Source organism: Phycisphaerae bacterium (assembly GCA_017999985.1).
GTDB lineage: Bacteria > Planctomycetota > Phycisphaerae > UBA1845 > Fen-1342 > JAGNKU01.
In genome coordinates this window covers 115,343-159,018 of record JAGNKU010000012.1, presented here as the reverse complement: position 1 = coordinate 159,018, position 43,676 = coordinate 115,343, and the positions used below count along the sequence as shown (strand labels likewise).

At 67.2% G+C, this 43,676-nt stretch carries 32 protein-coding genes (1 of these 32 cut by a window edge); 15 read left to right on the top strand and 17 right to left on the bottom strand.

All coding sequences use genetic code 11. The features are described 5' to 3' along the window. Positions 1-433: hypothetical protein (locus tag KA383_15870; protein MBP7747594.1), on the top strand; the 433-nt coding region annotated here is incomplete at its 5' end. Between the two features lie 363 nt (positions 434-796). After that, positions 797-1,252 (top strand): YbaK/EbsC family protein, encoded by a 456-nt coding sequence (locus tag KA383_15865; protein ID MBP7747593.1) that lies wholly within the window; start codon positions 797-799, stop codon positions 1,250-1,252. 10 nt (positions 1,253-1,262) lie between these two features. Here the strand turns inward: KA383_15865 and uvrA are convergent, their stop codons facing one another. The 3 genes from uvrA to KA383_15850 form a co-directional block, all read right to left on the bottom strand. Next, a complete protein-coding gene (uvrA, locus tag KA383_15860) occupies positions 1,263-4,178 on the bottom strand; it encodes an excinuclease ABC subunit UvrA (GenBank protein ID MBP7747592.1) in 2,916 nt (971 codons plus the stop codon). Positions 4,179-4,484: 306 nt separating this feature from the next. Further along, positions 4,485-5,939, bottom strand: a complete 1,455-nt coding sequence (locus KA383_15855; protein MBP7747591.1) for a sigma-54-dependent Fis family transcriptional regulator — start codon at positions 5,937-5,939, stop codon at positions 4,485-4,487. A 224-nt stretch (positions 5,940-6,163) separates the two neighbouring features. Next, complete coding sequence (locus KA383_15850) at positions 6,164-6,721, bottom strand: hypothetical protein (protein ID MBP7747590.1); 558 nt, start codon at positions 6,719-6,721, stop codon at positions 6,164-6,166. 72 nt (positions 6,722-6,793) lie between these two features. Between KA383_15850 and ald the strand changes: the two genes are divergently transcribed. The 8 genes from ald (at position 6,794) to KA383_15810 (ending at position 16,219) form a co-directional block, all read left to right on the top strand. Then, positions 6,794-7,903, top strand: coding sequence for an alanine dehydrogenase (gene ald, locus KA383_15845; protein ID MBP7747589.1), 1,110 nt, complete (start codon positions 6,794-6,796; stop codon positions 7,901-7,903). A gap of 87 nt (positions 7,904-7,990) precedes the next feature. Next, positions 7,991-9,370 carry a biotin/lipoyl-binding protein gene (locus KA383_15840; GenBank protein ID MBP7747588.1) on the top strand — a complete coding sequence of 460 codons (1,380 nt, stop codon included), beginning with the start codon at positions 7,991-7,993 and terminating at the stop codon, positions 9,368-9,370. Positions 9,371-9,431: 61 nt separating this feature from the next. Further along, on the top strand, positions 9,432-10,601 hold the full coding sequence (locus KA383_15835; protein MBP7747587.1) for an ATP-binding cassette domain-containing protein: 1,170 nt from the start codon (positions 9,432-9,434) through the stop codon (positions 10,599-10,601). Positions 10,602-10,771: 170 nt separating this feature from the next. Further along, on the top strand, positions 10,772-11,041 hold the full coding sequence (gene rpsO / locus KA383_15830) for a 30S ribosomal protein S15 (GenBank protein MBP7747586.1): 270 nt from the start codon (positions 10,772-10,774) through the stop codon (positions 11,039-11,041). Between the two features lie 161 nt (positions 11,042-11,202). Continuing rightward, on the top strand, positions 11,203-13,332 hold the full coding sequence (gene pnp / locus KA383_15825; GenBank protein ID MBP7747585.1) for a polyribonucleotide nucleotidyltransferase: 2,130 nt from the start codon (positions 11,203-11,205) through the stop codon (positions 13,330-13,332). Between the two features lie 224 nt (positions 13,333-13,556). Next, complete coding sequence (locus tag KA383_15820; GenBank protein ID MBP7747584.1) at positions 13,557-13,772, top strand: cold shock domain-containing protein; 216 nt, start codon at positions 13,557-13,559, stop codon at positions 13,770-13,772. A 167-nt stretch (positions 13,773-13,939) separates the two neighbouring features. Further along, on the top strand, positions 13,940-15,610 hold the full coding sequence (locus KA383_15815; GenBank protein MBP7747583.1) for an FHA domain-containing protein: 1,671 nt from the start codon (positions 13,940-13,942) through the stop codon (positions 15,608-15,610). Between the two features lie 60 nt (positions 15,611-15,670). Then, the gene (locus KA383_15810) at positions 15,671-16,219 is read left to right on the top strand and encodes a D-lyxose/D-mannose family sugar isomerase (protein ID MBP7747582.1); all 549 of its coding nucleotides are present in this window, start codon (positions 15,671-15,673) and stop codon (positions 16,217-16,219) included. 25 nt (positions 16,220-16,244) lie between these two features. Here the strand turns inward: KA383_15810 and typA are convergent, their stop codons facing one another. Continuing rightward, positions 16,245-18,056 carry a translational GTPase TypA gene (gene typA / locus KA383_15805; protein ID MBP7747581.1) on the bottom strand — a complete coding sequence of 604 codons (1,812 nt, stop codon included), beginning with the start codon at positions 18,054-18,056 and terminating at the stop codon, positions 16,245-16,247. A 38-nt stretch (positions 18,057-18,094) separates the two neighbouring features. Beyond that, positions 18,095-19,033: a deoxyhypusine synthase family protein gene (locus KA383_15800; GenBank protein ID MBP7747580.1), complete on the bottom strand. Its 939-nt coding sequence runs from the start codon at positions 19,031-19,033 to the stop codon at positions 18,095-18,097. 269 nt (positions 19,034-19,302) lie between these two features. Between KA383_15800 and KA383_15795 the strand changes: the two genes are divergently transcribed. Next, the gene (locus KA383_15795; GenBank protein ID MBP7747579.1) at positions 19,303-20,301 is read left to right on the top strand and encodes a methyltransferase domain-containing protein; all 999 of its coding nucleotides are present in this window, start codon (positions 19,303-19,305) and stop codon (positions 20,299-20,301) included. A gap of 2 nt (positions 20,302-20,303) precedes the next feature. Here KA383_15795 and KA383_15790 read toward each other — a convergent pair whose 3' ends face one another. Further along, positions 20,304-20,813 (bottom strand): hypothetical protein, encoded by a 510-nt coding sequence (locus KA383_15790; GenBank protein ID MBP7747578.1) that lies wholly within the window; start codon positions 20,811-20,813, stop codon positions 20,304-20,306. A gap of 326 nt (positions 20,814-21,139) precedes the next feature. Between KA383_15790 and KA383_15785 the strand changes: the two genes are divergently transcribed. Next, positions 21,140-21,901: an MBL fold metallo-hydrolase gene (locus KA383_15785; protein MBP7747577.1), complete on the top strand. Its 762-nt coding sequence runs from the start codon at positions 21,140-21,142 to the stop codon at positions 21,899-21,901. Here KA383_15785 and KA383_15780 read toward each other — a convergent pair. The 4 genes from KA383_15780 to KA383_15765 all read right to left on the bottom strand — a co-directional run bounded on the left by KA383_15780 (position 21,898) and on the right by KA383_15765 (position 28,867). Then, positions 21,898-23,022, bottom strand: a complete 1,125-nt coding sequence (locus tag KA383_15780; protein ID MBP7747576.1) for a hypothetical protein — start codon at positions 23,020-23,022, stop codon at positions 21,898-21,900. The two genes, KA383_15785 and KA383_15780, sit on opposite strands and share 4 nt — an antisense overlap. A 404-nt stretch (positions 23,023-23,426) precedes the next feature. Continuing rightward, complete coding sequence (sppA, locus tag KA383_15775) at positions 23,427-25,265, bottom strand: signal peptide peptidase SppA (protein MBP7747575.1); 1,839 nt, start codon at positions 25,263-25,265, stop codon at positions 23,427-23,429. A 185-nt stretch (positions 25,266-25,450) separates the two neighbouring features. Then, positions 25,451-27,331 (bottom strand): tetratricopeptide repeat protein, encoded by a 1,881-nt coding sequence (locus tag KA383_15770; GenBank protein ID MBP7747574.1) that lies wholly within the window; start codon positions 27,329-27,331, stop codon positions 25,451-25,453. Between the two features lie 78 nt (positions 27,332-27,409). Then, positions 27,410-28,867 (bottom strand): hypothetical protein, encoded by a 1,458-nt coding sequence (locus KA383_15765; protein ID MBP7747573.1) that lies wholly within the window; start codon positions 28,865-28,867, stop codon positions 27,410-27,412. Positions 28,868-29,104: 237 nt separating this feature from the next. Here KA383_15765 and KA383_15760 point away from each other — a divergent pair, with 237 nt between their 5' ends. Next, positions 29,105-29,386 (top strand): hypothetical protein, encoded by a 282-nt coding sequence (locus KA383_15760; protein MBP7747572.1) that lies wholly within the window; start codon positions 29,105-29,107, stop codon positions 29,384-29,386. Between the two features lie 9 nt (positions 29,387-29,395). Here KA383_15760 and KA383_15755 read toward each other — a convergent pair whose 3' ends face one another. The 6 genes from KA383_15755 to KA383_15730 form a co-directional block, all read right to left on the bottom strand. After that, positions 29,396-30,157, bottom strand: a complete 762-nt coding sequence (locus KA383_15755; protein MBP7747571.1) for a hypothetical protein — start codon at positions 30,155-30,157, stop codon at positions 29,396-29,398. Between the two features lie 432 nt (positions 30,158-30,589). Then, entirely contained in the window at positions 30,590-31,417 is an 828-nt protein-coding gene (gene kdsA, locus KA383_15750; GenBank protein MBP7747570.1) for a 3-deoxy-8-phosphooctulonate synthase, read from the bottom strand. A 51-nt stretch (positions 31,418-31,468) separates the two neighbouring features. Next, complete coding sequence (locus KA383_15745; protein MBP7747569.1) at positions 31,469-31,990, bottom strand: GNAT family N-acetyltransferase; 522 nt, start codon at positions 31,988-31,990, stop codon at positions 31,469-31,471. Continuing rightward, positions 31,987-32,985: a D-alanine--D-alanine ligase gene (locus KA383_15740; protein ID MBP7747568.1), complete on the bottom strand. Its 999-nt coding sequence runs from the start codon at positions 32,983-32,985 to the stop codon at positions 31,987-31,989. Before KA383_15740 ends, KA383_15745 begins: the two co-directional genes overlap by 4 nt. Continuing rightward, positions 32,982-33,989 carry a D-alanine--D-alanine ligase gene (locus KA383_15735; GenBank protein ID MBP7747567.1) on the bottom strand — a complete coding sequence of 336 codons (1,008 nt, stop codon included), beginning with the start codon at positions 33,987-33,989 and terminating at the stop codon, positions 32,982-32,984. The genes KA383_15740 and KA383_15735 overlap by 4 nt, the downstream gene beginning before the upstream one ends. 125 nt (positions 33,990-34,114) lie before the next feature. Continuing rightward, on the bottom strand, positions 34,115-35,446 hold the full coding sequence (locus KA383_15730; GenBank protein ID MBP7747566.1) for a KamA family radical SAM protein: 1,332 nt from the start codon (positions 35,444-35,446) through the stop codon (positions 34,115-34,117). A gap of 418 nt (positions 35,447-35,864) precedes the next feature. Here KA383_15730 and KA383_15725 point away from each other — a divergent pair, with 418 nt between their 5' ends. Together KA383_15725 and KA383_15720 are read left to right on the top strand one after the other, a co-directional pair. After that, positions 35,865-39,113, top strand: coding sequence for a hypothetical protein (locus KA383_15725; protein ID MBP7747565.1), 3,249 nt, complete (start codon positions 35,865-35,867; stop codon positions 39,111-39,113). 50 nt (positions 39,114-39,163) lie between these two features. After that, positions 39,164-42,610, top strand: a complete 3,447-nt coding sequence (locus KA383_15720; protein ID MBP7747564.1) for a CotH kinase family protein — start codon at positions 39,164-39,166, stop codon at positions 42,608-42,610. Positions 42,611-42,773: 163 nt separating this feature from the next. Here KA383_15720 and KA383_15715 read toward each other — a convergent pair whose 3' ends face one another. Further along, positions 42,774-43,676, bottom strand: the 3' portion of a protein-coding gene (locus tag KA383_15715; GenBank protein MBP7747563.1) for a hypothetical protein. The gene runs 2,073 nt beyond the window's last position; only the last 903 of its 2,976 coding nucleotides appear in the window; its start codon lies beyond the right edge, outside the window; the stop codon is at positions 42,774-42,776.

Sequence of the window (43,676 nt, the reverse complement as noted above, 5' to 3'; positions counted from 1 at the left end):
TCCGAACGGGCCGCCTCCGCACTTCATGACGTTCGCGTGCGGCGGCACGTACTGCGGCCGCGTGTATGCCAAGGAGATCAACGGTCTGGGCTATTACGACCCCGACTGGTTCCAGATCACCCAGACCAACACGACCGCCCGCCGGTTCCGTCTGACCGTGACCGCCGAGTTCATCGCCCACGTCGAGGCCTACGCGACCTGCACGGACTACGATTCGGGCAACCCGATCCCGGGTCTGGATGCGGTCACGACGCTGTCGCTCACGACGCAGTGCCCGAACATGATTGCGTCGAGCACGAACACGTATCCGCAGGGCACGACGATCTACGGTCGGATCACGATCGTGGACCAGCTTGGCAACCTGGCGACGGAGTACTATCCGTGCGCGAACGGGTTCAACCGCTGGAGAATCGTGTCCACGTGCGTGAACTAGTCTCGCGGGATCGCGTCGGGCCGGCCGGTATCGCCGGCGGCCTGCCGACCGCGTAACGGAAGCAGTTGCACCTCCCGGCACGTCGCACCCCCGTGCGGCGTGCCGGGCTCTTTTTGCGCGCCGCGGGGGTAACCAGTGCCACTATCAGGGTTGACCATGCTGCGCACGCGCTCCCGGGGCGGATTTTCATTGACAGGACGGGCATGTCGACGTGTACTCACAACTGGACAAACTGGCGCCTGCCGGTCCGGGCGAGCACGGGTCGTAGCGCAGGAGCCGTGTTGTGGCGGGCCGCACATCTCCAGGCGTCGATCCGACGCTGCAGCGTGCAGCGCTGGTCCAGCGACGAAAGGAGCATGCGACATGAGATTGGAGTCGTTTCTGGACGAGCGGGGCGTGCGCTACGAGAAGCACACGCACCCGGTGACGTACACGTCGCAGGGCTTGGCGAATGTCGAGCATGTTTCAGGGTACATGGTGGCCAAGCCCGTGGTCGTGAAGGGGACGACGGGGTTCGCCATGTGCGCGATCGCCGCGCCCAAACACGTGGACCTGCGGCGCGTGGCCGAAGTGCTGCGCGAGCGTGAAGTGCGGCTGGCGAACGAGACGGAGATGGCGGGGCTGTTTCCGGACTGCGAGCTCGGGGCCGAGCCGCCGGTGGGCGCGCTCTTCGGCCTGCGGACGATCATGGACCCGCAGTTGAAGAGCGACGAGTACCTGGTCATGCAGTCCGGCACGCACCGCGAGGCGGTGAAGCTCCGTCGCGAGGACTGGGAACGGCTGTGCACGCCCACCGTGGCGCCGATCGCCACACCCTGAGCGCCGGCCCCTACGCGCGCAGCTTGGGCTGCAAGTACCGCCCCGTGTAGCTCCCCGCGCAACCGGCCACGGCTTCCGGCGGGCCGGCAGCCACGATCTGACCGCCGGCATCGCCGCCCTCGGGGCCGAGGTCGATAATCCAGTCAGCGGTCTTGATCACATCCAGATTGTGCTCAATCACGAGCACCGTGTTGCCCATGTCCACCAGACGGTTCAGCACCGCCAGCAGCGTCTGAATATCGGCGAAGTGCAGGCCCGTCGTCGGCTCATCGAGCACATAGAGGGTGTGGTTCTCGAGCTTGGCCCGCTGCGTCGCGGAGGCGCTGGGCGGGCCGTTCGGCGCGACCGGGTGCGTCACGCCCCGCGCCAGCTCTGCCGCCAGCTTGACGCGCTGCGCCTCGCCACCCGACAGCGTGTTGGACGGCTGGCCGAGCCGGACGTAGCCCAGGCCCACGTCGGAGAGGGCCTGCAGGCCCTGCTTAATGCGTTGAAAGCTGTCGAAAAAGCGCAGCGCTTCCTCGACGCGCATCTCCAGCACGTCGGCAATCGACTTGCCCCGGTAGCGAATCTCAATCGTCTCGCGGCTGTAACGCGAGCCCTTGCACTCCTGGCACTCGACGAACACGTCCGGCAGGAAGTGCATCTCGATCCGCCGGGTGCCTTGGCCCTGACACGCCTCGCACCGGCCGCCCTTGGCGTTGAAGCTGAACCGGCTGGCGTTGTAGCCGCGGATGCGGGCTTCCTTCGTCTTCGCATACAGCCGGCGAATCTCGTCGAAGACGCCCGTGTACGTTGCCGGGTTGCTGCGCGGCGTGCGGCCGATCGGCGTCTGGTCGATTTCGATCACCTTGTCGATCTTGTTCGCCCCGACGATGCGCTCATGCTGGCCGGGCCGCTCGCGCGACTTGTACAGCCGCCGCCGCAGGGCGGGCAGCAGGATCTGCGACACCAGCGTGCTCTTGCCGCTGCCGCTCACGCCGGTGATGGCGCAGAGCACGCCCAGCGGGATGTTCACGTCGATGGCCTTCAGGTTGTTCTCGGCGGCCTTCAACACCTGGACGAAGTCGGAGCGGCGTGCCGTGCGGCGTTCCTCGGGCAGCGGAATGCCGTACTCGCCGCGCAGGTACTTGCCCGTGATGGATGCGGGGTTGGCGAGCACTTCGGCGGCCGGGCCCTGCGCGATGATCTTGCCGCCGTGCAGGCCAGCGCCGGGGCCCATGTCGATCAGGTAGTCGGCCGCGCGAATCACGTCCTCGTCGTGCTCGACCACGATGGCGCTGTTGCCGATGTCCACCAGCCGGCGGATGGACTCCAGCAGGCGGGCGTTGTCGCGCTGGTGCAGGCCGATGGTCGGCTCGTCCAGCACGTAGCACACGCCGACCAGGCCGCTGCCGAGCTGCGTCGCCAGGCGGATGCGCTGCGCCTCGCCGCCGGAGAGTGTCGCGCTGGTGCGGTCCAGCGTGAGGTAGCCGAGGCCGACGTCGTACATGAAGCGCAGCCGCTGGCGCACCTCGCGCAGCAGCGGCTCGGCGATCTGGGCGGCTTCGCCCTCCAGCCGCAGCGCCTCGAACAACGCGGTCGCCTCGGCGATCGAAAGCTGCGTGATCTCGTGGATGTTGCGTTCGGCGACGCGCACCGCGAGCGACGTGGGGCGCAGCCGCGCCCCGTGACAGTGGCTGCAGACGTACTCCGACTGGTAGTTCCCCAGCCGGCTGCGTCCGCCATCGCTGCCGGCTGCCCGGTAGCGGCGCTCCAGGTTCGGGACGACGCCCTCGAAAGTCAGCCCCAGCCGCTCCGCGTCCTCGGGCGTCGTGCCGTGGAGGATGATGCGCCGCACATCGTCGGACAGGTTCTTGAACGGCGTCTCCGGCTGAACGCTCAGCGCCGTGCAGAGGCCACGCAGCAACTTGAGGTGCGTCGCGGAGACGCGCTTCTTGCCGGCCGCCCACGGGCTCAGCGCCCCACCGACCAGCGTCGCGTTCTCGTCGGGGACGATTAGCTGCGGATCGAAACGCAGCGTCGTGCCCAACCCGCCGCATTGCTCGCAAGCCCCGTATGGCGAGTTGAAGCTGAAGGCCCGCGGGCTGAGCTCGGGCAGGCTGATCCCGCACGCCGTGCAGGTGTGCCGCTCGCTGAAGACCTCGTCGAGCCAGACCTCGTCGCCGGTCACACGCCCGGGCTCGGGCGCCCTCCCCGCCGCGACACCGTCGGCGCGGCTGACGATGGCCGTGCCGTCGCCGAGCGCGAGCGACAGCTCGACGGCGTCGGCGAGGCGCGAGCGCACGTCGGGGCGCAGGACAAGGCGGTCCACGACGACGTCGATGTCGCAGGCGCGCGATTTCGGCAGGTCGGTCAGTTCCTTCACGTCGCGCAGCGCGCCGTCCACGCGGGCGCGCACGAAGCCCTCGCGCTGAATCCGCCGGAGGATCGGCTGCAACTCGCCGGTCTGCCCGCGCACGAGCGGCGCCATGATCATGACGCGCGTCTGGGCGGGGTAGGCGAGGACGACATCGACAATCTGGTCGACGGTGCGGCGATAGATGCGCTGGCCGCACTTCGGGCAGTGCGGCACGCCGACACGGGCAAAGAGGACGCGCAGGAAGTCGTAGATTTCGGTGGTGGTGGCGACGGTGGAGCGCGGGTTGGCGGCGGCAGCCCGCTGCTCGATCGCGAGCGTCGGAGGCAGGCCCTCGATTCGCTCGACGTCGGGCTTGCCGATCTGTTCCAGGAAGTGGCGGGCGTGGACGCTGAGCGACTCGACGTACTTGCGTTGGCCCTCGGCGTAGATGGTGTCAAAGGCGAGGCTGCTCTTGCCGGAGCCGCTCAGCCCGGTAATCACCACCAGGCGGTCGCGTGGAATGTCCACGTCGACGTTCTGGAGGTTGTGCTGGCGGGCACCCGTGATCCGGATGTACTTCGCTTCCAAGCTCCATCTCCCCGGACCGCCAGGCCCGGACGGCGGCCGGACACGGCACTACGACGCCGCCGGACACACCCGGATACCCGTCGGGCCCGGCCTGAGCCAAGAGGGTTAGTGTACCACGCGGTGGCGGGTTCGTGAACGGGCGAGGGGAAGTGGGTGGCCTGGCGGCGGGCGGACGGGGGAGGCCGTGTCACTTGCGTGGCATGTTGGGGCGCATGGTTATGGGACGGTGCGACAGTCAGCGATCAGGCGGACGATGGCCGGATGGCAGGTCGCACACGGACGCGACCTGCCCTGCGGGCGGGCGGGTCAGGGCTGCGGCTTGCGGCCTTTGCGCGGCTCTTCGAGACCGTATTGCTTCATCTTCTTGTAGAGCGTGGTGCGGTTGACGTCGAGGACCGCCGCGGTCTTCTGGCGGTTCCAGGCATTGGCCTCCAGCGCGGCCTGGATGATCCGCTTCTCCGGCTCCTCGAGGGCTTCCTTGAGTGTCAGCGGCCGGCCGCGATCGGCGGAGAACATCGTCGCGTCGCTCTCGGAGGCGCGGACGACCGCGGGCGGGAGGTCCGCCACGTCGATCTGCTCGCCGCGCGTCAGGACCACGGCACGCTCGACGCAATTCTCCAGCTCGCGGACATTGCCGGGCCAGCGATAGCGCTGCATGCACTGCAACGCCGGCTCGGTGAACGCGAGGCGACGCTTGCCGCACTGGTGCGCGCACTTCCGCAGGAAATGCTCGGCCAGCAGCGGAATGTCCGTCAGCCGGTCGCGTAGCGGCGGCAGGTCGATGTTCACCACGTTGATGCGGTAGAAGAGGTCCGGGCGGAAGCGCCCCGCCTCGACCTCCTGGGCGAGGTTCACGTTGGTCGCGAGGATCACCCGCACATCCACGGTCGCCGTGCGGTTGGAGCCCAGCGGCTCGAATTGCCGCTCCTGCAGAATGCGCAGTAGCTTGACCTGGAGACTGGGCGAAGCGCAGGCCACTTCGTCCAGGAAGATCGTGCCGCCGTCGGCGGCGCGGAACTTGCCGTCCTTGTCGGCGAGCGCGCCGGTGAAGGCGCCCTTGACGTGGCCGAACAGCTCGGACGCGAGCAGCGTTTCGGGGATTGCGCCGCAACTGATCTCCACGAACGGCCGGGCGCGGCGCTGGCTGCGCTGGTGAATGGCGCGGGCCACGACCGACTTGCCCGTCCCGGTCTCGCCGTGGATCAGCACGGTGGTTTTCGAGTCGGCCACGGCCTCGATCAGATCGAAGACCCGCTGCATCTGGTAGGTGCGGCCGATGACCACGTCGAGGTTGTACGGCGCGTCGAGCATGCGGCGCAGCGACCGGTTGGCGCGCAGCAGGTTCTGCTGCTCGATCGCCCGGCGGGCCACCTGGCGAATCTCGTCCATCCGGACCGGTTTAGACAAAAATTCGAACGCCCCGACCTTCATCGCCTCGACCGCGGACTCGATCGTGCCGTAGCCGCTCATGGCGACCACGAGCAGGTCCGGCCAGCGATCGCGGGCCGTGCGGAGCAGGTCGACGCCGTTACCGTCGTGAAGGATGACGTCGGTGATCATCACGTCGAAGCTGGCGCGCTCCAACTCGAGCACCGCCTCATGGGTGGACGTCACGGCGACCACCTCGTGCCCGTCGGTCGTCAGGAAGCGCGCGAGCGAATCGAGCACCGACCGCTCGTCATCCACCAGCAAGACCCGTGCGCTGCGGTTGGCGCCTGCGTCACCGGGCACGCCCGCCACGGCCCCATCGGTCACGTTCATAGACCCTCACGCTTGTTGACGTCGCTCGTCAGCAGTCACTCTGGCCTGATGGCCCCACGCCACGCAATGTGTTGCTAGGAAGCAACATCATCGCGTGTCCGCCCCGACTGTCAACGGGATTTTCGCCGCAAACCGGCAGTAATCCCGGTTCCGTCAGCAGCGCAGCCGCTCGACAGCGTCACACACCACGGTAGCGCCGTACGGGGGTCCAAGACTGCATAACACTATTCTGGATAGAATGTTGCGCCGTTGACATCGACGGCGAGCACGGCGTCGATCCCCCGCACGTGAGCCGTCTCGACGTACACGACGCCGTCCGGGAGGTAGGTCCCCGCCCGAAAGGTGGCCTCCATGAGCCCCGCTCCGTCCTGCGCACGAACCGAGGCGATGTGGACCGGCCAGCCGCCATCGACCGGCGTGCCTGCCCAGCAGGCCAAGCCGACTAGGATGCTGGTCCGCCAGTCCGGCGGCGGGCCGAGGCCCGGCACGGCCTGGGCGAGTCGCGCCCAATCGGCCGCGTTGCGAACCTGAATTAACCCGAGGCGCGGCCCGAGCGGCGTGCAGATACCCCGCAAGGCATCCGGCTGCGACACGATGACCTGTGCGACGCAGGTGCGCGGAGCGGCCGGTGCGTCCTCGAGGGCATGCAGGGTGACAAGCGGCGGCGCGGTCCGGGGTGCGCAACCCACCGCGGCCAGACCCAGCGCGGCGCTCAGCAGGGTCGTCAGCCGTGCTCGCCCGCGCCCCAGCTTGCCAACGGCGTATGCAGTCCTTACTCTCATGGTTCTGCGAGGTTTGTCCCTGGATTCATTGGTGTATATCGACCGTTTCACGCCCAGCGAGGAGTTGTCCGTATGATCATCGGCGTCCCAAAAGAGGTTAAGCCTGACGAATATCGTGTCGCGGTGGTTCCGGCCGGAGTCGAGCAGCTCAAGCGCGGCGGACACACGGTGGTTATCGAACGTGGGGCCGGCGTGGGCTCGGGGCTGGCCGACGCCGATTATGAGGCCTATGGCGCCGAGATGGTGTCTTCGGCGGCCGAGGTCTGGGCGCGCGCGGAGCTGATCTGCAAGGTCAAGGAGCCGCTCGCCCAGGAAATCCCGATGATCCGGAAGGGGCAGGTCGTCTTCACATACTTCCACTTCGCGGCCAGTCGCCAGTTGACCGAGGGGGTGCGTGACTCCGGGTGTGTGGCCATCGCCTACGAAACGATTCATGACCGCGAGGGCCGCCTGCCGCTGCTCGCTCCCATGAGCGAAGTCGCCGGCAAGATGAGCATTCAGGAAGGCGCGAAGTATCTCGAGAAGCCGATGGAGGGCCGGGGCATCCTGCTGGGCGGCATCCCGGGCGTGGAGCCGGCCAACGTGCTCGTGCTCGGCGGCGGCATCGTCGGCACGAATGCCGCGAAGCTGGCGGCGGGGCTCGGCGCCAACGTGACCATCATGGACATCGACCTGTATCGCCTGCGGTACCTGGATGACGTCATGCCGGCCAACGTCAGCACGGTCTACAGCACGCCGGAGGCGATTCGTCGCCATCTGGAAACGTCCGACCTGGTGATCGGCGCGGTGTTGATCCCCGGCGCGCGTTGTCCGATGCTGGTCCGCCGTGAGAACCTCAAGCTCATGCGGCCGGGCGCGGTGATCGTGGATGTGGGCGTGGACCAGGGCGGCTGCTGCGAGACGACGCACCCGACCACGCATGGCGATCCCACGTACGTGATTGACGGGGTCGTGCACTACGGCGTGGCGAACATGCCCGGCGCGGTCGGCCGCACGAGCACGTTCGGGCTGACAAACGCGACGATTCCATACCTGGTGAAGCTGGCGAACGGCGGGTATGAGAAGGCGTGCGCCGCGGATCCGGGTCTCGCGGCGGGCGTGAACATGGTGGGCGGCAAAATCACCAACCGGCCCGTGGCGGAAGCCTTTGGTTTCCGGTATGAGGAATTCAAGCCGAGGTAGCGCACGCCGGTCAGTCGCCGCCTGGCGGCTGGCAGGCGCGCTGGTCGCGGGCGGGCGGGCCCGCACCCCGGTGCCGAGGGTAGCGCCATGCGGAAGTGGATCATCGTCCTGGTCGTGCTGGCGCTGGTCGTCGTGGGCTGGTTCTTTGGGCGGCAGTACGTCATGCGGCCGCGGTGGGCACAGCCCAAGTTCGGCCGGGTGACACACGGCGACATTCGCGTGCCGATCACGGCAGCGGGGCTCATTCACGCGAACCAGGTGATCGAAGTGAAGTCGGAGGCCTCGGGCCGGATCATGAGCGTCCCCGTCGTGGAGGGAACGATGGTGCACGCCGGGACCGAGGTGGTGGTGCTCGATCCGGATGACGAGCAGCGCGCGGTCGAGCGGGCCAAGGCCGACTTTGACCGGGCCGACGCGCTGTTGACGCAGGCACGGGTGGCGGTGGAACGGGCCGAGGTGTCGATCGCCAGTGCGAACGCGCGGCTCGAGGAGATCACGGCGCAAGGGGAAGTCGTCGCCTTTGAGCTCGAGAAGATCGAGCGCACGCTGAGCGAAGGCAAGTTGAACATTTACAGTGACCAGCAAGTCCACGACATCCGCGCGCAGTACCGGATGAACCAGGCACAGCAGGAAGCCGCGCGTATCGCGGTCCGCTCGGCCGAGCTGTCCAAGCAGGACGCCGAGGCGGCGGTGCGTTCGCAGGAAGCCGTGGTCCAGTCGGCGCGCAAGACGCTGGAGGACGCGCAGAAGCGCCTGAGCGAAACGACGGTCATCGCGCCACAGGACGCGATCGTCACCGAGGTCTACGTCCGCCCGGGCATGCTCGTGCAGTCCGCCACCCAGGGCTTCACGGGAGGAACGATGCTCATGACCCTGGCCGACGTGTCTAAGAAGAAGGTCATCGCGCGGCTCGACGAGGCGGATTACGGCCGCGTGCTGAATGTCTCGCCGATCGATGCGCTGCCTGACATGCCCGAGTTGCGGGCCGCCGCGGAGCAGGATGCCAAGCAGATTGAGCAGCGCACCGGCAACGTGAAGATCACGGTCGACGCGTTCCCGGACGTGGAGTTCGCGGGCCGCATCGAGCGCGTCGAACCCCAGGGCAAGCTGAATGCGGGCTCGTCGATCATCCAGTTCGACGTGCACGTCGAGATCACCGACCCGCAGCGGCACATGCTGCCGCTGGGCGCGCAGGCGCAGGTCGAGTTCACCGTCGAGAGCGCCAGCAACGCGCTGCTGGTCCCCGCAGAGGCGGTGAAGAGCTTCGAGGACAAGCGCGGCGTCTACCTGAAGGTGCCGCCGGAGCGTGGCTCCGGCGAGGATTACGGCCAGCGTTTCGTGGCCTGCCGGTTTGGGATCAGCGACGGCGAGCGTACGCAGGTGCTCGCGGTCCTGGACGGCGAGCAGTTGCCGGACGGCGCCGAGGTCTACACGGTACTGCCGCAGCGGGCGGGCGAGGGCATGTAGCAGCCGGTCGCGCGGCGCGGGTCGCACCGTGCGCTGCGGGCACCCCAGGGAGTTGCGCAGCTTGGCACTCATCGAGATCCGTGGCCTGACCAAGCTCTACCGCATGGGCACCTCGATCGTCCATGCCCTGGACGGCGTGGACCTGACGATTGAGCGCGGCGAGTTCGTCGCGATCACGGGTGCGTCGGGCAGCGGCAAGAGCACGATGATGCACCTGCTGGGCTGCCTCGATCGGCCCACGGCCGGCACATATCGGCTCGACGGGCGTGACGTCAGCGATCTTTCCGACTATGAACTCGCCGCGGTGCGGAACAAGCAGATCGGTTTCGTGTTCCAGACGTTCAACCTGATCAACCGCACGTCGGCGGCGGAGAACGTCGCCGTGCCGCTGTTCTACGCGCGGCAGACCAACACGCGTGCCCCGGCGACGCGCGCCCTGGAGCGTGTGGGGCTGACGGACCGCGCCCAGCACAACCCCAACGAGCTTTCAGGCGGCGAGCGGCAGCGCGTTGCCATCGCCCGGGCCATCGTCAACGACCCCGCCCTGCTGCTGGCCGACGAGCCGACGGGAAACCTCGATTCCCGGACGGGCGAGCAGATCATGGAGATCTTTCGGAGCCTGAATGCGCAGGGCGTCACGATCGTGATGGTGACGCACGAGCCGGACATCGCGTTGCAGGCCCAACGCATCGTGCAGATGCGCGACGGCAAGGTCGTCTCGGACCGTCCGGCCGTCGAGATTGCCGCGGAGCGCGGCCCCGCGGCGCCGCGCAAGTGGACGTCGACCGAAATCCCGGCGAGCGAGATTCGAGTGGAGGACGAACCGGACAGCCCCCGCGTGCTGACCGCCCGGCTGATGCGCGGGGCGAATGCGGCGCTCACTTGCGGCCTGATCGCGATCGGGCTCTGGCTGGCGGCCGTCGGCGCGCAGGTGTACCTGGGCCTGCATTTCAAGCCGGATGAGCTGAAACCTCCGATGGGCAAGCTGCCACCGCCCGCGGTGATCATGGGCGGCTTGTCGGCGTGCGTGTCGATGGTGGCGGGACTAACCTTGGGCATCGTCGCGATCGTGCTCGGATGGCGGGCGCGGCAGCGCATCCGCACGGAGCCGGGACACTGGCTGGGTGGCCGGCGGGCGCTGGCGGGGATGATTCTCGGCTGGGTCTCGGTGGCGCTGCCCGTGATCGGCGGAATCGTAATTATCGTGATGACAATGACTAAGGCGAAATAGCCGCGCGGCGGCACACGGCGGCCAGGGTTTGGGGCGGGCAGGAATGGTCGCTCCGGTTGCGAGCCGGCGGTCGTGTCCATATACTGATCACCAGTTGGCAGGCTGCCTTGGCCACCGCTTGGCCCGCGGGTACGGACTGGGGCACGCCCAAGTTGATGAAAGGACGGGCCATGAGTTTGTCTGGCGAAAAGAAGGCCGAGCTCCTCTCGGCACACCGACGGCACGAACAGGACACCGGCTCCGCCGAAGTGCAAATCGCGTTGCTCACCCAGCGGATCACCCAGCTCACGGAGCATTTGAAGATTCACGCAAAAGACCACTCGTCGCGGCGCGGGCTGCTGAAGATGGTGGGCAAGCGCTCCTCTCTGCTGAAATTCCTTGCCCGCCAGAACCGGGACCGCTACCTCGCGACGATCGGGAAGCTCGGCTTGCGCAAGTAGACGGCGCGGTGGGGCCGTCCGGGATTTTGGGTCAAGGCACCGTGCGGCGGGCACGCTGTTCGGGCGCGCTATTCCTTTAGGGATGTCGGAACATGGGTAAGTCGGTCGGTCGGAAGAAAGACAGTCGGCGGCAGGAAGGCAGTGAGAGAGAGAGCGAATCCATGATGTTCAAGGTCGAGCGCGCGATTGGTGCGAGTGTTCTGTCCATCGAAACGGGGAAGCTGGCCAAGCAGGCCGCGGGGTCCGCAGTAGTGCGCTACGGCGACACGGTCGTGCTCGGTACGGTCGTCACGGCCGACCCGCGCCCCGGAATCGATTTCTTCCCACTGACCGTCGACTACCGCGAGAAGATGTCGGCGGCGGGCAAGTTCCCCGGCGGGTTCTTCAAACGTGAAGGTCGGCCGACACAGAAGGAAGTGCTCACCTGCCGGCTCATTGATCGCCCGATGCGGCCGCTGTTCCCGGACGGCTTCAAGAACGAAGTGCAGATCCAGGTCATGGTGCTGGCCACGGACATGCAGAACGACCCGGACGTGATCGGGCTGGTGTCCGCCGCCGCCGCGCTCGCCGTCTCGCCGGTCCCGTTCCACGGTCCGTTCGCGGGGGTGCGCGTCGGCCGGGTGGACGGCAAGTTCATCATCAACCCCACGGTTGCGCAGCTTGAATACTCCGACATGGACATGATCGTGGCGGGGCACCTCGACGCCGTAACGATGATCGAAGTCGGCTGCCGCGAGCTGCCCGAGGACGTGATCGCCGACGCGGTGCAGTTCGGGCACGAGAACGGCGTCAAGCCGATCTGCGAGATGCTCAAGGAGCTGGAGCGTCAGGCGGGCAAGCCGAAGACCTGGGAGGCCCCCGAGAAGAACGCCGCGTTCCTGGATGAAATCCGCCGGAAGGCACTGACCGACCTGCGCGCCGCGAAGCAGATCACGGGCAAGCAGGAGCGCAACGACGCGGTCAAGGCGGTCTACGAGCGGATTGTGGCGGAGTACTGCCCCGAGGGAGTCGCGGAGCCCGAGCACACGCCGGAGGAAGTCAAGGCCGCGATCGGCATCGTCGAGGAGCGGTTGGTCCGCGACCTGATCCTGGACGAGGAGCAGCGCGTGGACGGCCGCAAGCTGGACGAGGTGCGGAAGATCTTGTGCGAGGTGGGCTGGCTGCCGCGGGTGCACGGCTCGGCGCTGTTCTCGCGCGGCGAGACGCAGGCGATGGTCGTCTGCACGCTGGGCACGGCCCGTGACGAGCAGCTCATCGACGACCTGATCGAGGAATACAGCAAGAAGTTCATGCTGCACTACAACTTTCCGCCGTTCTCGGTCGGCGAAGTCCGGCGGATCGGCTCGCCGGGGCGGCGCGAGATCGGCCACGGCGCGCTGGCCGAGCGCAGCCTCGAGGCAGTGCTGCCCGGCCCCGAGGATTTCCCTTACACGATCCGCATCGTCAGCGACATTCTCGAGTCCAACGGGTCGAGCTCGATGGCGAGCGTCTGCGGTGGGTCGCTGGCGCTGATGGACGCGGGCGTGCCGATCAGCGGCGCGGTGTCCGGCATCTCCATCGGCCTGGTGCTCGAGCCCGACGGCCGCTACAAGCTCCTGGCCGACATCGTCGGTGAGGAGGACCACTACGGCGACATGGACTTCAAAGTCGCGGGCACGCGCAAGGGCGTCACCGGCGTGCAGCTCGACATCAAGGCCACGGGCCTGCCGCACAAGATCATGCGCGAGGCGCTGAAGCTCTCGCACAAGTGCCGGATGCATATCCTGGACCAGATGGACAAGGCGCTGGCTAAACCGCGCCCGGAAATCAGCCAGTACGCGCCCCGGCTGCTGACGATCAAGATCAACCCCGAGAAGATTGGCAAGCTGATCGGTCCGGGCGGCAAGTCCGTCAAGGCGATCCAGGCCGAGACCGGAGCCCAGATCGACATCGAAGACGACGGCACGGTGGTCATCTCCTGCCTCGACGCGGATGGTGCCGAGCGGGCCCTGGCGATGGTCCAGCGGATCACCGAGGACGTGCAGATCGGGCGGATCTATGAAGGTAAGGTCATTAGTATCAAAGACTTCGGCGCTTTCATCGAGATCACGGACGGTCAGGACGGCCTGTGCCATATCAGCGAGCTCGACGACAACTACGTGCGCACGGTGTCCGACGTCGTGAAGATTGGCGACGTGGTCAAGGTCAAAGTAATTGCAATCGACGACCAGGGCCGGGTAAAATTATCGCGCAAGGCCGCGCTGAAGGCGGCCAAGGAATCCGGGGCGGACGCCCGCGGCAAGGAGTCGTGAGCACCGCGGCCGGCCGCACCGGATATGAAGAGCATATTTGCCGGACGGGTCTCCGTTCCGACCGGTCACATCTCTGACCTGTCTGTACGCCGGTCGAACCAGACCTGAAATCACCGGAAGTGGGCATCCGGTAATCGTCCGGGAGAATTAGTCCGGCGACAGGCGGACATTTGTACGTGGACCGTCTTGGGGTCATATCTGGGCGGTTCCCGGAGGTCTGTGTCATGACGGACGGCAGCGTCAAGTGGTTTGACACGAAGAAGGGTTACGGTTTCATCGTCGGGCCGGAGGGCAAGGACGTATTCGTGCACTATTCGAGCATCGACGGCGAGGGTTTCCGCTCGCTCCGCGAGGGAGAACCCGTCGTATTTGAGCTGGTTCAGACCCCGAAGGGGCTGGCCGCCAATCACGTGCGCGCGGCGCAGGCCCCGACCCCCTAGACGGCCGTTCGCGGTAGAATCCTGACGTTGCACGACGGCCGACACGCCGGCGCGGAGTGTCGGGCGGAAAGCGTATTGCCCGGCCGTCCGCGGTGCCGGGTTCGGTCCGCCATGCTGACGGTCCCTTGCGGGCTGTTCGGTTTGCCGTCGATGAAGCGAGGTTCGGCGTGGCCACACTCATCGTTCTCCAGGGACCGGACAAGGGTCGCACGCTGCGCACGATCGACGACCAGGTGCTGATCGGCCGCGGCAGCACGCAGGTCCCGCTCACCGATCCGACCATCAGCCGTCGCCATGCCCAGCTGCAGGCCGCCGACGCGGGGTGGCTGCTCACGGATCTCGGCAGCGCGAACGGCACGTACGTCAACGGCGTCCGCATCCAGAAGCCGACGCGGCTCAAGCACGGTGATCAGATTCGTGTCGGCGGGACGCTGATGGTGTACACCGGCGAGGACTCCGTGCAGCAGTTTTCTGGCGTCGGGATCCCCCGCGACCTGGTCACGCTGGACGCGGGCAGCCCGGCGGTGGATTCGGCCGTGGTCGCGAGCGTGCCGTCGAACGAGGACAGCATCGTGCTCGCGGCGCCGGAAACCGCGTACGCGGTCAAGGCCTGGAAGGTGATGCGCGAGCTGGCCGACGTGATCGGCAGCCTGCTGCCGGCGGACCAGTTGCTGGTCCGGGTGATGGACATCATGTTCCAGGAGGCCGACGTTGACCGCGGCGTGATTTTCGTGCGGGACGAGGCGACTGACGAACTGCTGCCGGAGGTGGTCCGGTTTCGCGGCGCGGCGCAGGCCCGGGCGAGCGACGGCAAGGCGATCATGGCGTCGCGAACGATCATCAATCACGTGGTCGAGTCACGCACGGGCGTGCTGTGCTCGAACGTGGTCGCGGACAAGCGCTTCCAGAGCGGCAAGAGCGTGCAGAACCTCGGCATGCGCTCGGTGATCTGCGCCCCGATCGTGGCGCGCGAGCAGGTGCTGGGCGTGATCCACCTCGACTGCCCGGTGACCCGCCACACCTATAACGAGAATGAGCTGCGGCTGATCACGGCGATCGGCTACCAGACGGGGCTGGCCATCGAGAACGCCCGCCTCGTGCAGTCGCACCTGCAGCGCGAGCGCCTGGCGGCCGCCGGCGAGACCGTGGCGTACCTGTCGCACTACATCAAGAACATTCTGCAGGGGATGCGCAGCGGGGCGGAGGTGGTGGAGCGCGGCCTGGAGCGCCGCGATCTGGCCACCGCCACACAGGGCTGGCGGATCGTGGAGCGCAACCTGGACCGCTCGTACCACCTGATGCTGAACATGCTGGCGTTCAGCAAGGAGCGCGAGCCGCGGTTCGAAATGCTGCAGGTGAACCGGATCGTCGAGGAGGTGGTCGCGCTCGTGCAGAAACAGGCCGATGCCAAGCGCGTCGTCCTGCTGGCCGACCTGGACGAGCACGCGCCGCCGATCCCCGTGGACTACGACGGCGTGCACCAGGTGATTCTGAACATCGTCACCAACGCGATCGACGCGGTCGAGCGCGAGAAGGGTATCATCAACGTGCGCACGCGCTACCACGCGGAGCAGAACCTAGTGCTGCTATCGGTGGCCGACAACGGTCCCGGCGTGCCCGCCGAGATACGGACGCGCATTTTCGAGGCGTTCCAGTCGACCAAAGGCCACGGTGGCACCGGGCTGGGTCTGGCGGTGGCGCGTAAGATCGTACATGAGCTCGGCGGCACACTCGAGCTGATCGATCCCCCGGACGGTGGGGCCGAGTTCCGCATCGGCCTGCCGGCGGTCCGGGCGACGGAGTCGTCTTCGGGCGACACGCAGGGGCCGCCGACCTGACGCCCGCGGGCCCGTGCCGGAGCGGATCTCCGGTGTTTTGTACCAGGACAGGAACCTGCCATGCTGAAACGCAGTGCGGCACGTCAAGCACAGGCCCGCGCGCGCGAGATGCTCCAACGGGCCGGGATCGCGCTGACGCCCGATGAAGCGGCCAACATCGAGATCGCCGAGTTCGGCCTGGGGGAGCTGGAGCGCACCGGGCTGGAGCTGGTGGTCTACGCCAACACGGACCGGTACTGCGCGAAGGAGCTGGTGCTCTTCCCGCGGCAGACGTGTCCCGAGCATCGCCACCCGGCGGTGGCCGGCACCCCGGGCAAGATGGAGACGTTCCGCTGTCGGTGGGGCCGCGTGTGGCTGTACGTGCCCGGCACGCGCAGCCAGCCGTTGCAGGCGCGCATTCCGGCCGGCAGCGAGGCGCATTACACGGTGTTCCACGAGATCGAGCTCAAGCCAGGCGCTCAGTACACGGTGCCGCCGAACACGCTGCACTGGTTCCAGGCGGGCGATGAGGGGGCAATCGTGTCGGAGTTTTCCAGCACCAGCCGGGACGAGCTCGACATCTTCACGGATCCGCGGATCAAGCGGATACCGGAGATCGTGGACGATTAACCCCAAGGGTGGTCGTGCTCCGCCTTCACCGCACGCGGCTGGCGCGCTTGCGTCCGATCTCATCGAGGATGCGCTTGCGCAGGCGCAGCGCGTCCGGCGTGACCTCGACCAGCTCGTCGTCCTCGATGAACTCCAGCGCGATCTCCAGGGTGAGCTGCCGCGGCGGCTTGAGCACGACGGTCTTGTCGGCCGCGGCGGCCCGGATGTTCGTCAGCTTCTTCTGCCGGCAGACATTCACGACGATGTCGTTGTCGCGGCAGTGCTCGCCGACGATTTGCCCCTTGTACACGCGCTCCGTCGGGCTGACGAACATCACGCCGCGATCGGAGAGACCATCGAGGGCGTAGGGTGTCACCGGCCCGTCCTCGCTGGCGATCAGCACGCCCGCCGCCCGGCCGGGGATGGGGCCGCGGAAGTACTCGTACTCGTAGAAGTTGTGATGCATGATGATCGTGCCGTTCGTTGCGGTGAGCAGGCGATTGCGGGCGCCGATCAGTCCGCGGGCCGGCACGGTGAATTCCAGGTAGGTGCGCTGGTCGCGGGCCTCCATCGTCGTGCAGATGCCGCGGCGGCCGCCCATGATCTCCATGACCGGTCCGACGTACTCGGTCGGCACGTCGATCACGCACAGCTCGATCGGCTCGGTCTTGCGGCCGTTGAGCTCGTGAAAAATGACCTTCGGCTTGCCGACCGCCAGCTCGTAACCCTCGCGGCGCATGTTCTCGATCAGCACGCCCAGGTGCAGCACGCCGCGGCCGGACACGAGAAACTCGTCCGGCGTCGCGCCCGGCTCGACGCGGAGGGCGACGTTGCGCTGCAGCTCTTTTTCCAGGCGGTCGCGCAGGTGGCGGCTGGTCAGGTAGCGTCCCGAGCGGCCGGCAAACGGCGAGTCGTTGACGCGGAACACCATGTGCAGCGTCGGCTCGTCGATGCTGATGACCGGCAGCGGCTGCGGGTTCTCCGCGTCGGCGATGGTGTCGCCGATGTCGATCGGATCCAGCCCGACGACGGCGCAGATATCTCCAGCCTCAACGGCGTCGACACGGCAACGTCCCAGGCCATCGAAGGTGTGCAGCTCGCCGACCTGGGCGTTCAGTCGCGTGCCGTCGCGCCGGATCACGACCACGCGCTGGGCGGCGCGCAGCGTGCCCGCGAAGACGCGGCCGATCGCGATCCGGCCGACATAGTCGTTGTAGTCCAGCGTGGTGACGAGCATCTGCGTCGGCTGCGCGCGCTGCACGACCGGCGGTGGCACGTGGCGGAGGATTGTTTCGAACAGCGGAAAGATGTCCGTGCCGCGCTGCCGCGGGTCGAGCGACGCCCAGCCCTCGGTCGCCGAGGTGTACACGGTCGGGAAATCGAGCGCCGCCTCGTCCGCGCCCAGCTCGATGAACAGGTCGATGGACTCGTCGAGCACGTCCCTGGGACGGGCGTCCGGGCGGTCCATCTTGCTGATGACGACGATCGGCCGCAACTTGTACTCGAACGCTTTGCGGAGCACGAAGCGCGTCTGCGGCATCGGCCCCTCGAACGCGTCCACGAGCAACAGGCAGCCGTCCGCCATCTTCAGCACGCGCTCGACCTCGCCACCAAAGTCGGCGTGCCCCGGCGTGTCGATCAGGTTGATCTTGGTGTCGCGGTAACGGATAGCGATGTTTTTCGCCAGGATCGTGATCCCGCGCTCACGCTCCAGGTCATTCGAGTCGAGGATGCGCTCGCCGCGCAACTGCGAATCGCGGAACTGGCCGCACTGGCGCAGGAGCTGGTCAACCAGCGTGGTCTTGCCGTGGTCCACGTGGGCAATGATGGCAACGTTGCGTAGCGCGGTGTGGTTCACGGTGGTCTACTGCCCGGTGTCGGCGCGTCGGCGGCCCATCAGACGCGCCCCATCCGCTCGAGGACGCCGCGGAGCAGCAGCGGCCAGGCGATCGTCGCGTCGGCGAATACCTCCGCGTGGCGGCCGCCCTCCTTCTCCGAGACGAACTTCCCCCACGACACGCCCTCGGAATACGTGCAGCCCGAGAGCCCGCCCCAGTGCACCGGCTCCGGGCAGATGCGAATCGCGTAGTGAAAGCGAATGTAGTGCCCGTGCTTGCCGCCGGTCCGGCGATCCAGGATCTCGCCCAGCGGGCCGATCTGCTGGGCCCAGTTGCGCGGCACGCCGCCGCCGATCGTGAAGATGCCCAGGCGCTCGGCGCTGCAGACGCGGTCGTAGTAGTCACCGATGTCGCGCAGCAGGTCGATGCGCACGGGCGGGCGGCCGGCGTCGGCGGCCTCCAGGTTGTGGACGAACGTGTCCAGCCCCAGCTCGCTGTCGCTGAAGCTCGGCACATAGACCGGCACCTTTCTCTCATGCGCGGATTGCAGGATGCCGCGGCCGGCCACCGTCCGGCGGACGTACTCGCCGATGCGCCAGTTCAGCTCGTGGCTGCCCAGCGCCTGGTCGGTGGGCAGGTCGGCCAGAACGTGCTGCATGATGTCGGCGGCCTCTTCGAGATTGCGCTCCAGCTCGAGCGTGTCATAGACGCGGCAGTAGCCGGCGTCGTAGAGCTGCTCGTCGCTCCAGTGCGGGTCGTGGCGGAAGTGCGTGTGGCCGCTTTGCTCGATGAGCCCGTGGCACATGAGCGCGCCGGTGCTGACCACGGCGTTCAACATGCCCTGGTCGATCATCTCCGTAATCAGCAGGCCCTGCTTGGCGATGGTCATCGCGCCGGAGAACGTCCCGACGACGAAGCACTTCTCGTCGGTAGCCATCTCGTAGAGGATGTCGGCGGCCTCGCCCAGGCTCCGGCCGCTGAACGCCGTCTTGGACATGGCCGCGAGCAGCTCCGAGCAGGTCGCGGTCTTGCGCACGTCGATCGGCTCGAGCGGCTTGAGCTGGTGCGACCAGCCGTCGGCCAGCTTGTTCAGACCCCGGGAGGCCGGGTTGGATTCGGATGGCTTCACGCGACGCTCTCCTGGCGATGCCTGGCGAAAACAGCGTATTGTAGCCGGTCGCGGCAACCCTGTCGCGGCGCTTGCACGCGCATCCTGGTGCGGGTTAACTGCGCGACAATACGAGCCGGCCTTTCGGAGACTTGCCCATGAGTGCACTCAACGCGGACGCAATCCTCGCCCTGGCCCGGAACTTCATGGAGTGTCGTGTGCTGCTGTCGGCCGCGGAGCTGGATCTGTTCACGCTGCTGGCAGCCGGGCCGCTCACCGCCGGCGAGGTGGCCCGCCAGCGCCGCGGCGATGAACGGGCCATGACCGTGCTGCTCGACGCGCTGGCCGCAACGGGCCTGCTGGCCAAGCATGACGGCCGCTACCGCTGCGAGCCGCCGGTGGCCGCCCTGCTCTCCGCGGAGAGCCCGCAATCGGTCCTCCCGATGGTGCTGCATTCGGCGGCCTTGTGGCCGAGCTGGTCGGAGCTGACCGGGATCGCCCGCGGCGACCCGCCCGCACGGGCCCGCGCGCAGGCCCCGAGCAGTCAAGCCAGCCAGAAGGCGTTCATCGGAGCGATGCACGTGGTCGCCGGTCCGCGGGCGCCGGCGATCGTGGCGGCGATCGGTCCGGGTGCGGCCCGGGCACTGCTGGATATTGGCGGCGCGTCGGGGACGTACACGCTCGAGTTTCTGCGCGCCGCCCCGGAGATGCGCGCCACGCTGTTTGACCTCCCGGAGGTGGTCGAGCTGGCGCGGGCCCGGATCGGGGCCGCCGGTCTGCTGGACCGCGTCCGGCTTGTGGCCGGTGACTTCTATCGCGACGAGCTGCCCGCCGGACATGATCTCGCGCTGCTGTCCGCGATCATTCACCAGAACAGCCGGGCGCAGAATGTGGACCTGTACATGAAGATTCGGCGGGCGCTGGTGCCGGGCGGGCGGCTGGTCATTCGGGATCACGTCATGAGCCCCGACCGCACGCAGCCGCGCGACGGGGCCGTGTTCGCCATCAACATGCTCGTGCGTACCGCCGGGGGCAGCACCTACACCTTCGACGAGATTCGCGGCGACTTGACGCAGGCGGGGTTCGAGCGCGCCCGGCTGATCCAGGATGGGCCGGGGATGGTGGGCCTGGTGGAAGCGTTCCGCCCGGCGGGTTGATCTCAGCCGCTCCGCTTCTCGGGAGCGCAGCCGCGCCACAGCACTGGCGCCGTGGGGTAGAGCTTGTTGATGCGGGCAAACGCGTCCATGTATTCCGTCGGCGTCCAACGGCGGCCCGTGCGCAACTGATCGACCAAGCTGGCGGCCTCGATCACCGCGGGGTTCTTCACGCGCAGGCTGCGCGCGAGCTCGGTCGTCACCAGGTGCACGTCGATCTCGTTCTGCGCGGCGAGGCTCTGGAGAATGCGAACCCCCTCCGGGCTCTGCGTGTCGATCCAGTAATCGAACGTACACGCATCGCTCTGCGCCAAGCGCAACACCACGGCGACCAGAGTAACCGGGTCGAGCTCCCACGTGCCAAAACGCATCTCCACCGGGCAAATGCGCGGGTACTTCGCAAGCCCCCAGGCCGTTTCCGCGATGAAGAACGCCACTTCCCCACGCGCGACGGACACCACCAGCGCCGGCGCGGTCTGCGATAAGACCTGCTCAGGAATGGACACTGGTTTCATACCGAGCGTCGTCCCGACTCTCCCGCACCACGCACAACTCAAGGCGGGCAACTGCACCCAAAGACTTCGCTGGCAGCGTAATCGTTTCCGGCCAACGTCGCAAGCTGCGGCTGCGCCACCCGGCCCGTCGAATGCCCGGCCGCACGCTCTCGACGGTATACTGGGGTATCGCCGCATTGGAGGCGACTCGTAAGAGGTGTGGTACGGACATCCCGCCGGTCGTAAGAACGGGCAAGCTGCCCGCACCGCCCTTGATGGCACAAGCATGGGCGAGATGGCTGTACCACCCATGTTGGCGTGATTCTGAGGCGTTATAGTAGCAACAGATGCAGACGTTTTCGCTTCAGTCCGGGTCGAACGGCAACGCGATCTATGTCGAGGCCGGGGGTGTCCAACTACTCTTTGACGCCGGCATCTCCGGTCGCCAGGCAAGCCTGCGCATGGCCCACCACGGCCGGGATATCCGCCAGGTCGATGCCGTGATCCTCTCGCACCGCCACAGCGACCACACCCGCAACGCCGGCGTCTTTCACCGGCTGTTTCACCTGCCGCTGTACGCCACGCCCGCGACGCATCACGCGATTGCCGGCGGCGCCGGGCCCCTGCGCGAGGTGCGGCACTTCCTACCGGGCGACGCCCTGGATTTCGGGGCCGTCACGGTGCACACGCTGCCGACGCCGCACGACGCCGCCGAGAGTGTCGCGTTCATCGTGGAGCACGAAGGCCGGCGCCTGGGTGTACTGACCGACCTGGGTCACCCGTTCGCGCTGCTCGGGCGCGTGCTGGCGGAACTGGACGCCGCCTACCTCGAGAGCAACTACGATCCCGTCATGCTGGCGGAGGGCTCGTACCCACCCGAATTAAAGGCCCGCATTCGCGGCGACGGCGGGCACCTGTCCAACGACGAGGCCGCCGCGCTGCTCAAGGGTTGTCGGCGCCACCGCCCGCGCTGGATCGCCCTGGCCCACCTGAGCGAGCACAACAACGATCCGGACCTGGCGCTGGACACGCATCGCCGCACGCTCGGCGGGGACTATCCGCTGACCATTGCGAGCCGCTACCGCGTGTCCGACCAGATGACGGTCTAGTCCCCGGCCAGCCCGACGGTCTGCGCGAGTACGGTCGGTGCGTCCTCGACACCAAACGGGAACACGGTCTCCGCCAGCGGCGCCCGGCCAAGCTTGGAAACCGCCGCCAGGTCCCACGCTGAGCGCGCGTCGTCCATGAGTTGGTCCGCGCCGCGCGTGTGGAACAGGCCCAGAAGATGGCCTAATTCATGGGCGGCCGTGTTGCCAACCATCCGGCCCATGTCCTCGGGCGACAGGTCCATCACCGCGTAGGACGTAAACGAGCGCGTGTAGACGATCGCGTCATCACTTGGATCCGCGTTGTAGCGGTCGACCCCCGCGCCCATCCCGACCAAGTCTGGATTGTACCCGCCGAAGTAGATGGTCGAGTGCGGACCGGGCGGCACCGCCGCTTCATCCGAGCTGATGATCGTCACCGCGTAGCCGGCGTACAGCGCCCGCACGGTCCGCGTGATCTCCGCCTTGATCACCTCGGTGGCGTCCGCGTACTGCGGCCCCAGGTCCGCTGCGTGGAACGGGCCGAATGACACGGCCGGCTGGTCGGCAATCGCGATCGCGCGCGCGCCGGTGTAGTCCAGCCACACTACCTGCGCGCGCGGCTCCGGAGCGTCCCCTGCCGGCAGGTGCGTCGTTACCAACTCGAACTCGACCGCGCCGTCACATTCCGCCATCACGGCGGCGTAGACCCGCCCGGTGGCCCGCCGCATCGTGTGGCGCAGCTCAACGCCGGACGCACGCCGGACGCGCTGTAGCAAGTCGTACTCCGCATCGTAGACCGCGATGGTGAACAGGCGGGGCGACCCCGCGGGGGTGTGCACCGTGAAGGTCCAGGTTTCCCCGGCCGCCGCGACACCTACGTCGAACAGCGCGTAGTCGTCGTCGCCGGCGACTTGCCCCGTGTGGCGGCTCAGCTCCACGCCGTCGTCAACCGCGAGGATTTTCCCGGAGTCTTTGTAGTCGACGAAACCGGCCGCCTGATCCCACAGCGGCGCGTCGCCGCACCCGGCCAGCCCAAGCACCACCGCGGCCAATCCACCAACGGCCCGTGCCCACCGGCGAACGATCACCCCCCACCACTGGGCAACAGCGTGCCCCCGCACGCCGCGCGCGCCACAACACATCGCGAACTCCCGGTTCGTCGCAGCACCGCCGCTCGCCCGGCACCCACAGCCGGCAAATCACCACGGGGCTGCCTACCTCCCTGTCGGACGGTGAGTGGGGGCGGCTGTTGTGCGGCCGGTCCAGGACGACGGGGCGGACGCACACCGGACACGCCCCGGGTGCGATCCGGTCCCCCAGGCGCGGGCGGCAAACGCGGGGCGGTCGTGCGCGTGCGCGCCCTTATCGGACATCGCGTTTCAGGCGGGAATTCGAGGCCGGGAACACAAACTGCGCGTCGGGAGGGGCGGGTTCAGGCACGCCGGCAGGCGCGGACCAAGCCCAAGAATGCGGATGCCACGGGCCTGCCAGTAGCCCGTGGCATCCGACCAGGTGACATCACCTAAGGTATGAATCCGACCGGCGGCTAGCGGAACCGCGGCACCGCCGGCATGAAGCAGCCCACGCCTTCGTGGCGCAGAATCACCAGGTCACGCAACCCGCGCAGGATGTCGCGCACCTGCGTCGGGGCCAGTTCACCGATGAGCGGCAGCACCGCACCGAGCAGCGGATCGTTGGCCAGCGCAGCCTTGCCCATCTCATAATCGTCTTTGCCTTCCTCGCCCGTCAGGGCCTGCAGCAGCTTCAGGAACTCGGCGAAGCCCGACGGTCGCGGCACGTTCAGCACCTGGTAGTCGCGCCCCAGCCCGGCCTTGTTCGCGGCGAAATCCAGCGCGTCGGAGAGGCCACCGAGCTTGTCCACCAAGCCCAGTTCCAGTGCCTGCGCACCGGTGTAGACGCGCCCGCCGGCGATCTGTTCCAGGTCTTTCTTGACGCGGTCGCCGCGCGACTTGGTCACGCGTCCCTTGAACTGCTCGTAGACAGAGTTCATGTACGTTGTCATCCAGGCGCGCTCGTCGTCGGTCCACTTGCGGTTCATGCTCATCAGGCCGGCGTGTTTGCCGCGGGAGAACTCCGTGGTCGTGATGCCGAGCTTGTCCTGCATCAGGCCGTTCCAGACCAGTTTGCCGCCGACGACGCCGATCGAGCCGGTGATGGTCGTCGCCTCGGCGAAGATCGTGTCGCCGGGGATCGCGACGTAGTACCCGCCGCTGCCGGCGACCTGGCCCATGCTGACGATCAGCGGTTTCTCAGCCGCGCAGCGGGTCGCGGCTTCCCAGATGATGTCGCTGGCCAGGGCCGATCCGCCGGGCGAATCCACGCGCACGACGACCGCCTTGATGTTGTCGTCCTCGCGGGCTTCCTCGAACGCGGCCCGCACGGAGCTGCTGCCGGCGCTCGTACCGGCGAACGGGCTGTCGTCGCTCTTGCCCATCACGATGGCGCCTTCGATGTAGATCAGCCCCACGCCCGGCTCGTCGATCTTCACCGGCCCCTGCATGAGCTTGCCGATCAGCTCGAAGAACGCAAACGGGTTGTCCATGTCGATGGGCGGACCGGCGTTCTCCTCGTACTTCTTGAGGATCGTGACGTCCTTGCCGAATTCCTTGTACAGGCGCTGCTTGAACGCTGGGAACGAGGAGACCTCGTCCACCAGCTTGGCGTCCAGGGCCTGTTTCGCGCTGAGCGGCGCCTGGTCGACGAGCTTCTTCACCTCGTCGACGGGGAGCTTCCGTCCCTCGGCGATGAGCTGTATCCAGCGGTCGTAGATCCCGTCGAGCAGCCAGTTGACGTTCTCGGCGGCCTCGGGGCTGGGCTCGGTGCGTGTGAACGGCTCGAGCGCGCTCTTGTACGCGCCGCAGTGCATCATGTCGGCCTCAACGCCGATCTTGTCCAGCAGCCCCTTGTAATACGACAGTTCACCGTGCAGCCCCACGATCTCCAGCTCGCTGTACTCAGCCAGGGTGATGTGGCTGGCCGCGGTCGCCAGCGCGTAGGTCAGGTTGGTGCCGGCGTCCAGGTAGCAGTACACCGGCTTGTCCTTGGCCTGGAAATACTGGAGCGCGCGGCTCAGCTCCTCAACCTGCGCCAGCGACAACTGCGGCTGGTCCAGGATGAGCGCCAGGCCGCTGATCTGACGGTCGCCGGCCGCCCGCCGAATCGCGTCCAGGTAATCCCGCAGCGTCTGGGCCTCCTCCTGCTGAAACATGGCCAACAGGCCGGCGGTATCATTGGGGGCCTCGAGCACCGGCCCCGCCAGCCGCAGGCGCAGGACAGTCTTTTGTGCGTGGGCCGCGCTCGGCCAGAGCAGCAGCGCCGCCGCCAACGTCGTCCCAACTGCCAGTTTTCGCATCACTCGTGTCATCACCGCAATCTCCTGCCGGTCCGGAGTACGCGTGCGTCACGCCATCCCGCAGGCGCCACCCACGCATCCGGAGCCGCATCTCCGACGGCCGCTGAGTCTGCATTATACGGGCGTGGGCGTCGCGGCGTGTGTCCGCCTGTCAGAAGTTGTCAGTGCCGCCTGGAAATGGCGCGCAGCGGTTGCGCTTACGGTCCGGGTCGGGGCGGCGCCGCGCCGGCTCGCTTCGCGCGAAACTGCTGGAGACCCTTGAGCACCAGCGGGTTCTCCGGCGCGATCCGGCGGGCCGCTTCGTAGACCGCGATGGCTTCATCAAGCTTGCCCTGCATGTCGAGCGTGATCGCCAGGCCGATGTAGGCGTCCACGTACTTCGGGTGGATGCGAATCGCAGCCCGCAGGTGCTCCGCCGCTTCGTCCAACTTGTTTTGGCGCGCGAGCAGGATACCGAGCCCCTTGTGGGCATCGACGCAGTCCGGATCCGCCGCGAGCGCCGCCTCGTAGCTCGCGCGGGCCTCATCGGGCCGCTTGAGCAATTCCAGCGCCCGCCCGAGGTTGCTGTGCGCCATCGCGAATTTCGGCACGCGACGCACGCCTTCGCGAAAGGCCGCCACGGCCTCCTCGAGTCGGCCAGCCGTCGCGAGCACCGTGCCGAGGTTGTTGTAGGAATGGTAGTAGTTCGGATCCAGCCGGAGGGCGGTTTCCAGCGCCGCGATGGCTTCGGCGGTGCGCCCCTGCTGCTGGAGCGCGAAGCCAAGCTGGTCGTGCAGGTCCGGTACGTCCGGCGCCCGCGTCAGCATGTAGCGGTACAGGCGCTCGGTGTCCTGCCAGCGCGCCAGGTAACGATGCGTCGCGACGGCCTCACCGACGCCCAGCCCGAGCAGCACTACGACCACAACGACCCGCGCAAACGTCTGCCGCGGCAGCGCGTCCCACAGGCACCCCAGTCCGTACGCCAGAAGCATCAGCAGGCCGAGCACCGGGAAGTAGACGTACTTGTCGGACGCGATGACGTTGGTGAAACCGATGATCCCCAGCGTCGGGAGGATGGCCACCAGGAAGAACAGCCAACTCGTGAGCGGGGCGCGCGTCCAGCGCAGCGCGGCGCCGAGCACGATCAGCAACAGCGCGGTGCCGATCAGCCCGGCCAAGAGCGCCGGCTGCGACCACTCGAAGGGTGCGGGCAGCGGGTAGCGCGGCGTCAGATGAACCGGCCAGATCAGCTTCCAGGGATAGAAGACGATGTTGTGGCAGATCGTCAGCACGATCTCCTGCCAGCCCCGGCTCTCGGGCGTGATCACGACCGCGGTGCGCGCCTGCGAAACATAGGTGATGACGGCCGATCCGCCGGCAATGACGAAGTACGGCACCTTCTCCAACAGGCTCTTCCAGCTCAGCCGGCGTAGCGGCCAGAAGTCCAGGAGCAGCAGCAAGAGCGGCAGCGGCGTGACCGTCGGCTTCGACAGGAGGGCGAGCGCGAACAGTACGAGCGCGAGCCCATAGCGGACCCAGCCTGTTCGCCGCGCGTGCGAGACATATAGGATCAGCGCCCCCAGCGCGAAAAACGCCGCCAGGAGCGTCTTGCGGTCGCTCACCCACGCGATCGGCTCGACCGTTTGCGGGTGCAGGCCGAAGAGCAAGCCGACCAGCGCGGCGATGCCGAGCTTGCCGAACAGCAGGTAGAGCAACACGATGACCAGCAGCGTGTTGCCTACGTGCAGGATGAGGCTCGTGCGGTGATAGGCGCGCAAGTCGTTGGGCCGGCCGCCGAGTGCCGAATCCACCATCAGCGAGATCATCGTCAGCGGCTGGTAGTAGCCGCGCACCGTGGTCGGCTCGAGCACTTCGGTCAAAAACTGCCCTGCCGCGGTCCAGCTCGGATTCTGGACGCGCGTGTTGTACAGGATGTACTCGTTGTCGTCGGCGGCATAGGCCTGGGCGGTCAACACGGAGCGATGCGCGACCGTGACCAGCATACCGACGACCAGTAGCGCTCCCACCAGCCACGCAATTCGCAGCGACCGCGTGGTGACACGCTCGGCCGCGGGCGTGGGTTTGTGCGCAGACGACATGCTCCGGCCTCTCGCAGCGCCTGGCACGGCGCAGCCGCGACGGTAGACGAAACGCCGGGCTGAATCAAGGTGGCCGTGTCACCAGTCACCGCGCATGGCGGCCTGGGCAGTTGCGCCTTCGACGCGCGTCCCCGCGCAGACCGCACGGGCCAGCTCGATACCCATCGCGCAGACGTCTGGTGCGTCGTCGTGTGCGGTCTTCGGGAAGTGCAGGAACTGCCGCTCAGCCTCGGGATCCAGCGTCGGGGGCAGCCAAAAGGTGCCGTTCTCGTAGAAGAGCGAGCTGGCGGTGATGCGGACGCGCTTGTCGACCGTGCTCGTGAAGCCCATGAGCGGGAGGTACAGGCCGCGCCGGCGGCTTTCCTCCTCCAGGTAATCCTTCAGCGCTGACTGGTACGCCGTCGTCTCGATCGCGATCTTCAGCGGACGCCAGCGGTCGTACGCCGCCAGGACACACCTGGCCTGCTCGACGGCATTCAGGCGGGCGAGCAGCAGCTCGCGTGTGTAGATTCGCCGCGTGGCCGGATCAACGCTGCCGACCCAGAGGGCGAAGTAGTCGCCGCCCGACTTGCCGGTCGCCGGATCGACGGTGATGAGATTGACGAGCCCGGCGGTGGGCAGCGTGGCCGGGTCATAGCGCCGCAGCCATTCCGGCGGGAAGACGCGCAGGTCGTCGTCCTGCGGATTGGCCTGGTACTCCTGCTCGAACGCGTGCGTGCCGATGCGCTCGCGCTCCAGGTCCAGCCGCTCGACCGGCCAGCGCGCGGGCCACAGGGCGACGCGGCGGAACGCGCCATCCGGACCGCGCTCGGCTTCCAGCGCCCGGTAGAGCGCGTAATCCCAGCACGGGAAGCGGCGCGGATCGCGCAGGTTCGCCAGCAGCGAGTCGTGATGGAGCAGCGACCCGACAACCACGAGCTGGCCCTCGGGCGCCAGGGCCGGCATCACGACCCGCCGCAGCCAGTGCTCGAGTTTCTGCCGCCCTTCCGCGGTCGCGACGTGCTCGTCCTTCTCGATGTCGTCACAGATGATGAGGTCCGGGCGCCGCGGCCCGACGCGCAGCCCGCGGAAACCCGCGCCGGTGCTGCGAGCCTGGACGGTCACGCCGGTGTGCGTCGTGAACTGTGCGGCCGTCCAGCGTCGCCGCGCGGAGCGTGTACACTTCGATGACGGCTCCTCGCCGGCACAGAGATCGCCATAGGTCTCCGCGATGCGCTCGTTGGACTCCAGCTCGTTGCGGATGTCGCGGACGAACTGGGTCGCGAGTGAGGTCTCGTGCGTGACGATGACGATGTTGCGGCGGCGGCGCGTGCAGAGGCACCAGAGCGGATAGGCGAAGGTGGCGCAAGTGCTCTTGGCGTGTCCGCGCGGGGCGACGCGGGCGATCAGTCGGCGGTCCGGGTCTTCGAGCGCGCTAAACAGCTCGACGTGGAAGCGGCACGGGGTCTCCTGGAAATAGTCGGGCAGGTACTTCAAGGCCCAGCGCAGCGACAGCGGCCAGGCCGGCGGCGTGACGACATGGAGTGGCGCGGCCATGCGGCTCCCCAGTCGATGAACTCGGGGCCGCGACCGGCGGTCAACCCGCGCGCGACGGCCCCAGAGAGAAGTGTGCAGGCGCACTACTAGAATGTATAGCAGATGCCCGTCGCCGGCTGCCGCCAGGCGGCCAGGCGCCGAGTCTGGCAGCCCCTGCCCCGCTGGACAACGCGCCGCCCCGCCGGCTATCGTGAATCATCGCCGCCGCGCGAGGCCGCGGCGAATGGATGGAACGCCATGACCGATCAACCTCCGATTGCGCCCGGCGGGGCCCCGGCCCCCGGCGAGATACCGCCCACACAGCTCAAGAACGCTATGAAAGCGTTCAAGAAACGCCTGAAGCTCGCCCGCCTCGACGACGAGTCCCGGCTCGGCCACGGGGCCATGACGAGCGGCGGACGCTCCGGCATCGTCGCGATCATCCCGCCTAACCAGTTTCCGCAGGCCGTCTGGGACGAGCTCGCCCGGCAGGGCAAGCTGCGGCGCGCCGGACAGGGCATGTACGAGCTGGCGGAGTAGGGCTGAGGTTCAGCGTCGTCGCAGCCCCATGACCCCGAGCGCCAGCAGTGACAGCGCGCCGGGCTCCGGCATAAACAGGAAGTATCCGCCCCAGATCAGTGGATCCGGCGGCACGACGTCGAAGTTGAGTTCCTCGGGGAGAATCACGTAGGTCTTGTCGGGCGCCGCCAAAACCGCCCCGAGCAGCGCGACGCCCGTACGCGGATTGCCGCCGCTCTGGTGCTTGAACAACAACTGCGGATCGTCAGCCCCGTTGAGCAGCCCGTCGTGCGCCAACAGCGGCTGTGGGTTCATGTGCCAGAACGGATAGTCCGGCGGCGTCGCGACGCCATCCCAGCGTTTGCGCGGTGGGTCACCCGCTGCTGAGTTGAGCACGTAATAGCAGGTCGTGACGTCGCCGAGGGCCCCGTTGCTGTATTCGCGGATGGCGACTTTGATCTGATCCACGTGCGTGTTTTCGGCGACGTCCTGGAACCGAAACCAGATGTACGCGAAGTCGCCGGGCGGGATCAGGACCGGATTCGTGGCCGTCCCCGTGGCGAGATCAAGAGGCGGGTAGGCGTCTACCCCGTAAAGCGGATCAGGCGGGATGCAGTCGTAAGCGTTGAAGTCTTCGCCGCTGTCCGTCACCGTGCTGAGCGTGGGCGTAAATGCCAGATCCGGATTCGTCAGTCCGTACCCCGCGGACGCCGGCGTGACGAACACGCGGACGCTCGCACTGGCCACGGCCGCTTGAGTGAGGATCGCAATGAGGATGCAAGTGCGTTTCATGGCGGCCACCTCCGTATGCGTGCAGCACGCGGCCCAGGTGTCTTGTCAGCCACGTCCCCAGCCAGCGCCGAACATACCCCCGCGAGACGATATGGTCGCCAAATGCGTGACGGCAAGGCAGGGTACCGCCGTGCCGTGGCAGGCAACGCAAGCGGCGCAAAAAAGCGGGCGAGCCCGCTGGCTCGCCCACTCGGCCCGGTCGCGGCCTTTCCCCTTACTCCATCTGGCAACTTACGACAACAGCCTCGACCCTTCCCTGGCTTCCATGGTTGAAATAGTACCACATGCGTGCGATTTATGCAACAAGAAAATAGTACAATCTCTCTATCGGATTGATAAAGGTCTGTGAACTAATGGTTTAGCGCACGGAATTTCAGTTGCGGGCACGCGCGGGCACGCGTGCGCGAGAACGGATGCACGCCCACCGGCCAACTATCCCACCGCGACCGCCGATCGGACGCGCACCAGCGTGGTAAGCAGGGTCGCGAGTTCCGACAGCGGCCAAACGGTCGCCGCGTCGCTTTTCGCGCTTGGCGGGTCGTCGTGGACCTCCATGAAGAGGGCGTCCACGCCGGCGGCGACCGCGGCCCGTGCCAGGAGCGGGATGAACTCACGCCGGCCGCCGGTCACCTGGCCCCCGCCGCCCGGGTACTGCACGGAGTGGGTCGCGTCGAATACTACGGGGGCGAACTGCCGCATGACCTGCAAGCCGGTCATATCGTTCACGAGCCGCTCGTAGCCAAAGAACGTGCCGCGATCGGTCACGAGCACGTCGGCGTTGCCGGTCTCGCGGACCTTCTCGACGGCGAGCTGCATCTTCTCCGGCGCCAGGAACTGCCCCTTCTTGATGTTCACCGCCCGCCCGGCGCGGCCGCAGGCGAGCAGCAGATCGGTCTGCCGGCAGAGGAACGCCGGCACCTGGAGCACGTCGAGCACCTTACCCGCGGCCGCCGCCTGGTCGGGCTCGTGGATGTCGGAGAGGACGGGGACGCCGACCTTCTCGCGCACCTGCCGCAGGATCTCGAGGCCCTCCTCCAGGCCCGGCCCGCGGAAGGAGTGGACGCTCGAACGGTTGGCCTTGTCGAAGCTGGCCTTGAAGACGTATGGCAGCTTCAGCCGGCGGGCGATGGTGGCGATCTGCTCGGCCAGTTTGAGCGAATGGTCCAAAGACTCGATCACGCACGGGCCGGCGATGAGCAGGAGCGGATGACCGGGACCGACGACATGCGAGCCGATTCGGGCAGTCGGTATGGTTTCCATGCCGGGCATGATAGCGTCGCGGCGTGCAACTCGCAGCGGCGTTCAGGGACGTCAGGCCGGCGGCGTGGGCAGGGCCTTCGAGTAGACGATCTTGGGATCGCCGGGGGCGTAGAAGTCGGTCAGGACGGCTTCCTGAACGTAGCCGCAGCGGGTGTAAAAGTGCTGCGTGGGGACGTACAGCGCGCGGCCGGATGTCTCAATGTAGATTCGACGGGCACCGGCGACGGCGGCGATGCGTTGCTCCGTCGCCTCCAGCAGCATCCGGCCGAGGCCGTGGTTGCGATACTCCTCGAGCACCGCGATCCAGAAGAGGTCGTAGCTGCCGATGGTACAGGCGATCGGGCCATAGCAGGTGTAGCCGATGGTCCGGCCCCGCAGGTCGGCGAACACAAAAAAGTACCCGCTCGCCGGGCCCCGCGCGAGCCGCTCCTGAACCAGTTCGACCGCGACATCGACCTCCGGCGCGTGGAAGAAGCCGGTGGATGAGACGATCTCACGCACCGCCTCAGGATCCTGCTCGGTCACGGTCTCGCGCAGTTGGATCGCCGCCCGTACATCCGCCGCTTTGCTCATCGCGGTGCTCCGACGCCGCAGCGTGCATCCGCCAGGATCCGGGCGATCAGCGCTGGGAAACTCAGCCCCGCCCGATCCGCCGCTGCCGGGAAACCCGCGTCGGGGGAGAGGCACGGATTGGCGTTGATCTCCAGCACCCACGGCCGGCCGGCCTCGTCCACGCGGAAGTCCACGCGCACGTAGCCACGCAGCCCCAGCAGGTCCCAGCAGGCTCGGGCCAACCGGCAGAGCTCCGCGACAAGCGCCTGGTCCGAGGCCGGGAAGTCGAAGCAGCGCGGCGTGTGGTGGTACTCGAACGAGGTACTGTCCCACTTGGCGCGATAGCCCACGACCTTCGGCCGCTCGGCGGGGTAATCAACGAAGTGGATTTCCGCCGGCGGCAGCACCTCGCCCCCCTGCGGACCGGCGAGCATGGACAGGTTGAACTCGCGTCCAGGAATGAATAGCTCGGCGAACGCCTCGCCGCCCAGCCGGGGGGCGCGGGCCGCGATCTCCCGCCGTAGCACCGCCGCATCGGTCACGTCCAGGATGGCGTCGTCTTCCAACCCGAGCGACGCCTCTTCCCAGACGGACTTGATGATGTACCGCCCCGGCAGCGGTAGGTCGGGTGATGATCCGGTCAGCGCCAGCCACGGCGGTGTCGGAATGCCGTGCGCGTGCAACAGCCGTTTCGTGAGCAGCTTGCTCGACGTGATGAACATGCCCTCCGTGCCGGCGCCGGTGTACGGCATATTCAGCGAGTCGAGCAGCGCGGGGGCCAGGCACACCAGCCGCCCCTGCCCCTGCACGGACTCGACCAGGTTGAAGGCGACGTCGGCGCGCAGCCGCAGCAGCCCCTCGGTGATCGCCTGCACGTCGAACGAGAACGGAAGCCGCGCCCCCGTGTGCCCGAGTTCGGTCAGCGCCGCCTCGATTGCATCCGCCTGGACTAAGACATCGAGCTCGTCCTCGCGGGCGTCGCGCCGCAGCTCGTCGTGCAGCAGCACGACGTTCATGCGCCCACCCTCGCGCGGTGCGGCGGTTGCTGCCCGATCCGCTCCAGCGCCGAATCCATGATCCGCCGGATCAACTCCACGTAGGGCAGCCCGATCAGGTTGCACAGGATCGGCAGGTCCGAGTGTTGCGGATGCAGGCCGGGCAGCGGATTCAGCTCCATGACATGCAGGCGGCCGTCGGCGTCGGCCCGCAGGTCCACGCGGCCGGCGTCGCGGCATTCCAGTGCCCGCCACGCCTTCAGCGACAGCTCCTCGGCCGGTGCCGCCCACTCCGGCGGGGCCAATGGGAACTGGCAGAGCTCCTCGCACTGCTCCTTGTTGATGTAGGTGTACGAGTGCGGCTGGGCCTGCGGCAACAGGACGATTTCCAGCGTGCCGAGCGCGACGGCCTTGTCGCCCGTGCCGGTGATGCCCACCGTGAACTCGCGCCCCGGCAGATACATCTCGACCAGGGCCGGCTGACGGAAACGCGCCAGCAGCCGGCGACAGACGGTGTCCAGCTCTACCCGCGAGGTGACCTTCGAGTCGCCGTCGACCCCCTTGGCGGTACCTTCCGCGAGCGGCTTGACGAACAGCGGGAACGGCAGGTTCACGCGGGCGATGTCCGCCTCGGTCTCGACGACGGCGAACTCGGGCGTGCGCACCCCGACGTCGCGGAGGATGCGCTTGGTCAGCGCCTTGTGTAGTGTGAGAGCGGCGATCAGCGGGTCGGAGAACGTGCAGGGTATGTCGTACGCCTGGAGCAAGGCCGGAATCTGTGCCTCGCGCGCCAGGCCCCGCAGACCCTCGGCGATGTTGAAGACGATGTCCCAGCGGTCGCCGGCGGCCAGACGCGGCACGAGCTGGCGGATGTTGCCGATGCGGTCCGTCTGGTAGCCGAGCTGCTGAAGCGTGTGCTCGATAGCGTCGATCGTATCAGGCCGATCAAACTCGGCGGTTTCCTCCTCGCCATACCCGGCGGCGAGGTACTCAGCCCGGAGGTCGTAGGTGAGGCCAACTTTCATGCTGCAATCCCATCTCAGTGGACCATGGGGGTGGTACGGTCTGGCGCGGCCAAGCCCTGGCAATGGAGAGTGACACGGCCTGGCTGCGCCAGACCGTGCCACCCTGTCCTATCGCGACGCGAGGATCACTCGCACTTCGACTGCGGGTCCGGGTACCGGAATTCGCCGCCTTCGTAGTTCCGCAGGATAACGAAGTCGCCGTCGCGGCCAACCACCGGGTCCGGGATCAGCGGGATCTTCCCGCCGCCGCCCGGGGCGTCGATCACGAACGTCGGCACGCCGTAGCCGGTGGTGTGCCCGCGCAGGCCGGCGATGATCTCCAGGCCCTTCTGCACCGAGGTCCGGAAGTGCCCGGAGCCGGTGATCGGGTCGCACTGGTAGATGTAGTACGGCCGCACGCGGTTGCGCAACAGCCCGTGCATAAGCCGCTTCATCGTGTCCACGTCGTCGTTCACGCCGCGCGTCAGCACCGTCTGGCTACCCAGCGGAATGCCGGCGTCGGCCAGCCGACCGCAGGCCTGGGCCACCTCGGGCGTCAGCTCCGTCGGGTGCATGAAGTGGATGCTCATCCACAGCGGGTGATATCGCCGGAGCATCCGGCACAGCTCGGGCGTGATTCGCTGCGGCAGGACCGCGGGGATCTTCGACCCGAGCCGCAGGAACTCGACGTGCGGGATGTCCCGCAGCCGCGCGAGGAGCCACTCCAAGCGCTCGTCCATCATCGTCAGCGGGTCGCCGCCCGAGATCAGCACGTCCCGGATCTCCGGGTGGGCGGCGATGTAGTCGAGGGCCTGCTGGTACTGGTCCGTGTTGAAGTGGTACTCGCCGGTCTGGCCCACCATCCGAGCGCGTGTGCAGTAGCGGCAATAGGTGGCGCAGAAATTTGTGACCAGGAACAGCACGCGGTCCGGATAGCGGTGCACGAGCCCCGGCACCGGCATGTGGCTGTCCTCGGCCAGCGGGTCGTCCGCCTCGCCCGTCGTCCTCACAAACTCGCCCGTGATGGGGATCATCGTCTTGCGCAGCGGGTCGTAGGCGTTGTCCGGGTCGAGCAGGGCTCCGTAGTACGGCGTAATGCCGACCGGGAGATTCCCACCCCCGCGGATCACCGCCTGCTCCTCGTCGTAGGTGAGGTTGACCAGGTGGCGCAGGCCGTTGAGATCGCGGACGCGGCAGCGGAGCTGCCAGCGCCAGTCGTTCCACTCGGCACGGGTGGTCTTGGGGAACAGCCGGCGGCGCAGCTCGTCGCTGCGCGGGCTGATCACGTGGCGCACCGAGCGCAAGGAGGGCGAGGCCGGGCTGTTGCGCCGCGGCCGCAGCGCCTCCCCGGCGCGCGGCGACTCTAAGCCTGGCCCAACTTCTGCGTTTCCGACGGGTGATTCGAGAACTGGGAGGGTAACGTTCTGGGGGTGGGTACCGGGAGGCTCCGAGTCGGAGCCCACATACTGGTCGTCCATACGTCCTTTATCCCGCGAGGTGAGGCGATCGAGTCAATCCGGCTTCCATACGGAGGACTCTGTGTGGTTGCTCAACACGACCGCGCCAGCCACCTCACCTACATAAATAGAACATGCCGGCAAAGTGTCAAGAGGAAGTTGTCTTTCTGGCGCGAATTTGTGCAACAACTTTTCAGACGCCCGCCGGCTTCGGCCGCGCCACGCTCGTCGTCGCCGACACGCGCGACCCGTCCGCGCGGCGACGCACATCCGTGTCGCTATCGACGCGACCCGGCCCCGACTTTAGAGGACCCGGAGCGCGACCCCCGGCCGGAATCCCGTTCCACGATTCGTGACATCCCGGTAAGATGGTGGCAGTACGCCTGCCGACGGGGCCGGCGCGCTGGATGGGAAAGTTGGGGGCGCGAGGCACAACCCCGTGAGCATTACCCACGCACAGTCCCGCGGACTGCTGGCCCTGCTCTTTGCCGGCCTGGTCGGCACACCGCCGACCCTCGCTACGCCGGAATTCGTCGAGCACATCCCGGGCAATGCTGTCTACGGCGAGACCGGCGTGACCATGCGCGACCCCGTGGCACCTGCCGCCGGGGCGACGATCAACGTCTGGGTCCGCATCGGCTATTCCTTCTACTACACCGACGTAGCCGTCTACTACACGACCGACGGCTCCGCGCCGCAGGGCAGCTTCGGCACCCCGTCCGGCGGCACCGCCGTCCTGACCTTCACCGGCGGCCAGATCAGCTTCATCCGCAACGAGCCGCACGATCCAAACATCGACTGGTGGCGGGCAACCCTGCCGCCGGCGTGCTCCGTCGCGGGCGTGACCGTGAAGTACAAGCTGGGCGCGTGGCACAGCGGCGGTGGCCCGGAGGTTTTCGCCAACAACTACGGCTGCGCCGATGGCACCTGCGACAACCCGTCCGCCCCGGCGACCGTCTTCGAGTACACGGTGACGGGCAGTGGCGGACTGCCCTGGCCGGGGAAGGGCTGGCCGTACGCGGACCACGCCGTCGGGTACCCGCCGGTCGCGCTCTGGAAGGAGGAGGGCGTCGTCGGCAACAACTACATGAACGTCCAACTCGACCAGAACGGCACCCTGTACGACGTCTACTACCCGTCCGCGGGCTGCGTTCAGGGCATGGGCACGAAGAACGAGGGCTACGTGGACGGTCTCGACACCTTCCCGCCCGGGCTGCCCGCCGGCTACCGCGGGCAGATGAACGCCAACCAGGCCATGGCGGGGTTGCGGGTCGATGGCGTCACCTACTGGCTCAGCAACGAGAACGCCAGCGGCTACAGCAACGTCGCCCAGGCTTACGTTACCGACACGAACGTCATCGCGACGACCGCCACCCAGACGACCGGCGGCCACAGCATCGTCGTCCAGCAGTATGACTTCTGCCCCAAGGGGATCGCCTATCCGACCGACCTGGGCGGCAACCCCAACCGCGGCCTGTACCTCAAGCGGTTCCTGCTGACCAACAGCGGGGCGTCCGAGGAAACGGTCCAGTTCTACTACTACGCGGACTTCGCGCTGAACGGCGGCGACGCCTACGACGCCATGTTCGCCGACGCCGCCCGCGGGGCGTTGATCGCGTACGACAACACGTATCGCACGACCTCCTCGTCCGGAGAATACAACCCGACCACGATCGGCGACTACGCCAAGGACGTGTCGATATACCTGGCGGCCGCGCTGAAGCTGCTCGACAGCCCCGGCGCAGGCGGCGGGACTCCGGCCACGGGTTCCTGGCGGCAGAACGGCGCGACCGACAACGGTCAGGGCTGGATCGGACTGGAGGTCGCACTCCCGGTCGGGGTGACGAAGGAGATCGACCTCGCCATCGTGGGTGGCTTCGACGACTTCGCCGGCGCGACGGGTACGTATGATTACCAGATCGCGCCCGTACTCGACTGGTTCCTGGCCGGGAACATGAGCACCATCCAGGCCGCGACCGAGACGTACTGGCAGGACTGGCTGGCGGCGGGCGTCGTGATCGACACGCCCGATAACCGGCTCGACGCGGCTTATAAGCGCGGCCTGCTTGCGACCGCGCTGCATCTCGACGGCAAGAACGGCGGCGTAGTGGCGGGCATGCACAACGGCGCTTACCCGTTCGTCTGGCCGCGCGACGCCGTCTGGGCCGCGGTCACGCTCGACCGAACCGGCCACGCAGCGGAGGCGGCAGAGGTCTACCGCTTCCTGCGGGACATCGCCTACCGGGCGGACGACACGTGGGGCAAGGGCTTCTGGTACCAGAAGTACACGACGGACGGGTACATCGTCTGGAACTCACCGCAGGTGGACGAGACGTCGGCGGTGCCGTGGGGCGCGTACTACCACTACCTCGTCACCGCAAGCACGAGCTTCCTTAACCAGTACTACACGATGATTTACGAGGCGGGGCGGGCCAGCAGCGAGGACAGCACGATCGACACCCGGCTGTACTACAACGACCCGGTCCAGCTCATGTACTCGAACAACCTATGGGAGGATTCCTGGGACGTGTTCCTGTACTCGAACGCGGCGGTCGAGCGCGGACTGCGCGACGCGGCAGCGATCGCGACCGTGCTCGGTCACTCCGCCGACGCCGCCCTGTTCAGCGGCCGGGCCAATGACATCCACGGCGGCATGGTCGCCCGCCTGGCCTGGGACGGCGAGAACACCGACGTCTCGATGCTCGGGCTGGCTACGCCGATGGCGGTGTTCAACGTCAGCGACCCCCTCATCGCCCACGTCGTCGATCGGATGAATGGCGTCGCCGCCGACCGCTACGGCAACAACCACCCAATCGTGAACTTCTCGGGCGAATGGGAAGGGCTGATCAACCGGTACTGGGGCGACACATACTGGAACGGCGGGCCGTGGACGCTGGCGACACTCTGGTACGGCAATTACTACGCCGAGCGACAGGACGCCAACCCGGGCAAGGGCGACATCGACAACCACAGGTATCGGCTGGACCTCGTGCTGGACCGGTTCGGGCCGATCGGGCTGGGGGCCGAGCAGATCGCGCCGAGCAGCAGCCTGCTGTATCCTGACTTCCGGCACCAGGCCGCGTGGCCGAACGCGTGGGAGTCCATGTCATTCCTGGTCGATGCGGCCATGCTCTTCCTGGATTACACGCCGGACGCGCCGGGCAACACGCTGCGGATCGCACCGAAGCTGCCGACCGGCTGGAGCACGATGACTTATGCGAACGTCGCGGTTGGCGGGCACCGGATCGACGTGACATGCGACGAGGGAGCGAACGCGTGGACGCACAGCTTCACGAACGTGACGGGCGGCGCGCTGGCGTACGACACGTTCGTTCGCATCCCGGCGGGCACGCCGAACCTGGTCGTTACGCAGAATGGCGTGCCGGTGGCCCATACGCATGACGCGACCACGGGGCGGGTGCACGTGGCCGGCGATCTGGCGACCGGGGCGGGCGCAACCACGCTCGTCCGCGTGGCGCTGAGCCTGAAGGGGGATATGAACTGTGATGGCGTCGTCAGTTTTGGCGACATCAATCCGTTTGTGCTGGCCATCAGCAATCCGACGTTGTGGCAGGCCACGTACCCGGGCTGCCCGCTCCTGAACGGAGACCTGAACGGCGATGGCAGCTTCAACTTCGGAGACATCAACCCCTTCGTGGCGTGCTTGTCGAGCGGGAACTGTCCGTAGCACATGACAAGCCACTCAGCTTTGACTCCACCGCGAAAGGAGACGTAAACGTGCAGTTGTGCAATCGAACTCCGTTTCTGGCCCTCGTTCTCGGAATGCTCATGAGCAACAGCCCGGCCAGCCTGGCTGACGGACAGGTGGTCATCTCGGAGTTCCTCGCCTCCAATCACAACGACATCTCCGACGAGGGCGGCGTGCAACGGGACTGGATCGAGCTGCACAACACCGGCCCGGCCATCAACCTGCAGGGCTGGCACCTGACCGACGATCCGGATGAGCTGACCATGTGGGAATTCCCCGACACGCCGCTGGCCGCGGACGGCCGACTCGTGGTCTTCGCGTCGGACATGGACCGCACGACCCCCGGTTCACCGCTGCACACGAACTTCCGCATCTCGGCGAACGGCGGCGGCTATCTCGCGATCGTCGAGCCGAACGGGGTCACCGTGTCCCATGCGTACATGGGGTATCCGACCCAATACTCGGACATCACCTATGGCATCAACGGCGCCAGTACGGGGTTCCTGGCGACGCCCACGCCCGCCCAGCCGAACGCCGGTCTGCGCCCGTTGCCGCCCAGCCTGGCGCCCACCAGCAAGTTCTTCGCCGGCACCTGCTCGATCGTCATGACCAAGCCCGAGGGCATCGGCACGCTGCGTTACACGACCAATGGCACGCTGCCGACCCTCACCAACGGTTACACCTACACAGCGCCGCTCAACCTGATGAACACGACGACCGTCAAGGCCGCGATCTATGACGCCGGCGTGTGGAGTCCGGTGATCACCGAGCGTTACGTCCGCCTGGCCAATGACGTCCAGAACTTCAACTCGGACCTGCCACTCGTCGTCGTTCACTCGCTGAACACCGAGATTCCGGAGGATCCGCAGGTGCTCTGCGTCGCCACGGTCATCGGCACGACCAACGGCCGCGCCACGATCACCGACCCGCCCAACTTCATCGGCACCGCCGGCATCAAGCTCCGCGGCTCCAGTTCGCTGAGCTTTCCCAAGAAGCAGTACGCGTTCGAGATCTGGGACCACAACGGCGACGATGAGAGTGCCCCCCTGCTCGACCTGCCCAAGGAGGAGGACTGGGTCCTGTATGGCCCGTACACCGACAAGACCCTCATGCGCGACTGCATCTCCTACCAGTGGAGCAACGAGATCGGCCGCTATGCCCCGCGCACGCGCTACGTCGAGATGTTCCTGCACACCGTCAGCGGCGCCGTGAACAGCACCGATTACGTCGGCACCTACGCGATCGTCGAGAAGATCAAACGCGATGGCGAGCGCGTCAACATCGAAGAGCTGCGCCCCGACGACAACACCGAGCCGAAGATCACCGGCGGCTACATCGTCAAGAAGGACCGCCTTGACCCCGGCGACGTCGGTTTCTGGACCAACAGCGGCCAGAACCTGTGCTACGTCGAGCCCAAGGAAGTGGAGATCTCGCCCGAGCAGTCCGCTTACCTCATCAACTATTTCAACGAGTTCGAGGCCGCGCTGGCCGGGCCGAACTTCGCCGATCCGTTGGTGGGCTATGCCAAGTACATCGACGTTGACTCCTGGATCGACCACCACCTGTTGACCGAGATGACCAAGAACATCGACGGCTACCGCCTGAGCACGTTCCTGTTCAAGGACCGGGGCGGCAAGCTCAACATGGGGCCGATCTGGGACTACAACCTGACGCTGGGCAACGCGGACTACCTGCAAGGCTGGCTGCCCCAGGGCTGGTACTATCCGCAACTCTCCGCCGAAGAGTACCCCTGGTGGCCGCGGTTGTTCCAGGACGAGGCGTTCCGCGTCCGTTACGCCGACCGCTGGTTCAGCCTGCGTGAGACCGTCTTCGCGACGAGCCACATGCTGGCCGACATCGACGCGCACGCCGCCGTGCTCGCGGAATCGCAGGTCCGCAATTTCGTGCGCTGGCCGATCCTGGGCGAGTATGTCTGGCCCAACGCCCCTGGCTGGGCGCAGCGCGACACGTACGAGAAGGAGGTCGACTGGATGAAGAACTGGCTGGTCAACCGCCTCGCCTGGATCGACACCCAGTTCATCGGCCCCCCGGTATTCAACCAGGACGGCGGCTCCGTGCCGTACGGCTTCCAGCTCACGATGACGCCGCCAGCGGGCGCGACGGGGATCATTCACTACACGCTGGATGGCAGCGATCCGTACTTCGCCGCGACCGCCTCCATAACGCTCGTCGTGGAAGACGCTGCCAAGCGCGTCCGGGTCCCCACCGGCCCGATCACGGGCTGGAACACGCTCGGCTTTGACGACTCCGCGTGGACCAGCGGCACGGGCGGCGTCGGCTACGAACGCTCCACCGGCTACGAGGACCTGATCGGCATCGACGTCGAGGCCGCCATGTACGGCGTGAACGGGACGTGTTACATCCGCGTGCCGTTCAGTGTCGACGCGGGCCAGCTCGCGCAATTCGCGGGGCTGACCCTGCGCGTCCGCTACGACAACGGCTTCGTCGCCTATCTCAACGGACAGGAAATCGCGCGCAGCGGCAGCGCGCCCGCGTCGCCCCAGTGGAACTCGGAGGCCATGTATATCCACGACGACTCCGCAGCGGTCCTGTTCGAGGACTTCGACGTCGCGGCGCAGCTCGGCGCGCTGCAGGCCGGCAATAACATCCTCGCCATCCACGGCCTGAACGCCCCGGCCACCAGCTCCGACTTCCTGATCTCCGTTGAACTGGTTGCGGTGAGCGTCGGCGCACGGACCGCGCTGACGTACACCGGGCCGATCACGCTGACCGACAGCGCCCACGTGAAGGCGCGTCTGCACACCAGCACGACGTGGGGCGCGCTGAACGACGCCATCTTCACCGTTGGCGAGCTCGCGCTCTACATCAACGAGTTCATGGCCGACAACGACGCGGTGCTCGAGGACCCGGACGAGCCGGGCGAGTTCCCCGACTGGCTCGAGATCTACAACCCCATGCTCTCGACCGCGCTGCTCGGCGGCATGTACCTGACCGACGACCTGTCCGAGCCTACGAAGTGGCAGATTCCGGCCGGCGTCTCGATTCCCCCGGGCGGCTACCTGGTCTTCTATTGTGATGAGGACCCGGAGCAGGGCCCCACACACGCTGACATCAAGCTCAGCAAGAGTGGCGAGGCTGCCGGGCTGTTCAACGCGGCCGCAACCGGCTACGCGGCGATTGACAGCGTTACGTTCGGTCCGCAGACCACCAACGTGTCGTCCGGCCGCTACCCGAACGGTACCGGGGCGTGGCGATTCTTCGCGAACTCGACGCCCGGCAGCGCGAATCTGATCCACGGCGACTTGAACTGCGACGGCGTGGTGAACTTCGCCGACATCAATCCGTTCGTGCTCGCGATCAGCAACCCGGCCGCCTGGGAGGCGACGTACCCGGGCTGCCCGACGCTGAACGGCGACATGAACGGCGACAGCGATTTCAACTTCGGCGACATCAACCCGTTCGTGGCGTGCCTGTCGACGGGCGTGTGCCCGTAACACTGCGCATCCGCAACCGGAGCAACCGCGGAGGACACGGAGCACGCAGAGGGAACAGGACGTGTGGCACGGTCTGGCGCAGCCGGGCCGTGGTGTGCACGGCGCGTCGAGCGTAGCGTGGGCAGCGCCCACCGACCGGGCCTGGCACCCCGCGCCGGTCCGTTCAGGGCCGGATGCCGGTCGACCGGCCCAGGCCCGTCAGGCGTCGCGAGCCCAGCGCCCATTCCGGAATCCCCTCCGGCCAGAGCGAGAGCATGATCGACGTGTCATCGTCCACGTTGTCGTATTCGAGCGTGACGCCGACGTACCAGCGCGGCAGCTTGCGCACGTACGACAGCGTCACTTCGCCGACGCGCCCCGTGTCCACGTCCCACCACGCCCGGACGGCCGTGATGTGCTTCTCGTTCAACTGATAATTCCATCCGCCACCGAGCAGGCTCATCTCGATGTCGCCGGCGTAGCGCGCCCCCAACACGTAGGCCAGCCGCGGGTCGCGCTCGACGGCCAGCGCGATGTTGTGGCGGTCGAACGAGTGGTCGTTCAGGTCGAAATTGAAGTCATACAGCAGGCTGGTCGAATCGCTGATCCGGTAGATCGCCTCGCCGGCGAGGTAGTTCCGCGTCCGGCTGTTCTCCGGCCGCAGCGGGTTGGCGAAGCCGTTGGAAATGTCGCGGCGCCCGTCGGTGTTGCCGAACACGCCCAGCTCGAAGTTCAGGATGAACAGGTCCACGGTGCGGCGCCGGTCCGCCGGCCCGCGCTTCGTCTGCCACGTCTGCCGCAGGCCGGCCATCGCGCCGTAGAACGCGTCGATCGTCTCAATGCCGTAGTCGAACGGCGTCGTCAGCTCGCTGCGCGTGTTGCTGTTCGCCCACCAGACCGCGTAGTCGGGCTTGATGATGTGGCGGATGCGGTCCACGTCGAGCAGCCGGGAGCGCACGTCGTCGAACACGCGGCTGAAGCTCGTGCTGCCGCGCAAGCCATACACACCCAGGCCGCGCCACTTGGTCCCTTCATCCAGCGGCTGGCCGTCCCAGTAGGTGCCGCGCACCGAGCCGAACGGCACGAT

Bases quoted from the DNA above. Each gene is read 5' to 3' on its own strand.
- KA383_15840 (MBP7747588.1), top strand. From the start codon at position 7,991: ATGCGGAAGTGGATCATCGTCCTGGTCGTGCTGGCGCTGGTCGTCGTG.
- ald (MBP7747589.1), top strand. From the start codon at position 6,794: ATGATCATCGGCGTCCCAAAAGAGGTTAAGCCTGACGAATATCGTGTC.
- KA383_15755 (MBP7747571.1), bottom strand. From the start codon at position 30,157: ATGAAACGCACTTGCATCCTCATTGCGATCCTCACTCAAGCGGCCGTG.
- KA383_15730 (MBP7747566.1), bottom strand. From the start codon at position 35,446: ATGGACGACCAGTATGTGGGCTCCGACTCGGAGCCTCCCGGTACCCAC.
- KA383_15735 (MBP7747567.1), bottom strand. From the start codon at position 33,989: ATGAAAGTTGGCCTCACCTACGACCTCCGGGCTGAGTACCTCGCCGCC.
- KA383_15785 (MBP7747577.1), top strand. From the start codon at position 21,140: ATGCAGACGTTTTCGCTTCAGTCCGGGTCGAACGGCAACGCGATCTAT.
- KA383_15760 (MBP7747572.1), top strand. From the start codon at position 29,105: ATGACCGATCAACCTCCGATTGCGCCCGGCGGGGCCCCGGCCCCCGGC.
- KA383_15790 (MBP7747578.1), bottom strand. From the start codon at position 20,813: ATGAAACCAGTGTCCATTCCTGAGCAGGTCTTATCGCAGACCGCGCCG.
- KA383_15810 (MBP7747582.1), top strand. From the start codon at position 15,671: ATGCTGAAACGCAGTGCGGCACGTCAAGCACAGGCCCGCGCGCGCGAG.
- KA383_15855 (MBP7747591.1), bottom strand. From the start codon at position 5,939: ATGAACGTGACCGATGGGGCCGTGGCGGGCGTGCCCGGTGACGCAGGC.
- KA383_15865 (MBP7747593.1), top strand. From the start codon at position 797: ATGAGATTGGAGTCGTTTCTGGACGAGCGGGGCGTGCGCTACGAGAAG.
- KA383_15795 (MBP7747579.1), top strand. From the start codon at position 19,303: ATGAGTGCACTCAACGCGGACGCAATCCTCGCCCTGGCCCGGAACTTC.
- KA383_15745 (MBP7747569.1), bottom strand. From the start codon at position 31,990: ATGAGCAAAGCGGCGGATGTACGGGCGGCGATCCAACTGCGCGAGACC.
- KA383_15850 (MBP7747590.1), bottom strand. From the start codon at position 6,721: ATGAGAGTAAGGACTGCATACGCCGTTGGCAAGCTGGGGCGCGGGCGA.
- KA383_15765 (MBP7747573.1), bottom strand. From the start codon at position 28,867: ATGGCCGCGCCACTCCATGTCGTCACGCCGCCGGCCTGGCCGCTGTCG.
- KA383_15770 (MBP7747574.1), bottom strand. From the start codon at position 27,331: ATGTCGTCTGCGCACAAACCCACGCCCGCGGCCGAGCGTGTCACCACG.
- KA383_15820 (MBP7747584.1), top strand. From the start codon at position 13,557: ATGACGGACGGCAGCGTCAAGTGGTTTGACACGAAGAAGGGTTACGGT.
- KA383_15780 (MBP7747576.1), bottom strand. From the start codon at position 23,022: ATGTGTTGTGGCGCGCGCGGCGTGCGGGGGCACGCTGTTGCCCAGTGG.
- KA383_15740 (MBP7747568.1), bottom strand. From the start codon at position 32,985: ATGAACGTCGTGCTGCTGCACGACGAGCTGCGGCGCGACGCCCGCGAG.
- kdsA (MBP7747570.1), bottom strand. From the start codon at position 31,417: ATGGAAACCATACCGACTGCCCGAATCGGCTCGCATGTCGTCGGTCCC.
- KA383_15800 (MBP7747580.1), bottom strand. From the start codon at position 19,033: ATGTCCAAGACGGCGTTCAGCGGCCGGAGCCTGGGCGAGGCCGCCGAC.
- rpsO (MBP7747586.1), top strand. From the start codon at position 10,772: ATGAGTTTGTCTGGCGAAAAGAAGGCCGAGCTCCTCTCGGCACACCGA.
- sppA (MBP7747575.1), bottom strand. From the start codon at position 25,265: ATGACACGAGTGATGCGAAAACTGGCAGTTGGGACGACGTTGGCGGCG.
- pnp (MBP7747585.1), top strand. From the start codon at position 11,203: ATGATGTTCAAGGTCGAGCGCGCGATTGGTGCGAGTGTTCTGTCCATC.